Genomic DNA, 56,726 nt, shown 5'->3' on the forward strand with positions numbered 1-56,726 from the left:
CATGCGTGATGAACCGATTTTAACGCCGTATTGCCGAGCGCAGGCATTTTGTAAGCACTCTCTCAGCGCCCGAACAAGTACCCGCGCGCCTCGTCGGTCATCGCCACATCGTTGTCCGGATTGACCTCCACCGCCCGGGCATAGGCCCGATTCACCGCGTCGCGCCGCTGGATCTGCTCGAACCAGCGCTGCAGCGCGGGGAAGTCGTCCAGCTCCTGGCCCTGCTTCTCATAGGAGCGAATCCATGGCCAGATCGCCATGTCGGCGATCGAGTAGTCGTCACCGGCGACGAAGTCGTTGTCCTCCAGCTGGCGGTCGAGCACGCCATAGAGCCGCGCGGTCTCCTTGGTGTAACGCTCGATCGCATACTCGATCTTGCGCGGCGCGTAGTGGCGAAAGTGATGGTTCTGCCCCGCCATCGGCCCCAGCCCGCCCACCTGCCAGTGCAACCACTGCAGCACGCGGTAGCGCTGGCGCCCGCTCTTGGGCAGGAACTTGCCGCTCTTGTCGGCGAGATACTCGAGGATCGCGCCGGACTCGAACAGCGCCAACGGCTGGCCGCCGTCGATCGGCGCGCGGTCGACGATCGCCGGGATGCGGTTGTTGGGCGAGATCTCCAGAAACTCGGCGCTGAACTGCTCACCCTTGGCGATATCGATCGGCCGAATGCGGTAGTCGAGCCCGGCCTCCTCGAGACACAGGGTGATCTTGTGCCCATTGGGGGTGGTCCAGTAGTACAGATCGATCATGGCCTGCTCCTGTCGCCGCTGGCGACGCGAGATCGCGCCGCCGCTATCGAACTCACACGTTCTGGTACGCCCCTTCGACATCGACGAGACGGGTGGCGTTGCGGCCCAACCCGTCGTAGAGATCGAGCATGCGCTGATACCAGGCATAGACCGGGTCGGCATTGGAGATCAGATCGGCCCCCGAGCAGACCCGCGCCCACATGAACATGCCCACCACCAGATAGTCGGCGGCCCCCGGCGCTTCACCGTCGAGGAACTCGCTCTCGTCGAGGCGCCCGCGCATCGGCTCCAGGGCGCGGTCGAGCATGGTCAGGCCCTGGCTCGGCGAGTGCATCTCTTCCAGGGTGCGGCCGAAGGCCTTCTCGCGCGAGGTGCGGAAGTAGTCGCGGTCGTCCGGGTGAATGGTGTTGAAGACATCCATCAGGATGGTGCGCACGATCCCGGGGGCCAGCGAGCGCTCGCTGTAGAACTTGAAGAAACGCGCGCGCTCCGCCGCGGCGCCCTCGCCCAGCAGCGGCCGCTCGGGATAGGCGCGATCCAGATAGCGCAGGATCTCGTAGCTGTCGACGACGGTCTCCTCGCCATCGACCAGCACCGGCACGCGCCCTTGGCCGGAGAAGGCGAGCGCCTCCTTGTCGGTGAACTTCCAGGGCACGAAGTCACACGCCAACCCTTTGTGGGCCAGGGCGAACTTGACGCGCCAGCAGTAGGGCGAGAACCGCAGCCGCTCATCGCGACCGCGAAGATCGAACATCTTAAGCGCCATGACAGGCATCTCCTCGTGACGGGAACTCAATGTGACAAGAGGTCAATCGACGTGACTCAGCATGTCCAAGGGGCCGATGGGCGTCAAACGGAAACTAGGCCCGCCCTGGTGCAATAGCGTCATGGACCAAGGCGGCTCGGGGCCAAGACCGAACTGGGCAAACGCGAAAGCGTTGCCATACTGTAACGGGTAGCCGCCACGGCATGGGTTCGCGATTGACTTGGCAACGCTGTGGCGGCAGTTCGCAGGTCGATCAAGGAGACCACGGTCATGTCACATCAACTCAAGGATGATGAACTGCACGGCAAGCAGGGCGAGCACGATGCCCCGGGCGGCGGCTGGCAATCGGTGCAGGCCACGGAGACCCATTTTCTGCGCGAGAAGGTGCCGTTCAAGGGCAACTCGCTGATGCTCAAGATCAACCAGCCGGATGGCGGCTTCGAGTGCCCCAGCTGCGCCTGGCCCAATCCCAAGAAGCCCGGCCCGCTGGAGTTCTGCGAGAACGGCGCCAAGGCGGTGGCGTGGGAAGCGACCGCGGCCCGCACCACTCCGGAGTTCTTCGCCCAGCACAGCGTGAGCGAACTGCTCGCCTGGTCGGATCACGCGCTGGAGAAGCAGGGTCGGCTGACGCACCCGATGCGCTACAACCCGACCACCGACAAGTACGATCCCATCGACTGGGAGACCGCCTATCGCGAGATCGGCGAGCGCATCCAGACCTACGACCCGACCCGAGTCGAGCTCTACACCTCCGGGCGCACCTCCAACGAGGCCGCCTTTCTGTGGCAGCTCTACGGCCGCATGATTGGCACCCACAATTTTCCCGACTGCTCCAACATGTGCCACGAGACCACCACGGTGGCGTTGCCGCAGAGCATCGGCGTGGGCAAGGCGACCACGGTGCTGGAGGATTTCGAGCACGCCGACTGCATCTTCCTGTTCGGCCAGAACGCCGGTACCAATAGCCCGCGCATGATGGGCCTGCTGCACGAGGCGCGCCTGCGCGGCGCCGAGGTGATCACCTTCAACCCGCTGCGCGAGCGGGCGCTGGTCAAGTTCGCCAATCCGCAGACGCCCAAGGACATGCTGACCAACCACGGTGTGCCGATCAGCAGCCAGTACCACCAGCTGCGCATCGGCGGTGATATCGCCGCCATCCAGGGCATCTGCAAGTACCTCATCGCCACCGACGACAACGCCCGCGACAACGGCGGAAAGCGGGTGATCGACCATGACTTCATCCACATGCACACCGACGGCTTCGAGGCCTTCGCCGAGCACTGCCGCCAGTTGCCCTGGGAACGCATCGAGCGTCACAGCGGGCTGACCCGCGCCGCCATCAGCGAGGCGGCGGAGGCGTGGATTCGGGCCGAGCGGGTGATCTGCTGCTGGGGCATGGGCATCACTCAGCACATGCGCGGCGGCGACAATATCCACCAGATCCTCAACCTGCTGCTGATGGGCGGCCATATCGGCCGGCGCGGCGCCGGCGCCTGCCCGGTGCGCGGCCACTCCAACGTCCAGGGCGACCGCACCGTGGGCATCTTCCACAAGTCCGGCAAAACCTTCCTCTCGAAGCTGGACGAGCTCTTCGGCATCGAGTGCCGGCGCGAACATGGCCATGACGTGGCGCTCTGCTGCGAGGCGATCCTGCGCGATGAGGTCGACGCCTTCCTCGGCATGGGCGGCAACTTCTTCCGCGCCATCGCCGATCAGGCCCGGGTCTGCGCCCATGTCGAGAAGATCCCGCTCACCGTGCAGATCGCGACCAAGCTCAACCGCAGCCATCTGATCCACGGCCAGGCCGCCTACCTGCTGCCGGCACTGGCGCGTACCGAGAAGGACGTCCAGGCCGGGGTCGAGCAGACCATCACCATCGAGGATGGCATGTGTAACGTGCAGGGCTCCAAGGGCGCGCTGGAGCCGGCCTCCCAGCACCTGCGCTCGGAGATCGCGATCGTCGCCGGACTGGCGCGGGCGACCCTGGCGCCCAACCCCAAGGTCGACTGGGCGTGGCTGGCCGAGGACTACGCGCGCATCCGTGACAAGATCGAGGCGAGCCAGCCGGAGACCTTCTACGACTTCAACCAGCGGCTCGCCGCCGACGGCGTGTTCCATCTCGATATCGCCGCCCGCGACCGGGTGTGGAACACCGACTCCGGCAAGGCGCACTTCCTGTTCCCGCAGGATCACCTGACCGAGGACGAGTCCGAACCCGGCGATGCCCACTTCCAGTTGCTCTCGATTCGCGGCCACGATCAGTACAACACCACCATCTACTCCTATGACGACCGCTATCGCGACATCTACGGCACCCGCATGGTGCTGATGATGAACCCCCGCGATATCGAGAAGCACGGCTTCGAGGCGGGCAACAAGGTGACCCTGAGCGCGCTCAGCGACGACGGCATCGAGCGCACCGTCTCCGGCTTCAAGATCATCGCCTACGACCTGCCCGAGAACTGTCTGGGCGCCTACTACCCCGAGGTCAACGACCTGATCCCGGTGGCCAACCGCGACACCGGCAGCAACACCCTGGCGGCCAAGTCGATTCCGGTGAACGTGACGCTGATGTCGACCGAGCAGATCGAGGCCGATACCGGCCTGCTCGCCACCGGCTGAGAGACCACCGGCAGCGCCCGAGACGTACGACTCGTTGGACACGCCATCGGCATGATGCGCAAGGACAGAGGCGCCGGGGGGATTCCCCGGCGCCTTTTTAGGTCTCTGCAGGCCGGCGGCCATGGACATCCGCGCCGTCCATTAGTCGCATCCTCGATACCCCGGCGGCCCCGGGATGCGCCCCGGCACCCCCATGCAAGCCTTGCGGCGTGAGGCCTGCGGGGAACACACCCCACGAACCACTCTGGTCTGACCACTTATCCACGGATGGCGCCCACCCGGCGGGCTGGCTATCGTGCCGGCATCCGTCCCTGCCACGCGGCAGGGACGGAGGACGGGCGGGCGAGGCAGCGGAGGACGAGGTGTTCCCGGTGCTCACACGCGGATCAAGAACACGATCGCGAAGACCGCTCGCCCCTGAAAACCACGCTTCCGAACAACCACGCTCTCATAAAAATCACACAAGGGCTTTCGCTATGGACCACACGGTGTTGTCACTGCTTGCCTTCCTGCCGCTGATCCTGGCCGGGGTACTGCTGATCGGCCTGCGCATGGCGGCGCGCACGGCCATGCCGATCGTGTTCGTGGTGGCGGTGCTGATCGCACTGTTCGCCTGGGACATGACCGCCAACCGGGTACTGGCATCGACCTTTCAGGGGTTGATCCTGACCGTGGCGCTGTTGTGGATCATCTTCGGCGCCATTCTGCTGCTCAACACCCTCAAGCACTCCGGCGGCATCATGGCGATCCGCAACGGCTTCTCCGGCATCAGCCCGGATCGCCGCGTGCAGGCGCTGATCGTCGCCTGGCTGTTCGGCTGCTTCATCGAGGGCGCCTCGGGCTTCGGGACGCCGGCCGCAGTGGCCGCCCCGCTGATGGTGGCACTCGGCTTCCCGGCGCTGGGCGCGGTGGTGGTGGGGATGATGCTGCAGTCGACCCCCGTCTCCTTCGGTGCCGTGGGTACGCCGATCGTGGTCGGCGTTTCCGGCGGGCTCAACCAGGCGGCGATCAGCCAACAGCTCGCCGCCGACGGCTCGAGCTGGGAGACCTTCTTCCGTCTGATCACCTCGGAAGTGGCGCTCACCCACGGCCTGATCGGCGTGTTCATGCCGCTGATCCTGGTCACCGTGATGGTGCGCTTCTTCGGCGAGAATCGCTCCTGGCGCGAGGGTCTCTCGATCGCCCCCTTCGCGCTCTTCGTCGGGGTCTGCTTCGTGGTGCCCTACATGCTGGTGGGGGTCTTCCTGGGGCCGGAGTTTCCGTCGCTGCTGGGCGGCCTGATCGGTCTGGCAGTGGTGGTACCGGCGGCGCGCAAGGGCTTCCTGCTGCCCAAGGATACCTGGGACTTCCCGCCGCGCTCGCAGTGGCCTGCCGAGTGGCTGGGCACGATCGAGATCAAGGTCGAGGATGTCGCCGGGCGCGCCCCGATGTCGACTCTGCGCGGCTGGATGCCCTATGTGATCGTCGCCGTGCTGCTGGTGGTCTCGCGTACCGTGCCGGCGGTCAAGTCAGCGCTCTCCTCGGTCAGCACCGGCTGGAGCAACATCCTCGGCGAACAGGGTATCTCCGGCAGCGTGCAGTGGCTCTATCTGCCCGGCGGCATCATCCTGATCGCGGTGATCTGCACCATCTTCCTCCACCAGATGCGCGCCAGCCAGGTCAAGGCGGCGTTCGCCGAGTCCTCGAAGACCCTCTTCGGCGCCGGCTTCGTGCTGCTGTTCACCATCCCCATGGTGCGCATCCTGATCAACTCCGGTGTCAACGAGTCCGACCTGGTCTCGATGCCGGTGGCGATGGCGCAGCTGGTGGCCGACGGCATGGGCCATGTCTACCCGCTGTTCGCCCCCGCGGTGGGCGCACTGGGTGCCTTCATCGCCGGCTCCAACACCGTCTCCAACCTGATGCTCTCGGCGTTCCAGTTCAACGTGGCCGAGGCGCTCGGCGTCTCCACTGCGATGATGGTGGCGCTGCAGGCGGTGGGCGCGGCGGCCGGCAACATGATCGCCATTCACAACGTGGTTGCGGCCTCGGCCACCGTGGGTCTGCTCGGACGCGAAGGCACCACGCTGCGCAAGACGATCCTGCCGACGCTCTACTACTGCCTGTTCGCGGGCATCGTCGGCCTGCTCGCCTTCTACGTGTTCCATATCGGCGACCCGCTGATGGGTGGCTGACCACCACCCGCCCCGGACCATGGCGATGTCCCGGCATCGCCATGGTCTGACCAATTAACAACATCTACGTCTTTTGGCTAATGGTGAGCCCCCTGTCGCTTTCTCACAATGCCAGAGATGAGTATGGAAATACTTTCCACAACGTTGCGCGGCACCGGCATCTCTTGGCAGAGGCGCCACGTGCGAGCGTCCGCAGAGACGCCGCTCCAAGACAAGCACCCCACGACTGCGACCCAGGGAGTAGACCGTGACCCTGCTCTACGATGAACGACTCGACGGCGAGATCGCGAGCGTCGACAAGCCCTCGCTGATGGCGGCGATTCACGCCGAGGCCCCGGCGCTGACCCTGCTGGCACGCGAAGAGGATCTGCGCCCGTTCGAGTGCGACGGGCTCTCCGCCTATCGCACGCTGCCGCTGCTGGTGGCGCTGCCGGCGACCCTCGACGAGGTGGCAGCACTGATGCGGGTGTGTCACGCCCAGCGCGTGCCGGTGGTGACCCGCGGTGCCGGCACCGGGCTCTCCGGCGGCGCGCTACCGCTGGCCAAGGGCGTGCTGCTGGTGATGTCGCGCTTCAACCGCATCCTCGAACTCGACCCCGAGGCGCGCCTGGCTCGGGTGCAGCCGGGGGTGCGCAACCTGGCCATCTCCGAGGCGGCCGCACCGCACGGGCTCTATTACGCCCCCGACCCCTCATCGCAGATCGCCTGCTCGATCGGCGGCAATGTCGCCGAGAACGCCGGCGGGGTGCACTGCCTCAAGTACGGGCTCACCGTGCATAACGTGCTCAGCGTCGAGATCATCACCATCGAGGGCGAGCGCATGACCCTGGGCAGCGAAGCCCTGGACGCCCCCGGTTTCGATCTGCTGGCGCTGTTCACCGGCTCGGAGGGGATGCTCGGGGTGATCACCGAGGTCACCGTCAAGCTGCTGCCCAAGCCGCAGGTGGCCAAGGTGCTGATGGCCTGCTTCGACGATGTCGAGCAAGCCGGCAAGGCGGTGGGCGATATCATCGCCGCCGGCTGTATCCCCGGTGGCCTGGAGATGATGGACAACCTGGCGATTCGGGCCGCCGAGGACTTCGTCCACGCCGGCTATCCGGTCGAGGCCGAGGCGATCCTGCTGTGCGAGCTCGATGGCGTCGAAGCCGATGTCCACGCCGACTGCGAACGTGTGCGCGAACTGCTCGAACGCGCCGGCGCCAGCGAGATCCGGCTGGCCCGGGACGACGCCGAGCGCCAGCTGTTCTGGGCCGGGCGCAAGGCGGCGTTCCCTGCCGTGGGGCGGATGTCGCCGGACTACTACTGCATGGATGGCACCATCCCCCGGCGTGAGCTGCCACGGGTGCTCAAGGGTATCAACGAGCTCTCCACGACCTACGGGCTGCGCGTCGCCAACGTCTTCCACGCCGGCGACGGCAACCTGCATCCGCTGATCCTGTTCGATGCCAATCGCCCCGGCGAGCTGGAGACCGCAGAGACCATCGGCGCCAAGATTCTCGAGCTCTGCGTCGAGGTCGGCGGCACCATCACCGGCGAGCACGGCGTCGGGCGCGAGAAGCTCAACCAGATGTGCACCCAGTTCGCCGCCGACGAGCTGACCCAGTTCCACGCGGTCAAGTTCGCCTTCGACGAGCATCGCCTGCTCAATCCGGGCAAGAACATTCCCACGCTGGCGCGCTGCGCTGAATTCGGCGCCATGCACGTGCATCACGGCGAGCTGCCCCACCCCGAGCTGCCCCGTTTCTAGTCGTTCGAGTCAGGAGATACGTGATGCCACACCCGCAGGACCAGCGCCCCGAATTCACCCCCGCGGGCCAGGCCGGGCCCACCCTGGACAGCGGCCAGGATCTGAGCGACGCGCTCTGCGAGCAGGTGCGCCAAGCCCACCGGGAGCGCACGCCGCTGGTGATCCAGGGCGGCGGTACCAAGGCGTTCTACGGCCGCCGGATCGCCGCCGAGACACGTCTCGACCTCGGCGAGCATCGCGGCATCGTCCACTACGATCCGGTCGAACTGGTGGTCACGGTGCGCGCCGGCACGCGCCTTTCCGAACTCGAAAGCGCGCTCGCCGCCAGCGGCCAGCGGCTGCCGTTCGAACCACCGCACTTCGGTGATACGGCTACCGTCGGTGGCATGGTCGCCTGCGGTCTCTCCGGGCCACGACGCCCCTGGAGCGGTGCGGTGCGCGACTTCGTGCTCGGCACCCGAGTGATCACTCACGACGGCAAACTGCTGCGCTTCGGCGGTGAGGTGATGAAGAACGTCGCCGGCTACGACCTGTCGCGGCTGATGGTCGGCGCCCAGGGTACGCTGGGGGTACTCGCCGAGGTCTCGTTCAAGGTGCTGCCACTACCGCCGGCGAGCGCCTGCCTGCGTCTGGAGATGGATGAAGCGCGCGCGCTCGAATGCCTGCGCGAATGGGGCCGCGAGCCGCTGCCGCTGAGCGGTGCCGCCTTCGCCGACGGCGTACTGCATGTGCGTCTCGAAGGGGGCGAAGGCTCGGTGGCATCGACCCGCGAGCGTCTGGGCGGCGACGCCGACGATGCCACCTTCTGGGAAGATCTGCGCGAGCAGCGTCTGGCCTTCTTCTCGCCCCAGGACCCACGGCCACTGTGGCGGCTCTCACTGCCGGCTCGCGCCCGACGCCCGGCGCTGGCGGGCGACTGGCTGTGCGACTGGGCCGGGGCCCAGCAGTGGCTGCGCAGCGACGAGCCCGCACCACACGTGCACGAGACCAGCATGGCTGTCGGCGGCCACGCCACACGCTTCGGCCCCGCCCTCGATGACGCCCCGAACGACGACGCCTCGCCGTTCTCGCCGCTACCCAAGGTGCTGGCGCGCTATCACCAGCAGCTCAAGACGCGTCTCGATCCGCACGCCATTTTCAATCCCGGCCGGCTCTACGCCGACTGGTGAGGAGCCACCATGCAGACACACTTCACCGACGCCGCGCGCGAACGGCCCGCGATTCGCGAAGCCGATCGCATCCTGCGCACCTGCGTGCACTGCGGCTTCTGCAACGCCACCTGTCCCACCTATCAGCTGCTGGGGGACGAGCGCGACGGCCCGCGCGGGCGCATCTATCTGATCAAGGAGCTGCTGGAGAGCGATGCCGGCGACGACCAGGTGACCCGCGAGACCCAGCTGCATCTCGACCGTTGCCTCACCTGCCGCAACTGCGAGACCACCTGCCCCTCCGGGGTCGAGTATCACAAACTGCTCGACATCGGCCGCGCCGAGGTCGACCGCCGGGTCGGACGCACCCCGCGCGAGCGCGCCCTGCGTCTGGGGCTGCGCACCGCGCTGGCAGAGCCCAGACGATTCCAGGCCCTGCTGGCCCTGGGCCAGACCTTTCGTCCGCTGGCGCCGGCGGCGCTGCGTGATAAGATCCCGCCGCGGCCGGCGCCGCGCCGGGCACGCCCCGCACCGGAGCGCCATCCGCGCCAGATGCTGATTCTGGAAGGCTGCGTGCAGCCGGGTCTGGCCCCTAACACCAACGACGCCACGGCGCACGTGCTCGACCGCCTGGGGATCGGCGTCCGCGCGGCGCGCGAAGCCGGCTGCTGCGGCGCGATCGACTTCCACCTCAACGCCCAGGAGGCGGGGCGTGCACGCATGCAGGCCAATATCGACGCCTGGTGGCCATTGATCGAAGACGGCGCCGAGGCGATCGTGCAGACCGCCAGCGGCTGCGGCGCCTTCGTCAAGGAGTATGGCGAGATGCTGGCCGACGACCCGGTCTACGCGGACAAGGCCCGACGCGTCAGCGAACTGGCCAAGGATCTGGTCGAGATCCTGCGCGAGGAGGATCTCGAGGCGCTGGTGGCCGATTCACCCGCCAACGACGCCCAGCGTCTCGCCTTCCACTGCCCCTGCACGCTGCAGCACGCGCAGAAGCTCGGCGGTGCGGTGGAGGGGGTGCTCACGCGCCTCGGCTTCGATCTCACGCCGGTACGCGATGCCCATCTCTGCTGCGGCTCGGCGGGCACCTACTCGATCACCCAGCCGGTGCTCTCGCGCCAGCTGCGCGACGCCAAGCTGGAAGCGCTGGAGGCGGGCCAGCCCGACACCATCGTGACCGCCAATATCGGCTGTCAGAGCCACCTCGACGGCGCCGGGCGCACCCCGGTGCGCCACTGGATCGAACTGGTCGACGAGCGTCTGGCCACATCCGACTCATGACCCTCGAATTCTTACCTTCAGCACGCACCGGAGCCACGCCATGAAAACCCAAGCCGTACTCGAACTCGCCGATGTCAACGCCCTGCTGGACAGCGCCCAGCGCGAAGCCGACGCCCAGGGCTGGGCGGTCACCATCGCCGTGGCCGACGCCGGTGGCCATCTGCTGGGCCTGCGCCGGCTCGACGGCGCCGCCCCCTTCAGCGCCGGCATCGCCAGCGAGAAAGCGCGCAATGCCGCCATCGGCCGCAAGGAGACCCAGGTGTTCGAAGAGATGATCAACAGCGGCCGCACCGCCTTCGTCAGCGCGCCCATGCAGGCGCTGCTCGCCGGTGGCGTGCCGGTGATCGTCGACGGTGAAGTGATCGGCAGCGTCGGCATTTCCGGGGTCAAACCGGACCAGGACGTGCAGGTGGCCAAGGCCGCGGTCAAGGCCATTGGCTGAGCGCCTGAGCTAGCGCTTCTTGCCGCTGCCCCGAGTGCGCTTGGCGGCAGGCATACTCGGCTTACCGCCGCGCCCCTTGGCCGCGGGCTTGGCGCCCGGCTTGCCCTTGGTGGCAGGCTTGCCCTTGGCGCCGGGTCTACCCTGGCCGACCGGCTTATCCTTGGCACCGGGTTTACCCTTGGCGGCCGGCTTGCCCTTGGCACCGGGTTTGCCATGGGTGCCCGACTTGCCCTTGGTGCCAGACTTTCCGCCACCGGCCGCCCTATCCTTGGCGTGGGGCTTGCCGCCCGCCGACTGACGCCCCTTGGCCGCCGGTTTCGCGGCTTTGCCGCTGCGCGCGGGCTTGGCCGCCCGTGCCGGCTCGGCCTCGCTGCCGGAATCACGCGTCAGCGCGATGAGCGTCTCGGTCTCCTGCGGCGAGAGATCCCGCCAGTCGCCCAGTGCCAGCCCCTTGAGCGAGATGTTCATGATCCGGGTACGGATCAGCTGCGTGACCTCGTAGCCGAAATACTCGCACATGCGGCGGATCTGGCGGTTGAGGCCCTGCACCAGGGTGATGGTGAAGACGAAGGTCGACTCGCGGCTGACCTGGCAGCGCTTGGTCACCTGACCGAGGATCGGCACCCCCTGCTGCATGCCCTCGATGAAGTCGTCGGTGATCGGCTTGTCGACGGTCACCCGATACACTTTCTCGTGATGGTTGTGCGCACGCAGGATCTTGTTGACCAGATCACCATCGTTGGTCAGCAGAATCAGCCCCTGGGAATCCTTGTCGAGCCGGCCGATCGGGAAGATGCGCGCGCCGTGCTTGACGAACTCGACGATGTTGTCCTTCTCGCTGGACTCGGTGGTACTGACGATCCCCACCGGCTTGTTCAGCGCGATCAGGACCCGATCCTCCGCCTCTCTTGGCTCGATCTCCTGGCCATTGACCTTGACCCGGTCCCCCGCCACCACCTGATCGCCAGTGGTAGCGCGGCGGCCGTTGATCCACACGTTGCCCTGCTCCACGAAGCGATCGGCTTCACGGCGTGAGCACATCCCGCTTTCGCTGATGTACTTGTTGATCCGGGTCGATTGTCGTAACGCCATAAAGGGTCGTCCAGCCAGAAGAAAGAGGGCTCGGCTGCGGGTAGCCAGCGGCGAGCCGGCACCGACCCGCAAAGCGCCAGTGAACCTGTCTAGTTTGACGTGTCCGCGGTGCCGATAAAACCGGCGCAGGGACGAGATGTCCGAAGCGGTATTAGATAGGCCCCAGCATGCGCGGCCAGGCGTGAGTCAGACGCGCCGCCGCCTCGATCAGCAGCGGCGCGTGGTGAGCCTCGATCCGCGCGTCGAAACGCGCGCTGGGGCCGGAAAGTGACAGCGCGCCTCTCAATTCGCCGGCGTCATCATGGATGGCAATCGCCACCGTCGAAAGCCCGGCCTGGCGCCCCCCGTGGGAGCGTGCCACCCGACCCGGCGGCAGCTCGCCACCGAGTGCCTGGTCGACCGCCTCTTCTTCCCCCAGTGCCACGCGCGCGCCCTCATCGAGATGGTGGCGCAGTTGGAGGCGGCCGTTTTCGCACAATCGACAGATCCGTGCTTCGCCATCGCGCACGTGAAACGCCGCAGTCTCTTCACTGGCCTCACGCAGCGCCACCAGAACCGGTCGCACCAGATCCTCCAACTGCGGCCCCTCCACCGCCAGCGGCGCCAGCCTCAGCACCGCCGGGCCGATTCGATAGACACCACGTTCGTCACGCACTACGTAGCCGAAATACTCGAGCGAGGCCATCAATCGCAAGATGGTGCTCTTGTAGAAGCCGCTGGCATTAGCCAGTTCGGTCAGCGTGAGCTCGCGCCGATCTCGCGAGAACGCACCGAGCAGCGTCAGGGCACGCTCCACCGCCTCGACTCGTCGTTGTGCCATGGGGACTCTCTTCACCGGAATGAAAAATCGATTCGCGTCGGATGTTGCGCCAGACGAAATCCTATTGCAACGCGACACACGGCAGCCCCCTTCCGCCACCGGGGATGGCGCCGCATACTCGTGGCGACACAGTTCCGGAGGTGGATATGACGTATCGGCTCTTTATCGCCAACAAGAACTACTCATCCTGGTCGATGCGCCCCTGGGTGCTGCTGCGCGCGCTGGACATTCCCTTCGAGGAGGTCATGACCCCGTTCGAGGGTGACGGCCAGCAGAGCGCCTTCGCGACGTTCTCACCCACCGCCAAGGTGCCCTGTCTGCATGATGGCGACAGCGCGGTGTGGGAGTCGCTGGCGATCATGGAGTACATCGCCGAGGCTCATCCGGCGGCCTGGCCACAGGCGCGCGAGGCACGCGCCTGGGCGCGCTGCGCCAGCGCCGAGATGCATGCGGGCTTCTTCGCGCTGCGCGATGAGTGCTCGATGAACTGCGCCCTGCGCATCGACCTGGGCGAGCCCGGTGCCGCCCTGGCCCGGGACATCGCCCGCCTCGAGGCGCTGTGGCAGGAGGGCATCACGCGCTTCGGCGGTCCCTGGCTGGCAGGTGAGCAGTTCACCGCGGTGGATGCGATGTTCGCCCCGGTGGCGGTCCGCGTACGCGGCTACGGCATCACCCTCGGCTCCCCGTCCCGCGACTACGTCGAGCGTCTGCTGGCGCACCCGGCGGTGGCGAGCTGGATCGATCAGGGCATCGCCGAGCCCTGGGTCGATGAACCCCACGAGGCCGACTGCATCCGCGGGCGCCAGGTCATCGAAGACCGCCGCCAGCCGGCGTAACGCGTCAGCGCCGGGCCGTCTCGCCAGTCGAGGCGGCCATGCGAACTGCTGGCCGCACGCGTCTCCCGCCCCCCATCAACACTGGCGCGGCCCCGCTTCTGCCACGCCGCTCCCCTCGTCACGCCCGGCCGACTCGCCACGCGCTGTGACCCACGCTGCCTGCTCTGTCTGGTGACAGACACCTTCTCGACTGCCTGGGACGATCCGCCCGAACCTGACCGGCGCGGCTTTCGCCTGCGCGCGCCTCATCCGGTCACTTTTCACGCTTGTCGGCTTGAGTCATACACATTGTATGCTGTATACAATTTATTGCCGCACAGCGCATAACAAACTCAAAAACGTTCGAGGTGCCCCCATGAGGCCACAATCTGCCCGCCGCCCGGGCCTGTTCGCGCTCTGTCTGATTCTCGCCAGCTTCGCTGCCATCATGTCGACGGTGTTGCTGCTCAAGATGCCCGTCGCCTTGGCGCTGTTCGCTGCCTGGTTCGCGATGTTCGCCATCGGCAAGGGCCTCGGCCATGCCTATGACTCACTCCAGCAAGGCGCGTTCGACGGTATTCGCAGTGGCCTCGAGGGGGTGATGATCATCATTACCGTCGGCGCACTGATCGGCGCCTGGATCGCCGCGGGCATCGTCCCCAGCGTGATCTACTACGGCGTTGCGTTGATCGATCCGTCCTGGTTCCTGCCCGCCGCTTTCCTGATCTGCGCCGCCACCGGGCTGGTGACCGGCACCTCGTTCGGCGCCGTGGGCACCATCGGTATCGCCATGATGGGTATCGGCCACGGCTTCGAACTGCCGCTGCCTCTTGTCGCCGGCGCGGTCATCTCCGGCGCCTACGTGGGCGACAAGCTCTCACCGCTCTCCGACACCACGGTACTCACCGCCTCGCTGTGCGAGGTGCCGCTGATCGATCACGTGCGCTCGATGCTCTATACCGGTGTGCCCTGCGTCACGCTGGCCACCATCGGCTTCGCCCTGGCCGGGAACCACCTCTCCCGCAGCGGCTACGACATGCAGCAGGCGGACGCGGTAATGGCCCAGCTACAGGCTCACTTCCTGCTCTCCCCCTGGCTGTTGATGCCGATCCTCGCCACGCTGGTGCTGCTGGCATTGCGCAAGCCCGCCCTCCCGGTGATCGCGACCGGCGCCGTGCTGGGCGTGATCTGTGCCTGGCTGGCCCAGGGCGTTACCCCGTTGCAGGCGGTGACCACGCTATATGCCGGCAATCAGGGCGACTACGGCACGGGCTATCTCGCCAGCATCCTCAATCGCGGCGGCATCGTCTCGATGCTGCCGGTGATCGCCATCGTCATCTTCGCGCTGGGGTTGGGGGGCCTGATGGAGCGTATCGGTGTCCTCGAAACCATCGCCAACGCGCTCACCCGCATGGTCCACCGCAGCACAGGCCGGCTGACCCTGGCGACCATGGCGTGTGGCTTCTTCGGCACGATCTTCGGCGGCGCCGCCTACGTGGCGATCTTCACCGCGGCCTCGATGACGCGAAACATCTACGACCGGCTCGGGCTGCAGCGGGTAGTGCTGTCGCGCAACGTCGAGGCCGGCGGCACGCTCTCGACCCCGATGATTCCCTGGACCAGCGGCGCAGTGTTCATGGCCACGACCACCGGCGTGGCCACCACCGATTACCTGCCGTTCCTCTGGTACCACTGGCTGGTGATGGTGTTCTCGCTACTTTACGGCTTCACCGGCTTCGCCATGTGGAAACGACCGCAGCCCGCACCCGCCACAGAACCCACCGCTTGACCGCATAACCGCATAGAAGGGAAGGAAAACGCATGACCAATACCACCGGTAGCTCGCAGTCCTACGTGGCCGATACCCGCAACGAAGACGTGATCGTCTACGTCGACGGCGAATTCAAACCCAAGCACCAGGCGACGGTATCGATCTTCGACAGTGGCTTCGTCCTCGGTGACGGCGTTTGGGAAGGCATACGACTGGTCGAAGGCCGACTGATCGCACTCGACGAGCATATGGAGCGGCTCTATCAAGGCGCCGCTTCGATCTCTCTGGATATCGGCGTCACCCGCGAAGCGCTGGTCGGCCTGATTCGGGAAACGCTGGACAGAAACGACATGCACGATGGTGTGCATATTCGACTGATGGTCAGTCGCGGACTCAAGAGCACGCCCAATCAGGATCCGCGCTTTCTGCGCGGCAAGGCCACCATCGTCATCGTCGCCGAGCACAAGGTAGTCGACAAGACGGCCAAGGCGCAGGGCCTGACGCTGTTCACCTCGACTTTCCGTTGCAGCAGCCCAGACGTCTTCGATCTCCGCCTCAACTCCCACAGTCGGCTCAACTTCATCCAGGCGCTGATCCAGGCGATCAATGCCGGCGCCAACGAGGCGCTGATGCTCGACCCCCATGGCTTCGTCGCCAGCTGCAACTCGACCAACTTCTTCATCGTTCGCGATGGCGAACTGTGGACCTCGACCGGACGCTACAACTTCAATGGCATCACCCACAAGACGGTCATGCGCCTGGCGCGGGAGGCGGGTATCGTGGTCCGCGAGCTGGACTTCACCCTGGCCCAGACCTACACCGCCGACGAGGCTTTCGTCACCGGTACGCTGGGCGGCCTGACACCGGTCTATCGCATCGACGGACATGCTATCGTAAACCGTCGCGACGCCAGCCTGATGCAGCGCCTGGCAGCGCTCTACGACGACTACCTCCGCGGCTGACGTCACCCATCACGCCACTTTTGGATACGCATGTTCTCGACCGATATCGCGCAGATTCCGGCTCGCCAGACGCTCTGGGAACAGACCGCCCAGCGACTGCAAACGCTGATCGCCAATGGCACCATCGCTCCCGGCACACGGCTGACCGAGAATGCGCTCGCACAGCAGCTCGGCGTCAGCCGTGCGCCACTGCGCGAGGCGATACGCCACCTGATGAATATCGGCCTGTTGATCAGCGAACCCTACAAGGGCGTGCGGGTGCTCGAACTGACGCCGGACGGGCTGCACCAGCTCTATGAGTACCGCACCGGCCTCGAGCAGATGGCATTCAAGGGCCTCTGGCACAAGCGCACCGCGGCCAGCTTCGACGACCTCGATCAGCGCCATGCACGCCTGCTCGAGGCCATCGATGCCGGCGATGGTGCGCTGGCGATCGATCGCGAACTCGCGCTACACCAGTGGTGCTACGAACTCAGCGGCAATCCGCTGCTGCTCGATGCCTGGTCGCGTATCAAACCTCATCTGCAGTGCTACTTCGTGCTGCACCAGCGCGCGCACAAGCGTGCAGGACCTGCCCGCCAGTCCCACGACAGCTACCTGGAACACGCCAAGGGCGACTCGCTGGAGGCAACGCTCGCCTACATCGCGCGACACATGAAACAGGGCTTCGAGCAGGTCATTCAGACTCTGGGCTGAACGCGCCGGCATGGCTGCCGTCGGGCCCCCATCGATGCCGGCGGCGCTTTCGCGCTGCCCTCTTTCTCGCAGCTCTCTTTCTAGCCACCCTCTTTGCTAGCCACCCTCTCTGCTAGCCGCCCTCTTTCTCGCTGCGCGCGACCGGGCCGATGCTAGATAGCCTGCTATAATTTTTCCTGGTTTCCCCGGTTCGCCGCCGGGCTCCGCTACATCGACACCGGCCAGCCAGACGTCCCTGGCTGGCCAAGGTCATTTATCCCCACAGGAAACCAGACATGTCACAGACCCACATCAAGACCGAATGGATCGAGATCACCGCCGAGGACGGCAAGACGTTCAAGGCTTATCAGGCGCTGCCCCACAAGGGCAAGGGCCCCGGCATTCTGCTGATCCAGGAGATCTTCGGCGTCAATGGCCATATTCGCGGCGTCGCCGAACAGTACGCCATGGATGGCTACAGCGTCATCGCCCCCGATGTGTTCTGGCGCGAAGCGCCCGGGGTCGAGCTGGGTTATGACGGCGACGACTGGAAGGCCGCCGTGGCGCATAAGCAGGCGCTGGACTACCCCACCGTGATCAGCGACCTGCGCGCCGCCACCCGGGCTCTGCGCGCAAGCCCGGTGTGCGACGGGCCGATCGCCTCGGTGGGCTACTGCATGGGCGGTGTCCTCTCCTACCTGTGTGCACTGGACGCGGGCGTCGACGCCGCGGTGTGCTACTACGCCGGCGGCATCACCGAGTATCTCGACCGCGCCGAGGCGCTGACGGTACCGGCCCAGTTCCACTTCGGCGCCGAAGACGACCATATCCCGCTCGCGCACGTCGAGCAGACCCGTGAGGCGTTCGCCGCCAACCCAGAGGTCGAGGTGCATCTCTATGACGGCGCCGAGCACGGCTTCAACTGCTGGTCACGGGCAAGCTACCACCAACAGGCGGCGGCTTTGGCTCATGGGCGCACGCTCATCTTCCTCGCCGGCCGCAAAGCCTGAAGCATCACCGCCGCGACTGGCATGGCGCCAGTGGCGGCTCCCCCCTCTCGTCATCGTGATCCCTCAGGAACTCTTGCTATGCCCAGCAATGCCCACTTCTACCAGCCCCAGCAGGGGCACGGCCTACCGCACAACCCGTTCAAGGCGATCATCGGCCCGCGCCCGATCGGCTGGATCTCCTCACAGGACGAGACAGGACAGCTGAACCTGGCGCCCTACAGCTTCTTCAACGCCTTCGCCGATACCCCACCGATCATCGGTTTCTCCAGTTCGGGCTACAAGGACAGCGTGCGCAACATCGAACGCACCGGCGAGTTCTGCTGGCAGCTGGCGACCCGACCGCTGGCCGAGGCGATGAACCAGAGCGCAGCGTCGGTGGCCCCCGAGGTCGATGAGTTCAACCTGGCCGGGCTCACCCCGAGCACGTCAAAGGTCGTGGCGGTGCCCCATGTGGGCGAAGCGCAGGTGGTGTTCGAGTGCCGCCTGAGCCAGACGCTACGGTTGCGCTCCGCCGCCGGCGAAGAGATCGACAACTGGCTGGTGCTGGGCGAGGTGGTCGGCGTGCACATCGACCCGACCCTGCTGGTCGATGGCATCTATCAGACCGCCGCCGCGCGCCCGATCCTGCGCGGCGGCGGCCCGGCGGACTACTTCGAGGCCGCCGAGGCGCAGCGTTTCCAGATGCAGCGGCCGGGCTGAGCACAGCTCAGCCGTTGCCGCCGGGCGCGTGGAAGCGCCAGGTATTGCGCCCGGCGCGCTTGGCCGCGTACATCGCGCGGTCGGCGAGCAGCAGCGCCTGCTGCGGCTCCTCGGTATCCACCCCGAGCAGCGCTACCCCGATGCTGACCCCGATGGTGACCTCTACCCCCGATTCGAGCGCGATCGGGGTCTGCAGACGCGCGACGAAGCGCCCGAGCAGCGCCTCCACCTCATCCCGCCGTCCGCACCCTTCCAGCAGCAGCACGAACTCGTCACCACCCAGCCGCGCCAGGTAGTCGCGCTGGCGCAGCAGCGCCGCCAGCTCGCCGCCGACGAGGCGCAGTACCCGGTCCCCGGCGTGGTGGCCGTGGGCGTCGTTGATCTGCTTGAAGTGATCGAAGTCGAGCAGCACGAGCGCATGACAACGATCCGGATAGAGCCGATGGTGGCGCCCCATCACCGCCAGGCGACGGTCGAAGCCGCGCCGATTGCCGAGCCCGGTGAGCGGATCGGTCACCGCCAGCTGCTCGGCCGCGTCGGCGGCCCGCTTGCGCGCGGTGACGTCGTGCGCTACCCCCTGCAGACGTCCCGCCTCCAGCGGGTTGAGTACCAGACTGACCCAGCGCCGCGGCTCCTCGTCGCCGAGCGCTACCTCCCACTGCCGCCCGCGACCGCCGGCCACCACCGTGGCCGGGCTGGCGCCAAAGGTGCCCTCAGGATCGACCAGGGTGGCGAAATCGATCGGATGAAGGTTCAGGTCACGCTTGGCAGGCAGTTTGAACAGACGCCGGAAAGCGGGGTTGGCGACCCGGATCGCGCCGTCGTCATCGACCTCGAAGATGCCTGTCTCGACATTGTCGAAGATCGCCCGGTAGCGGCGCTCCTCGACTTCACGCTCGAGGCGCAGGCAGCGCTCGGCATCGAGGCTCTGGACCAGATTGTCGATCATGGCGTTGACGCTGTTCACCAACTGGCCGATCTCGTCGTCGCGGTTGCCCCGCGGCGCCTGCAGTTTCTGCCCGGTCTCCGCTTCGAGCGCTCGCAGCCGCTGCGACAGCCCGGTGATCGGCCGGGTCACGTAGCGCACCACCACCACCACCACGCACAAGCCGATGCCCAGCAGCTGCAGCAGCAGCGCGCCGCCGACGAAACGCGACGCCTGGCCGACCAGGGCATCGATGTAACGCTGATCGGGGTCGATGGTCAGTCGGCAGACCGTCGTCCTGGGCTCGAATGGCGAGGCGATCTCGCGTGTGAACAGGGCATCGCGAGCACTATCGAGCGCCCCCCCCCTGTCGATCAACAGCTTGCCATCGAGGGACTGGACGCGCACCGCATGCACGATGTCGTTGCTCAGCAGGCCATCGGCGAGCTCCCGCGCCAACTGCTCGTCGTCCAGGAAACAGGCGATCTGCGCCGTGCGCTCGACCGTGTTCAGCAGCCCCTCGAGCCGGGCCTGCTGCTCCTGATGCACGCTCTGGGCGCGAAAGTGCACCGCCAGGAGCAGGAAGGCGATACCCAGCAGCCCCACGATCAGCAGGATGATCGCGGTGGTACGCAGCGCCAGGCGGGTGTGTAACAGCATCAGCAGTCGCGACATCGCTTATTCGCTCAGTATCAGCACGACGTGCAGATCGGGGCTCACCTCGCGGCTATCGAGATAGCCGACAGCGCCGGGGTTGCTCGTCACGATCTGGCGCATCTCGTCAACCGTCGCCACCTGCTGTGGCGGCGAATTCTCGCCCGAGAACACCAGCCGCGCCCAGTAGGAGTTGATCTCGGCCAGATTCTTGTTCACCAGCGCTCGATAGAAACGCGCCTTGAACGGGGCCACATCGAGTGGCAGCGCCGGATTGCCGCTGGGCAGCTTGCGATAGCGGCCCATGAAGATATTGACCGCATCGCTGCGGGTGAGATGGCTGACGCCGCTGCCGGTATTGACCACGATGGCGATATCGGCCATCGCCGGCATCACCAGCGATAGCAGCGCCACCAGAAGACAACAACGCACTCGGATCATGTCCAGGCCTCTAGAAGATGAAGTCCAGACCGAGACTGAAAACGGAACTCCAGCCGCCCTCCCAGTCGCTGTCGGTATGCCATAAAAAGCCGGGCCTGCGCGTGTCGATGCGGTCGAACTGCGCTTTCAGCGCGATGTCGCTGGCGACGTCGAAGCGCGTGCCGAGCGTCCAGGTGCGCTGATCGATATCGGTGTCGTCGGGGTGGGTGGATGAGGTCATGATGCGGGAGACAGCAACGTAGGGCGTCACCTGCCCCAGACGGTAGCCGGCCGAGAGCAGCGCCGAGTCGATCCGGCCGCGTTGGCGCTCGGTGCGGGTACGGTTGACCATCGCCTGCACCTGCAGCGGGCCACTGTCATATAGCGCTCCCAGCGAGAACAGCCGTAACCGAGAGAAACCGAGTACGCTCTCGATCTGCCGTTCCCCATCCAGCCCCGGTAGCTGCAGACTGTCGATCTCATCTATGAGTGGCCCCGAGTAGTCCACGTCCGAGTGCACTTCGGTATAGCTGGTGCGCAGGCGCCACGGGCCGTGTTCATAGTCGAGGTGCCCGCCGTAGACCGCGTCGGCGTCGAAGTCCGCGATCAGATCGTCGCGCACGTAGATCCGGCTGTCGGAGCGCCCGGCATAGAGCTTGAGCCTTACCAGATCACTGCCCAGCGGCTGCTTGAAGGTCACATCGGCACCGTCGATATAGGTCAGTTGCAGAATGCCGAACTGATCCACCGGTGGCCGCACCCAGGGATAGGCATACCCCACGTAGCGCGAGTCGGAGAGCTGGAACACGTCCCAGCCCAGACGCCCGGCACGCAGCTGCAGCGCGGGGTCAGGGCGATAGCGCACGAACGCCAAGCTCAGCTCGGGGCGGAAGTCGCCGGTGTCGTGGTAGCGGCTGATCCCCTGCACCACCAGATCCCAGCGCGGATCGACACGCCACCCGAGCTGCCCCCCCAGCAGGGTGTCCACGCGTGCGCTCCACCCCTCCCCGGCGCCCCTGGGCTGGCTGATATCGCGCAGGAACTCGGCCTCGGAGTTGTCACTGTGGACCAGCCCCAGGGTGCCGAAACCACTCAGCGTGAGGCGATCGTCGTCGCTCGGGTGGAATGCCTGGGCTGCCAGGCTCGCCAACATCAACGCGAGCCCCAACCCTATCTGTCGCCATCGCTGCATATCGGTTCTCAGGGGCGACGCGCGAACATGCTGCGTGCCACCGCTCGAAGAAAAATTAGAAAGTCTGAATTATTGTCGGCAGATGACAGCCTTTCTGAAGTCGGTATCCCCACGGACGGCGCAGGCGCGGGCCGCTTCCCCCGCCCAGGCGGCGCCACTCGCAGGGGAGCACGACGTGTTAGACTTTGTCTCTATAAGCCCCTTTCTCACGCCAACTCGCGCCGATCCCTGTTTGGCCCGGATGGAGATAGCCGCTCAATGTCTTTGGAAGAACTGCATCTCAACCTGCGCAACCTCGCCTGCGAGGACTACCCGCAGCTCAAGCGGCTGATGGACGCCGTCTACGACGACATCGGGGGTGCCTGGTCCCAGCACACCATCGACAAGCTGATCGACGAGTTCCCCGACGGCCAGATCCTCATCGAGGACGACGACAAGATCGTCGGCGTGGCGCTCACCGTGCGGGTCGATTACGACCGTTTCTCCAATCCGCACAAGTACGACGAGCTGATCGGCCACCGCGAGATCATCCTCAACGAGCCCGATGGCGACGCCCTCTACGGCCTCGACGTGCTGATCGACCCCGCCTACCGCGGCTATCGTCTCGGTCGGCGCCTCTACGAAGCGCGCAAGGACCTGTGCCGCTCGATGAATCTGCGCGCGATCCTGGCCGGCGGCCGCATCCCCAACTATCACCAGCACGCGTCGGAGATGTCGCCGGCAGAGTACATCGATCGGGTGGCACGCAAGGAGTTCTACGACCCCATCCTGTCGTTCCAGCTGGCCAACGACTTCCTGGTCAAGCGGCTGTTGAAGAAGTATCTGCCCGAAGACGAGAAGTCGATGGGCTATGCCACCCTGCTGGAGTGGAACAACATCCTCTACGAACCGGCCAGCCTGGTGATCGACACCCGTCGTACCCAGATCCGGGTCGGTGCGGTGCAGTGGCAGATGCGCGAGTTTGACTCGGTCGAATCGGTGCTCAAGCAGGTCGAGTTCTACGTCGATGCCATCTCCGACTATCAGAGCGACTTCGCGGTCTTTCCGGAGCTGTTCAACACTCCGCTGATGGGGCTTACCGACCAGACCGACCAGGTCGAGGCGATCCAGTTCCTGGCTGGCTTCACCGAGCGCTTCAAGAGCGAGATCTCGCGCATGGCGGTCTCCTACAACATCAACATCGTCGCCGGTTCGATGGTGGAGAAAGGTGACGACGGCAAGCTCTACAACGTCTCTTACCTGTGCCACCGGGACGGCAGCGTCGACCGCCAGGCCAAACTCCATATCACCCCCCAGGAGCGCCGCGACTGGGTGGTCGAGGGCGGCGACGAGCTGTGCGTGTTCGAGACCGATGCCGGCCGCGTGGGCATCCTGATCTGCTACGACGTGGAGTTCCCGGAGCTGCCGCGGCTGCTCGCCGAGCAGGACATGGACGTGCTGATCGTACCGTTCTGGACCGATACCAAGAACAGCTACCTGCGTGTACGCCACTGCGCCCAGGCCCGGGCGATCGAGAACGAGTGCTACGTGGTGGTGTGCGGCAGCGTCGGCAACGTGCCGTCGATCGAGAACCTGGACATCCAGTACGCCCAGTCGTCGGTGTTCTCGCCGTCGGACTTCGCCTTCCCCCATGACGCGGTACTCTCAGAGACCACCCCCAATACCGAGATGGTGATGTTCTCGGATCTCGACCTGAACAAGCTCAAGCTGGTGCGGGCCGAAGGTGCGGTGACCAACCTCAAGGATCGCCGGCTGGACCTCTACGACCTGCGCCTGCGTGACTGGTCGTGGAAGTCCGGGGCACGTCAGGAAGAGAGCTGAGCCATGTCTCGGGGCGAGCGTGACACCGCACCCAGGGGGCACGGGTGAAGTGGCCCGGCCTGTGGCCCGCCCGGCGTGGCGCCCCCGCGTTCGATGAGGCGTGCTGGCAGGCGGTGCGCCAGGGCCTGCCACTGCTCGCCGACCTCGAGGACAGCGAGGCCGCACGGCTGGGCGCACGCGCCTGGCAGCAGCTGCACCGCTGGCAGTGGGCGACTTCCGAGGGGGTCGAGTACGATCTCGCCGCCCAGCTCGCGATCGCCGCCCAGGCCTGCCTGCTGACGCTGGCCTGGAGCGACGACGACGCCAGCGCGGCCTTCGCCAACGTGCATGACATCGTGCTGGTCGCCGATGCCTTCCACCGCCGCGTGACGGAGCTGGACGACTTCGGCGTGATGCACGAGTACGAGGACGAGCGTGCCGGCGAGACCTCCTGGCGCGGCCCGGTGGTGCTCGCCACCCCCGAGGTCGGCGCCAGTGGCGACTACTCCGGCTACAACGTGATCATCCACGAGTTCGCCCACAAGCTCGACCTGGGCAACTCCCACGATGTCGACGGCTTCCCGCCGCTCGCCGCCGCGAGCGATGTCACCGCCCAGGAGTGGCATCGCATCTTTACCGCGGTGTGGGACGACCTGCAGGCGCACCTCGCCCGCGGCGCAGAGACGCCGATCGACGACTACGCCGCCACCCACCCCGGCGAGTGCTTCGCGGTCTGCTGCGAACTCTTCTTCACCGCCCCGGATCAGTTGTTCGAGGTCTATCCCGAGCTTTACGACCTGCTGAAGCGCTACTTCGGGCAGGATGCCATGACGCGCTTCACACGCCCCCCGCCATCCGCCTGAGGCCGATTTCAACGCCGTATTGCCGAGCGCAGGCATTCTGTAAACACCCTCTCGGCGTGCCACGCGCCTGCGCCTCGTCTTCATCGGCCGGAAAGTTCGGTAGCGATCGAGGAGGTTCCTCAGTAGAAGCGAGCAGAGTGAGGTGATCGCTCCCTATCATCCTCCCGCTTGATCACGCGCGGCTTTTCTCGAAAAGGGGTTTGATGCGGGTTTTTCGACGAGACGACATGCTCGTTCTTCCCTGCTAATTACCGCACGTTGACGTGCGATGAAAAAGTGGCCAGAAGACGATGGGGCGTACAGTATCCAACACCTATGCATTGGCAAAATGACAGCAAATCACCAGAAATTCTCACTTTTCAGGCATCTGAGATCAATCCTTGAAAAAGACCTGACGTCCTGTCGTGATCTGATCTCGCCAAGGCGCATCATGAAATGATACTGGAGCATTTTTTACGTATCTTTCTTGGTTAAAATTCGAACGCAATAGCGTAAAAAATCGCCGGATGGAGGATCAAGATGTCGGCGCCATTCGCCAAGCCCAAAGACGCGGTGACGACACCGCTGAACAAGGGGCCTTGCGTGCCATTCATCCCGCTGTTCCAGGGATATTCGATAGAGGCCACACCGAAGGCAATACTTGGAGACAGGGTCGAATGGGGCGCCCTCCCCGAGGAAACCCGCATTTTCATCCCCCAATTCCCGAAGAATACGCACGAGGAGATGCTGGTGTGCGCCAAGCGATTGCAGGGCATGGGGTTCAAACCGGTACCCCATGTGACCGCCCGTAGCCTGGCCGACAAGCGTGCATTCGAGCGCTTGCTATCGAAACTGGTGGAAGAGACCGCCGTCGATGAGATCCTGCTGCTGGCCGGTGGCGACGACACGCCTCGCGGCCAGCTCGGCAACACGCTCGAGCTGCTGGAGTCGGGTATCATCGAGCGTGTCGGTATACGGCGTATCGGTGTGGCGGGGCACCCTGAGGGCCACCCCGAGGCGACGCAGGAAGCGCTCGACCGTGCGTTGGCGATCAAGAATGCCTTTTCGGTCGAGACCGGTATACCACTCTACATCGTCACCCAGTTTTTCTTCGATGCCGACCCTTTCATTGCCTGGGAGCGTCGTATTCGGGAGCAAGGCAATCGGTTGCCGATTCATGCCGGCCTGCACGGTCTGGCCAGTGGCCCCAGCCTGCTCAAGCACGCCATGGCTTGCGGGGTCGGTTCCTCGGTCAAGGTGCTGCGCAGGAACATGACCGGATTGAGAGGATTGCTGAGCATGAGCTGGCGAGGTCAGGATCCGGGCCGGATCGTCAAGGCACTGGCTGCCTCCAAAGAGCGCGATCCGGCCAGCAACCTGGCGGGCTTCCACTTTTATGCCCTGGGTGCGTTCGATCTCACGGTGAAGTGGGCCAATCGTTTCGCGCAAACTCGAGGATGACCGGGGTCATCGCCCCGTCGGCGCCGTCTCTCTAGCAACGACCCACCGGTAGCCAACGACCCACCGGTAGCCGGCAAGATACCGCGTATCGGATAGCCCGCCTCCGCCCGACGGACAGCATGTCGAATAGAATTGGGATCGCCTCTACACCGATCTCGCTGCCATCACGCGCTCAAACGCCTCCCGCCAAGCCCCGGCCTGTCGCGCCGGATCGACGGGGAACCGCCCCAGTTCCACGGCAAGATCGAAGAAGCCCTGCGCGGGCAGCCCTTCTCCGCGGCGGCTGACGACCAGCGCGGCGATCAAGGGCCGGCCGTGCTCGGCGTCTTCACGCATCAGGCTTTCCAGCGCCTGGGCGACGCGTTGAATGGTACGCGGCGGCTGCAAGCCCAGCGCCTCGGCGAGCTGCTGGTAGGTGATCGGCAGCGCCTCGCGGGGAGCCGCCTCCAGGTAGTGGCGAATGCACTGGGGAAGTGCGGAATCTTGGGTCATCGGGCTCAGGCGTCAGGGTCGAACAGTTTTACCTCGCGGATCTCGATGTGCTCCCAGACACGGCCGGTCAGGTAGGGCTCGGTCTCGAGCCAGGCGTCGAGCGCGGCGCGATCTTCGAACTGAAAATGCGCGTTGGAGCCGATCATCTTGCCGTTCTCATCCAGGAATGCCCCGCCGCTCAGGAATTTTCCCTGACTGGCGAGTTCCCGAATACCGGCCAGATGGGCCTCGCGATTGGCCAGGCGGCGGTCGAGCGCGTCGTCATCGGTGTAGTCGTGCGCCACGACGGCGTACTGTGTCATGCCCTGCTCTCCTCGTCGTTTCGCCACTGGATAGAGTCGGCATCATGCGCCAAGCGCTCGGCGTGAACAAACCGACATCCGAGATGCCGGTGACCCATCCGCCAGGTTCAGCCAAGCGCCTGCGCTCGGGTATGCTAGCCAGATGAAGCTCGCCCTGCTGCGGCTATGTTTCGGCGCCCGCTGCCGTACCGAATGCCCGCATCCACTTAGAGGTCTCATGCGAAAGATTCTGCTCGTCGACAACGGCTCCCTGCGCCCCGCCGCTACGCTCAACCTGCGCCGGCTCGCCGAGGCCCTGAGCCAGGCCAGTGGCGAGGCGGTCGAGGCCACCTCGCTGCTGCACTCGTTCAAGATTCCACCCGAGCAGCTCGGCGGGCACAAGGCCGTCTCGCTGGGCCCGCTGGCCGAGCGCCATGCCGCCGCGGGCGTGACCGAGCTGCTGATCCTGCCCTTCTTCTTCGGGCCGAGCCAGGCGCTGACGCGCTATCTGCCGGAGCGGCTGGCCGAGGTGCAGGCCAACTACCCCCAGCTTTCGGTGAAGGTCGCCCCGCCGCTGATCGATACGCTGCTGGCGCCGGATCTGCGCCTGGCACAGCTTCTCGCCGACAACGTGCGCGAACGCATGACAGGCCGGCCCCGCCCGCAGGTCGTGCTGGTCGACCACGGCAGCCCGATCCCCGAGGTCACGGCGGTGCGCAACTACCTCACCGGGCAGCTGAGCGCGCTGCTGGCCGATGAGGTCGCGTGTGTGACCTTTGCCTCGATGGAGCGCCGCGAGGGCGATGCCTACCGATTCAACGAGCCACTGCTGGAGGATCTGCTCGCCTCCCCGGCCCTGGCCGAGGGTGACGTGATCCTCGCGATGCTGTTTCTCTCTCCGGGCCGCCACGCCGGCGAGGGAGGCGATATCGCCGAGATCTGCACCCAGGCGATGTCCCGCTCCCCCGGCCTGAGCGTGGAAACAACTCGGTTGGTGGGCGAGAACGACGCCATCGTCGAGATCCTTGCCACTCGCCTGCAGCAGGCACTCGCCGGTGGTCCCCTGCTGATGGCGCTCGCCTCGGCGTCGCCGCCGGCGTGAGCGACGCCCGACCAGGCGCCTGGCCGAGGCGGCCCTCAACACAACCCTCTGCAACGACACTTCAAAGGCGCTTTCCATGATCGATCTACGCAGCGATACCGTGACCCGACCCAGCGCCGAGATGCGCCAGGTGATGTTCGACGCCCCCCTGGGTGACGACGTCTGGGGCGACGACCCCAGTGTCCATCAGTTGCAGCACTACGCCGCCGCCCAGACCGGCAAGGCGGCGGCACTGTTCTTTCCCTCCGGCACCCAGAGCAACCTGGTCGCGCTGATGAGCCACTGCCAGCGCGGCGACGAATATATCGTCGGCCAGCAGGCGCACACCTATCGCCTGGAGGGCGGCGGCGCGGCGGTACTGGGCAGCATCCAGCCGCAGCCGATCGACAACGCCGCCGACGGTAGCCTGCCGCTGGAGAAGATCGCTGCCGCGATCAAGCCGATCGACCCGCACTTCGCCCGGACCCGGCTGCTGGCGCTGGAGAACACCTTCAATGGGCAGGTGCTGGATGCCGACTACGTCCATCAGGCGACCGCGCTGGCCCGCCGCCATGGCCTCGCCACCCATCTCGACGGTGCCCGGGTGGGCAATGCCGTGACCGCCAGCGGCTCGACGCTGGAAGCGCTGTGTGCCCCCTTCGACAGCGTCTCGATCTGCTGCTCCAAGGGTCTCGGCGCGCCGGCCGGTTCGGTACTGGTGGGCAGCCAGGCGCTGATCGATCAGGCCCGGCGCTGGCGCAAGGTGGTGGGCGGCGGCATGCGCCAGGTGGGGCTACTGGCAGCGGCCTGCGAATATGCGCTGACACACCATCTGCCGGCCTTGGCCGCGGATCATGCCAAGGCCGAGCGCCTGGCGGCAGGACTCGGCGCCATCGACGGCATCGAGGTGACCTCTCAGGCGACCAACATGGTATTCGTGCGCTTCAACCGCGGCGACACCTTCGACCCCGAGCACCTGCACGCCTGGCTGAGGGAGCGCGACATCCTGGTCGGCGCGCTCTACGCGCCGCGCTTCGTCACCCACCGGGATGTTTCCGAGGCGGATATCGATCAGGTGGTGGACGCCTTCGCGCGCTACTTCGCCAGCCACTGATCCGCACCGACGGCTCACTCAGTCGACCCGGGTGGACGAGCCGGAAGCGGGACGCGTCGGCGTGGAGCGCGTCGTGGTGGTCGTGGTGGTCGTGGTCGAGCGGGTGGTGGTGGAGCTGGCCCCTGGCCCGCCATCGCCACTCGGCGCGTCGGGATCGCAGACCCGCCGCGCGGTGGAGATGGTGGTGCCGCCGTCGCGGCCATGGCAGATCGTGCCACCGGCCGAGTCGTCCCGCGTCGGCGGCGGGTTGGGCGCGGTATTGATGCCGGGCACCACCTGGATCTCCAGGCGCCGCGGCACATAGTCGGCGCGGCCGTCGTGGTTGTTGTCGGGCAGTTGCACGCGCTTGCCGGTGTGCGGGTCGATACCGGTGACACTCTGCGCCAGCGCGACACCGGCCGCGGGCAGCGCCGCCACCAGGGCCAGGCTCAGCGTCAGCAACGCCGTGGCCAGCGGGCGGCGGGATCGCGATATCACAGACATGTTCCACCTCGGAGTTGGCGGGAAAGGCTTTCAGCATAGCGCACCTGCGCCGCGGCCGGCCCGGCTCAGTTCGCCGCCAGCAGCCAATCCCACAGCGCCGCTGCCGGGGCCCGCAGCTGACGGCTGGCCGGACGCACCAGCCAGAACGCCTCGTCGGTGGCCATGTCCAGGGCGAAGGGCGCCACCAGGTCGCGGCTCGCCTCGAGCAGGCGGCGATGCGACAGCGCGATCCCCCCGCCATAGCCGGCCAGCGCCAGGGTAGTCACGTGGGTATCGCAGATCATCGCCCGACAGCGACTCTCGAGCCCGGCGACCCCCGCCAGGGCCAGCCAGCTCGGCCAGCCGGCGGCGAACCCCGCGGCGTGCAGCAGCGTCTCGCCGGCCAGATCGGCGGGCTCACGCAGGCGCTGGGCGAATGCCGCGCTGCATACCGGCAGCAGGCGCTCCTCCCCCAGGCACTGCGCGGTGAGATCGGGCCACTCGCCATGGCCATAGCGGAGCTCCAGATCTACCCCTTCGGCACCGAAGTCATCTGCCCAGATCGCGCTCACCAGGCGCAGGGTGACCTGCGGGTGGGCCTGCTGGAAACGCAGCAGCCGTGGCGCCAGCCAGGTCTGCTGGAGTGCTGGCGTGGCGCGCAGGGTGACCGGCGCGTCGGGGCTCGGCCCGAACACCTCGGCGGTGCCTTCGGCCAGCCGCGTGAAAGCGTCCTGCACGCTGGGCAGCCAGGCGCGCCCGGCCGGGGTCAGCGCCAGACTGCGCGGATGGCGCACGAACAGCGGCTGCCCGACGCGATCCTCGAGCAGCCGGATGCGCTGGCTGATCGCCGACTGGGTCACCCCCAGTTCACGCCCCGCGGCGGTGAAACTGAGCGTACGCGCGGCCGCCTCGAACGCATGTAGCCAGAGCACCGGAGGTAGCTGGGCCATGGGATTCTCTCCTCGTCTCTCCCTGTGATCGCGCCCCGACATCGCTGTCGACTTCGGCATCGACACGGATCAGGGGGGATGTTGCCACAGACCGCGAACGCGCATGGCATAGGCCATAGCCTAAGCAGGGTATTAGCTCAGCTTGGCCTTAGCCGACAGATTAATCGTTTGTCACCCTTCACCGCCATCCGCATCCTGTATCGATACCGCGAGACGCGAGGCGTCGACGCGCGCCTTTCACTCGCCCATCGCTGATCCGCTCATCCGTCATTCGCCCACAAGAGATGGCCACGCCATCGGGAGTTCGAGTCTTGTCATCCGGTAATGCCTTTCCCCCCGCTTCCACCCCGAGCGCCGAGGCGCGCGTCGAGATGGCCGAGCTACGCCGCTACCGCCAGGGCGAGGGCGCGCCCGACGTCGCCCTGGTGGAGGCCAGGCGGCAGTCACGCCGGGTGGTGCTGAGCTGGGCCGATGGCAGTCACGGCGAATTTCCCCAGCGCTGGTTGCGCGATCACTGCGCCTGCTCGGCGTGCCGCCACCCGCTGACCCGCGAGCGGCTCTACTCGCTGCTCGACGACCCACTGTGGACAACTCTCGACACCGACGACGCCCTGGCCGAGCAGGAGGTCGCCGCCGACTGCCTGAGCCTGACCTGGGCCGATGGTCATCGCTCGCGCTTCGATGCCGGCTGGCTCCATCAGCGCCGTCCCGGCCAGGCGCTGGACACGCTGCTGCCCCGCGCCGCGCCGTGGCAACTCGACTTCTCCCCGCACCACGTGAGCCACGCCGAGTTCAGCGACAGCCAAGCCGGGCGCCAGCGCTGGATCGAGGCGCTGCTGCGCGACGGCCTGGTGCTGCTCGACGATGGTCCGCGCGAGCTGGAGACGGTCTCCCGGATCGCCGAGCAGATCGGCCCGCAGCGCGCGACCAACTTCGGTGCCCGCTTCGACGTGCGCTCGGTGCCCAATCCGAACAACGCGGCCTATACCGCGATCGGCCTGGCGCTGCACACCGATCTGCCCAACTGGCGCCAGCCGCCGGACATCCAGCTGCTCTACTGCCTGGAGAACGACGCCGATGGCGGCGAGTCGAGCTTCACCGACGGCTTTGCCGCGGCGCGCGAGCTGCGTGAGCGTGATCCGCAGGCGTTTCGCCTGCTCAGCGAGACTCCGATCGATTTCCGCTTCCAGGACGATGGCCACGATATCGCCGTGCGCCAACCGGTGATCGACCTGGATAGCGACGGCGAGCCGTGCGAGATCCGTTTCAACAACTGGATTCGTGACACCCTGAGCCTGCCGCTGGCGCAGATCGATGCCTGGTACGACGCCTACCACGCCTTCTGGCAGGTGCTGCGCGAGCCGCAGCGCCGGGTCGAGCTGACCCTGGCGCCGGGGCAGATGGTGGCGTTCGACAATCGCCGTGTGCTGCATGGGCGTAACGCCTTCGACCCCAACACCGGCAAGCGCCACCTCCAGGGCACCTATCTCGATCTCGACATGCTGCAGTCGCATCTGCGCGTGCTGACACGCTGACAGGCTGCCGCTGACGCGAGCCCTTCCCCGCCATCAAGGAGAACGACAATGAGATATGCGACCACCCTGTCCGCCCTGCTGCTGGGCACCGGCCTGGGCCTGAGCGCCATGCCGGCGGCCCAGGCTGCGGACGACACCATCGTCTTCGGGGCGCCCGCCTGGCCCGGCATCAGCGTCAAGACCGAGATCGCCAGTCAGCTCCTGGGCGCCCTCGGCTATCACCCCAAGACCGAGGAGATCGGGCTGCAGGTCATCTACCAGGGCCTGGATAGTGGTGACGTCGACCTCTTCCTGGGGGCCTGGCTACCGGCCCAGCAGCCGATGCTGGAGCCGCTGGAGAAGAAGGGCAGCGTGCGCCGCCTGGCCACCAACGTGACCGGCGCGCAGATGACGCTGGCAGTGCCCGAGTCTGTCTACGAGAGTGGCATCACCTCGTTCGCCGATCTCGACGCTCATCGCGACGAGTTCGGTGGCGAGATCTATGGCTTCGGTGCCGGCTCCGCCGCGAGCGAGATCCTGCACAAGGCGATCGACTCAGACACCTGGGGGCTGGGCGACTGGACGCTGGTCGACACCAGCACCGTGGGCATGCTCAGCGCGGTCAAGAGCCACATCGACAACCACGAACCGATCGTGTGGGTCGGCTGGAAGCCGCACTGGATGAATCTCGAGTTCCCGATGCGCTATCTGAGCGACAGCAAGAATCTGTTCGGCAAGGGCAACGGCGCCAGCGACGTGCGCACGCTGATCGCCAGCGCCTACGCCGAGACACATCCCAACCTGGTGACCTTCTTCGATCAGTTCACCTTCTCCGCCGCGGCGCAGAGCTGGATGATCCAGCAGTATGGTCAGGTCGGCGAGTCGCAGCAGGCGGTGGCCAAGACGTGGATCACGGCGCATCCGGAGCAGGTGCAGGCGATGCTGAAGGACGTCGAGACCACCGCCGGCGAGCCCGCCTGGCCGGCGGTGAAGGCGGCGTTCTCGCTGTGAGGCGCCGCGCCGAGCACAGCCTGGCGCCATAGCACACAAGCGTTACATTTTTTCCGAGATTTTTTGATCTCGCCGGGAACTAAGCCACACAGCGGCACTCTGAGTAGGTGTTCCCTTGAATGATCCCTTACTTGCCCACCATCCCCTGGTGGGCATTTTTTTGCCTGACTGTTTTCCAGGTCGAGCCCGGGCGCCGCTCCCTGCGCCAGATCGACGAGTGCCGCCAGGCGTCGTCTCCAAGCTAGGGTAATGGCGGCACCCGCCCCGCCATCTCCGCCACCATGAACTCGACGAAGCGTTTGACCCTCAGGCTCTCGCGGGCACGCGCGCTGTAGAGCAGATGGAAGTCGGCGGCGACTCCGCGCCACTCGGGCAGCAGCTCGACCAGTTCACCGCGCGCGAGCAGCCCATGTACGTCCCACCAGGAGCGCAGCAGCACCCCGTGGCCATCACGCGCCAGACGAGTCATCGCCTCGCCGTCATTGCTCGACAGCCGGCCATGCACGCGCACCGTACGCTGCTCGCGCGGATCGGCGCTGGCCTCGAAGCGCCACAGCGCATAGTCGGTATCGTTCTCGCGTATCACCAGACAGTCGTGCTGGGCCAGATCCTCCGGCACCCGTAGCGGTGGCCGGCCGGCCAGGTAGGCCGGGGCGGCACACAGGATACGGCGGTTGGCGAGTAGCCGCCGGGCGATCCAGCGCGCATCCGGCGGCTCGCCCACCCGGATGTGGATATCCACGCCCTGGGCGTCGAGCCCACGCGGGAAGTTGCTCAACTCCAGCTGCAGCGAGAGTTGAGGGTGGCAGGCGGCGAAGCGCGAGAGCAGCGGCGCCACGTGGCGACGGCCGAAGCCGAAGGTGGCGTTGACGTGCAGCCGCCCGCTCAGCGCCGAGCCCTGCTCGCGCAGCGAGTTCTCGAGTTCACCGAGATCGTCGAGGATCAGCGCACCGCGCTGCAGGTAGCGCTCCCCCTCCGGGGTGAGCGTCAGGCGGCGGGTGGTGCGGGTCGCCAATGCCACACCCAGCCGCTGCTCCAGCTGCTGCAGCCGCTTGCTGACCGCGGAGAGTGATACCCCCAGCTCGCGTGCCGCCCCGGTCAGGCTGCGCGCCCGGGCGATATGCTGGAAAAAGGCCAGATCGTCGAGCGCTGCCACGCCATTCTCCACCTGTATTCAACAATGGATTGCATGATAGCCCGATTATCGCCAGGAAGAGAGGGCCTACACTGCAGGCATATCTGCAGGCAGGCACGCGAGACGCGCGCCTGTTTCCGGGGTTCGCGCACTTCACCATCGAGGTCGCCCGGGTCGACGGCGAGGACCTGCCCTGCGCTCCCGAGGAGACGCCCGCCGGCGCGCTCCATCATCTCATCGACTTCATGAGGTAATCCCCATGGCTAGCCAGACCCATCGCATCGCCGTCATTCCCGGCGACGGCATCGGCACCGAGGTGATGCCGGAAGGCCTGCGCGTGCTCAAGGCCGCCGCCCGTCGTTTCGATATCGAGCTCGAGTTCGAGGAGTTCGCCTTCGGCAGTTGCGACTACTACCTCGAGCACGGCCAGATGCTGCCGGACGACTGGTTCGACATCCTGTCGCGGTTCGACGCGATCTTCTACGGTGCGGTGGGTTGGCCGGAGAAAGTGCCTGACCATATCTCGCTGTGGGGCTCGCTGCTGCAGTTCCGGCGCCATTTCGACCAGTACATCAACCTGCGCCCCTGCCGGCTGATGCCGGGCATCAAGAGCCCGCTGGCAGACCGCCATCCCGGCGACATCGACTTCTACGTGGTGCGCGAGAACACCGAGGGCGAGTACTCGAGCATCGGCGGCAAGATCTTCGAAGGCACCGAACGCGAGACGGTGATGCAGGAGACCGTGATGACCCGGACCGGGGTGGACCGGGTGCTCAAGTACGCTTTCGAGCTGGCCCAGAGCCGCCCGCGCAAGAAGCTGACCTCGGCGACCAAATCCAACGGCATCTCGATCACCATGCCCTACTGGGACGAGCGGGTGAAGGCGATGGCAGCGCACTACCCGGAAATCGGTGTGGATCAGTTCCATATCGATATCCTGACCGCCAATTTCGTGCTGCACCCGGACTGGTTCGACGTGGTTGTCGCCAGCAACCTGTTCGGAGACATTCTTTCCGACCTCGGCCCGGCCTGTACCGGCACCATCGGTATCGCGCCCTCGGCCAACATCAATCCCGAGGGCAAGTTCCCCAGCCTGTTCGAACCGGTCCACGGCAGCGCCCCGGACATCGCCGGCCAGGGCATCGCCAATCCGATCGGCCAGATCTGGTGCGGCGCGATGATGCTCGAACATCTGGGTCACGACGCCGCCGGCGCCGCCATCGTCAGCGCCATCGAGCACGTGCTGGCCAGCGATGACCGCACGCTGCTCACCCCGGACATCAAGGGCCAGGGCACCACCGAAAGCCTGGGCCGGGCGATCGCCGAGGCGCTCTGACACCGCCGCGACAGGCGCATCCCGAGGTGGATGCGCCCTCCTGTGGCGCCCGGCGGCAGGAATCAGGCAAGCAGTCAGTCAAAGTCGCTGATGGAAGTGAAGGAGGCACGCACAGTGTCTTGCCTGATCAGCCGCAAGACAGCCATCACACCGGTCATCGCTGCCCAAAGGCCATCGCTTTTGGTTTCGGCCGGATGTCTTGCCTGAACTGACTGGCGAGTGAGCGGGCGATGCCTCTATAGAAGCGCGCCAGATCCTCCTTGAGGTTCTCCCGGGCTCGATGCTGATCCACGTAGTAGGCCGCGCGCACGCCGTTGAACTGCTGCTCGGCGCCGATCTGGAGGAAGTTCAAGCCAAAGCGCCTGAGCAATCTGGCCAGTCTGGGCTCCATCAGCGCAAAGGCGTGCTGCCTCTCCAACAAGCCGATCATCACGGTCGACGCCAGATAGACCGAGACGCCCAAGAGCGACGCTACCCGATAGTCCTGCTCGGAAGAGGGAAAATCCGACTCCGCTCCTTCCCATTTCCTGTCAGTCGCGCGCTTTTTGCGGTACCTGCCGAGTATCGCTGCCCTGGAGACTTCACAGATCAATCGTCGGGGTAAATTGCAGGGCGTCAGCAAGGGATTGACGAAGTATCCTGCAGCGTTAGATTCGATAGGCATCGAGGCCAGCTCCCCCTGATCGCTGCCAGGGTAGATAACCCGAATGCAGGCGACTGCCTCGCCCGTATCACGCCGTCTGACAAAGCAGTGCAGCGCAGACTGATCGAAGGCGTCGTATTCGAGCCCGCGCTGCGGATCGCCAGGCATCTCATGCCCGAATTCATGGGTATAGACCTGATAGCGCAGGCGGTATACCTGATGTCGCTCCTGTTCGTTGATCGCCAGGACAAACTCAAATTGATCATTGAACTGATCGTACAGGTTCATACGCTCCCCATACGTGACACTCTGAAAGCTGCGTTAACTGTCAGGAAACGCCTTTTCAGGGCGCCCCACCCAATATCCCTGAACGTAGTCAATGCCGTATATCTTGAGAATGTCGTAGACTTCCTGTCGGTCGACAAACTCGGCCACTGTACACTTACCGAACCCCTTGGCGATTTCAGCGATACCTTTGACAAGCATCTGGCTCCTTCTATTTTCCGGGAGATCCTGAATAAAAGAGCCATCGATCTTGATATAGTCAGCAGGCAGCTGATCCAGATAGTAAAAACTGCTGAACCCGACACCAAAATCATCCAGCGCTATCGCACACCCCATTTTCCGGATGTCCTGAAGAATCGCGCGCGCCGTCGAGAAATCTGTCACTGCCGCTGTTTCCGTCACCTCGATGATCAGCCTTTCCGGCGCCACGCCACTGTCGTGCAACTGCTGCCCCAGAAACGCAGTCAGCGTCTCGTCTCTAAGAGACTGGCCAGAGATGTTGAGCGCAAACCGCGTCGACGAGTTCGGTATCGACCGCATCATGCTCAGGCTGTTCGAAATGACCCAGCGGTCGATCGCCAGAATCTGACCACTCCTCTCCGCAACAGGGATAAAGAGGCCAGGCGAAACGAGCTCCCCAGTGTCCGGCGAGATCATGCGGATCAAAAGCTCATAGTGCTCCGCTTCGTTTCCGCTGACACTCCTGATCGGCTGACGCCAAAGTTCGAAACCATCGTTTTCCAGGCTGAGCCTTATTTGCTCTTCCCAATAGACGCGCTTTTGCAGAGACTCCCGATCCGCCGTGGACGACAGCAGATGCCATCTTTTCAACGCATCCTCTTTGGCGCGATACATTGCAAAATCGGCGCTCGCCATGAGCTCTTTGGGTGACCCCCCATTTTCGGGATAGCATGCAACACCAATACTGGCGACAGCACGATACTTTTGTCCATCCACATCCAGACTGATTTCATCCAGATTCAGTATGATTTTTTCTGCCACCTCGACGGCTCGGTCAGCACTGGCGTTCTCCAGCAATACAGCAAACTCATCACCGCCAAGCCGCGCCACTAGACCAATATGACTAAATTGATCGCGAAACAGATCGGAAATCATCACGAGCAATCTATCACCGGCCTGGTGACCGCCGAGCTCGTTCAGCTCCTTGAATCGATCCAGATCCAGATAGAGCATGGCCCCGCTATTGTGCGGTGTGACGGCTCTGGCCAACGCCTCTTCGAAATAACGTCGATTATAGAGTTCGGTCAAGGGGTCACGATGGGCCAACCAGGCAAGTCGAATCTCGGCATTCTTGCGTTCCGTGATATCCACCCCGACGGACACCATCGCGCCCGGTGCGCTCGACCAGGATACGAGCGGCGCATGACTCCAGGTAATCGCTTTACTCGAGCCATCCGGCGCAAGCAGTTCGCTCTCTTCAGAGCGCCCCGGGAGTGACGACAAACCCCATTCACCACCCAGAGGCAAGAAACAGCTCTTGAAAGATTGTCCCATCAACTCGTCACTCACCTTGCCGACCATGAAAGCGGCATAGCGATTGGCCAGCAGTATCTTGTCGTCACCATCATGGACGACGACCAGAACCTGGGCAGAGTTCATGAGATTATTGACGAGATCCCGCTCCCTCTCCAACGCATCCACCTGGTTTTCCAGCTCGATGCCTCGAGACTTTACCTCCATTTCCAGGGCTTCCAACTGGAAGGAAAGCTCGACGGCCGTATCGGAAAGCACGTCGATCTCATCGCGGGCCTTGCCGGAATAGTGGCGAGAGATTCGTCCTCTAACGTCCTCGAACTCCCCTTTGGCGAGGCCGGGAAGGTACAGGCTGAGCGTGCGAATTCTTCGTGTAGGGCGCCACAGAATGAGCAAAAGAAAAGCTTCGGCCCAGAGCCATCCCGTCACGCTGGCCAGCGCAACAGATCGCGTCGAGGCTTTTATTTCAGCCAACTGTTGCGTCACATTATCGAAAGAAATGAAATAACCACCCCCGCCACCTGATGAACCGGCCTGGTTCAACGCGACGGCGCCAATCATGTACTGCTGCCTTCGAAACTCGATACTGCGATGGCGTTTCACGAGTGCTGGTAACGACAAGTGGCGCGACGCCTCGCGCAAGAGAGGCAGGGTCTCGTCGTAGTGGGTCATCGCCAGTACCAAGGAGTTCCAGGGCAGCAGCCGATGATCAGCGCGCAGCCCCGTCTTCTCCAAATTGACCTTTCCCTCGGACAGCAGCGCCAGGTCATCACCAGAGCTTCTCTGGAACTCTCCCATCACATCGACCAGTGATCTGGACAGCAGCAAAACGCCGGCGTTGTCCCCCTCGACCAAGATGGGCACGGCGACGTATTGGCGGCACGTCATCTTACATATCAATCTATCGTCAGGGCTCTCGCTGGCAATGATGTTCATCAGCCAGCTTTTTTCGGGCGGTACTTCAGGGGCTTCGCTATAGAGTCCACCGTAGGTCGCCAGATGCTCGCCTTGCGTGTCGTAGATCACCAGCTCATCGACGCCGGCATCGAGCTGTAACGTCGGCCATTGCGAATCCAATGCCTCTGAAACCGGCACACTCCCCTCTTGACTCAATGAGACTTTCAGGGCTTCCGACGCGGCGACGATCGCGGCCAGCTGCTTCAACTCGGACGCGGAACTACGTAACGCCACACTGATTTGGTGGCGCTGCCTCTCTTGATTGGCCAGTTGATTTTCGTCGAACTGTGACATGAGGCTTCGGTAGCTGATCCAACTGATCAGCAAGGCCAGGCTCACCAGCACCAAGCTCGTCAGCGCAAAGGCTTTCCACTTCAAGCTGAGCCGGTACGGCTTTTCATTTTTGCTCATCGTCAGAAGCTATAGGATGTCTGAAAAAGCAGCATATTCCAGCGCCTGGTCGTCTCTTCGTCACTCTCGTTGTCCTGCCTTGGGAGCCATGCGGTGCCATCGACATGATGCCACTCCGCCTGAACCATCCATCTCGAACTGAGCGACCATTTGATGCCGGTTGACAAGTCTCGCGCAAATCTGGAATAGCTCGGCCCTCTACCTTCACTCGCATAGCGGCTACCCTCCCGATCATTTCTATCACTCACCGTCTGATCATAGCGAAGCAACCACTGCCAGTCTGGCGTCAGGCGAAACTGATATTGCACATACCAGCTTTCCCCGTCGGCAGTGCTGTTATAGATATCATTATCGAAATCTTTCAGCTCTTTATGCTGATATTCATACTCAGCCGTCAAACTCCATCTTTCTGCATTGTACTGCGCAGACAAAATGACCGGCTGAAAAATAAATTCCCCTTTAGCACTCGAGTTCTGCCGCGACTGGAATGAAGACCTGACCCTGGCAGCACTGACACCCAAGTTGACACGACCGCCGTCGTGGGCATAAAGCACCTGCAAAATGGAGGAAAGCCGACCATCCAGGGAGGGCTTGGTTGGAGATAGAGATATCTCGGCATCGCCATTGACCTGGGGAATACCTAACCCCCCTTGGATATATAGCGTCCCCCTAGAGAAGCGTTCTTCGTCATAAACCGTGATGCCATCGGATGCCAGTCCCAGCGAGCGACTTCTATCGAAATAGATGGACTGAGGCAACAGAATGCCGGCACGGGTCGAGGGTACGTCACGGGTTTGATTATAGATACCAAACGGATTCTTGAACCTGCCTACTTGGAGTCCAAGGACGCGCCGCTCTCCCGAGAGCAGTTGATAGTCGATGACACCGTAATCGAGAGTCGGCTTCCAGGCATCGCCGTACCCCCCCGCCTTGCGACTCAGCACCTGTCCCGCTACGAGTACGTTGCTGCGCGGCCGGAAGGAGGCGTTGAGTCCCAGTTCGGTATACTCCAGGCTTCCGGTATCGCGACTGCTCGGACCGAAGAAGTCGTTGTGATCGGTCAAGATCAGTGCCTGACTCATGAAACCGTGGACCTGGAAGGTGTCCGGCATTTCCACGGCCTGCGCCTGAGCCGCGAACGTCACACCCAGCACACTCAGCCAGCGCTGCGTCGCGCTTCGCAATACATTAATCAATGTCGATCACCCGAACCTGATTCGTCAGTTCTGAACGGTAGGCGTAGCCGATGCCACCAGGCGTGGTGGCCACGGCCTTCACCATCTCCGCCGCCGTGGCGACCTCGTTCGGCGCCTGTCCGGTACCGGAAAAGACAGCCCTGTCCCAGGCCAGACGAAGTTGATGGGGATAGACACCGAGTATCTTTTTGGCAAAGGCCTCGTGCAGCGGGTCGCCGTCCGGCAGCACGAAGACGTGTATCGCCTGCCCATCGGCCAGGGTCCGTTGGCGCATGGCGAAAATCGCCCTGACAGTCTCCAGCGATAAAGAGCTCTGAATGACTGATGGGTTGGCGATCAGGACCACCATAGGGTCGTCGCCGCGGCTCTTGACGGTAAAGAGAAGCGCCGCTACGAGGCAGATACAAGCGATCAGCGGTTGCCGCATGTCATGCGACTCCGCAGCTCGATCCCCTGGATGCTTATTGTTGGTCTGCTCATCACCAAGGACACGTTCGACTCCGAAATTGACCGTCGCGCTACCGCAATGCCGGCCTCCCACGCCACTCCTTGCGGAGACACTCCTCCGGAGTAACTCGGACTTCTCAGACCTAAAATAACAGCTTGTATCATTTTTATCTCATCGAGTGACCTGCAAAAGATAGTCATCAAAGCGTCATGGGAAATGGCAACGCTGTCCGCGGCAGACAGCGCAACCTCAGGTTCGATGGAGACCGGCGGAGAAAAATGAAAAAGGTCTGTGTGACACCGCGCCGCGACGCGCGGGATGAAGACACACAAGTGCAGGGTATCTCTCTGCGCGACGCGGCTGGCGGCAAGGGCGTGCGGGTCGCCCGACCATGACCTAACCTAGAGGTGTGATGCGGCACGTCGCGTCAACGCTTCGGGCCACACCAGGCCCGGCGATACGTGGCAGCGGCTTTGGCACCGCGGCCCATCATACTGCCCCCGGACGACCCCAAGGATGAGGAAGACCATGACCATTTTCGAAGCCCTGCGTGAAAGTCACGACAAACAGCGCCAGCTGCTGGAATTGCTGGTGAAGACCCACGGCGACAGCGAAGGCCGCGACGAGCTGTTCAAGCGCCTGCGCGCCGAGCTGGAGAATCACGCCGCCGCCGAGGAGCGTGCGCTCTATATCCCGATGATGGAGTACGACATGACGCAGGAAAAAGCGCGTCATAGCGTCGCCGAGCATCATGAGATCGATGAGCTGATCGAGACCCTGGAGAGCACCGAATACGACTCCCCGGGCTGGCTGGCGAGCGCCAAGAAGCTGCAGCACCTGGTGACGCACCATCTGGAAGAGGAGGAGCAGGAGGTGTTCCAGCTCGCGGGCCGTGTGCTCGACGATGCCCACAAGACCTCGCTGGCCGAGACCTATCAGCAGGAGATGGAGACGCGTCGCGCCAGTTGAGCCTTCGCTCCAGCAGGCGTCGCCGCCCTACCCCTGGCGCGGCGACGCCCCTCTCGTCCCCCCGCTTGGCGCCAATCTCCCGCTGCCGACCTGGACCGCTTTCGCCACGCCTATAGGTCACTCTGCCAAGCCTCTTTTCTCCCTACTCTTGACGCGATATGCCATTGGCGCGGCACCGGGATCGTTCGGCGCCTCCCGCCTGCATCCCTGGCGGTGCCAGAGCCGTCAGTCGGTATTGCAAATTTTTCTCATTTGGGCAATCTATCAGGATCTGGCGAACCTCCGTCGCGCCTTGCCGTGGCGCCGCTACCGCTCAACAAGGATGGATCCTGTGCTGTTGCCTTCGAGTCTACCCCGTTATCCGCGCCTGACCTGGCTCGCCCCCTTCACGCTGCTGGCCGGCTGTACCGGCGTGCCGGAAGGTACTCAGCCGGTCACCGATTTCCGCATCGACCACTATCTCGGTCAGTGGTACGAGATCGCCCGCCTCGATCACGGCTTCGAGTCGGGTCTGGAGTGCGTCACCGCCAACTACAGCCTGCGCGACGACGGCGACATTCGTGTCATCAACCGGGGTTACGACCCCGAGGAGCAGCGCTGGGAGAGCGCCGAGGGGCGCGCCAGCTTCGCCGGCGAACCCGATGTCGGGCATCTCAAGGTCAGCTTCTTCGGCCCCTTCTATGCCGGTTACAGCGTGCTGGCGCTCGACCCGGACTACCAGCATGCGCTGGTGGCAGGCCCCGACCGCGACTACCTGTGGATACTCTCGCGCCAGCCGACCATGCCTGCGGCTACCTATTCCGCCTATCTCGATCGCGCCCAGGCACTGGATTTTCCCGTCGACGAGTTGATCAGCGTCGAGCAGGACCCGGCGCACTGTCCACCCCAGCCCGATACCCCCTCGGCGGGCTGACGCTCGCCTACCCAGCCCCGGACCCGTTCTCTTGCCGCCAAGGAGCTTCGCCATATGGACATGAACCGTCGCCACTTCCTCGGCACCAGCGCAGCGGTCGCTGCCACCGCCGCGCTTGCGCCCACGGCCTGGGCGCAGGACGCCGGCCCGACGCCGAGCCGCTATCCCGATCCCGCCTGGGAGGTGCTGGATGCGCGTTTCGAGCCCTACTATCTATTCAACACCCCGCTCGAACGGCACTGGTCGGACGGCCTGTGGCTGGAAGGGCCTGCGTGGAATGCGGTCGGGCGTTACGCGGTGTTCAGCGATATTCCGCGCGCCCGACAGATGCGCTGGGACGAAGCCAGCGGTACTGTCAGCGTGCTGCGCGAAGGTGTCGGCCATGCCAACGGCAACGCCTTCGACCACCATGGGCGCCTGGTCGTCTGCGAACACTCGCCAGCGCGGGTGGTGCGCTACGAATGGGACGGCAGCGTGCGCGTGCTCGCCAGCGAGTTTCGGGGCAAACCGCTCAACGCGCCCAACGATCTGGTGATCCTGCCCAACGACGGTGTGATCTTCAGCGACCCCGGCTATGGCGCCCATGTCGATTACGAGGGCAGCAAGCGCGCGCTGCAGCTGACGCCGGCGATCTACTACGTCGACGATACGCTCGACGAGCCGCAGCGGCTCAGCGACGAGCTGGCCAAGCCCAATGGCCTGGCGCTCTCCGCCGACGGCCGCTATCTCTATGCCAGCGACACCGCCCCCTCGCACTTCCCCGAGCTGCCCGCCTCGGTGTCGCGTTTCGCCCTGTCCGATGCCGGCCGCGCGCTGGGCGCGCGCGAGATGATCGTCTCCAGCCACGACGAGACCTACGACGGCATCGCCCTGGATGTGGATGGCAATCTGTGGGCGAGCGTCTCCGGCGGTGAGGGGCGCGACGGCGTCTCCATCTTCGCCCCCGGGGGTGAGCGTATCGGCCGTATCCGCCTGCCGGAAGTGTGCGCCAATCTCTGCTTCGTCGGCGCGCAGCGCAATCGCCTGCTGATGACCGCCAGCCGCTCGATCTACACCCTTTATACCAATGCCCGCGGCGTCTGAAGCGGGAGCCAGCGCGGGTGAGACTCCACCATGCTGACGGCCGCGGCGCTTTCAAGATGCGGCCACGCTTTTTCAGCCTGTCGACGGCCGCGCTTGTCGCGGCCGGGCAAGCGGGTAATCTGAGTAAACACCCTGTCACACCGAGGCCACGAGTGATCGAACCCGGTAACCTTTCCTTGCGCGCGCGTAACGCCCATGTCCCTGCTCGATGACTGGCTGGCGCTGACCCTCGACGGAGCCGACCGCGCCCACCAGGGCCGGCTCGCCGGCGGGCACTATCGGACGATCGCCCCCGGAGTGCTCGAACTGACCCCGACACGGCCCGCGGATCAGGCGCGCAGCGTGGTGATCTCGGCGGGTATCCATGGCAACGAGACGGCACCGATCGAGCTGGTGGGCGAGCTGCTCGCCGCGCTCGAGGCGGGCGTGGTGACGCTGGGCGCACCGCTGCTGGTGATTCTCGGCAACCTGCCAGCGATCCGCGCCGGTACGCGCTTCGTCGAGACCAACCTCAACCGCCTGTTCCGGCGCGACCTGGACGCCAGCGGCGACGAACCCGAGCGCGCGCGCCAACTGATGCAGCAGGTCGACGACTTCTATACGCGCTACCCGACGCGCCCACTGCATCTCGACATGCACACCGCCATCCGCGACAGCCGCTATCCCCGCTTCGCCGTGGTGCCGTTCACCGAGCACCAGCCCAGCTCGCACTGGGCGGCGCTGGCTGGCGCAGAGATGCAGGCTGTGCTGCTGCTGCATCAGCACAGCTGGACCTTTTCGCACTATTCGCGTCACTATCACGCCGCCGAGGCCTATACCCTGGAACTGGGCAAGGTGCGCCCTTTCGGCGCTAACGATCTCGACGCCCTTGGCGGCATGCGCCGCTGTCTGGCGCAGCTGGCCGCGGGTCAGGCGCCCTCAGCGGGCCAGGTCGAGGCGCTGCGCTTCTTTCAGGTCGCGGTCGAGCTGATGCGCGACCACCCCTCGTTCCGGCTCACCTTCGCCGAGGACGTCGCCAACTTCACCGAATTCGCACCGGGGACGCGACTCAGCGAGGATGACAGCGGTGGCGGCTTCGTGGTCGGACCCGAGCCGCTGGCAGTGGTATTCCCCAACGCCCGAGTCGAACTCAACGCCCGCGCCGCGCTGCTGGTACGGCCCTGCGCCGCCCCTGGCGACGGTTGAGACTGAGCTCACCGACGACGCGCGCCAGCCATCATCTTCGACGGCGATCTCCGACTACGATCCGCAGCTACGACCCAAGACTACGCTCTACAACCACGATCTACAGCGACGCTATCCAACAACGACAACGCCCGAGCAGGAGCACTCTGCCATGTCACATGTCTACCCTCTTTCCCCCCCTCAACGGCCGGCCGCCATCGTCGTCGCCGCCAGAGGTCTCTGGCACCCGGCGCCGAAGCTGATAGAATCGCCGCATTTTTCCTAGCGCCCATTCCGGGATTTCGTTTCTCAGCCCGGCAAGGAGCCGCGCCGCTCACCCCGACTTTCGCGAGCCGGATGCCCGAGCACGCCTACACGACTCCTGCCAGCCAACTCATTCGGTGGACGACCACATGGCCACGACCCCCATCCCGCTCGAGGCGCGCGACATCAAGAAGCGTTTCGGCTCCCACGAGGTGCTCAAGGGCCTCTCTCTCGAAGCTCACAAGGGCGATGTCATCACCCTGATCGGGGCCTCCGGCTCGGGCAAGAGCACCTTCCTGCGCTGCATGAACCTGCTCGAACAGCCCGACGAAGGCGAGCTGATCGTGCACAACGAACCGATTCACTTCCGGCCCACCAAGCACGGCCGCGAGCCCGCCGACTGGAAGCAGGTCGAGCGTCTGCGTGCCAAGCTCTCGATGGTGTTCCAGAACTTCAACCTGTGGTCGCACATGACGCTGCTCGAGAACGTCATCGAGGCGCCGGTGCATGTGCTCAAGAAGCCACGCAAGCAAGCCATCGACGAAGCCCGGGCGCTGCTCGACCGGGTCGGCCTGCTGGAGCGCGCCGACTACTATCCGACCCAGATGTCGGGGGGCCAGCAGCAGCGCGGCGCGATCGCCCGTGCGCTGGCGATGGACCCCGAAGTGATGCTGTTCGACGAGCCCACCTCGGCGCTCGACCCCGAGCTGGTGGGCGACGTGCTCAAGGTCATGCGCGGGCTCGCCGACGAGGGCCGCACCATGATCCTGGTGACCCACGAGATCGCCTTCGCCCGCGATGTCTCGAGCCAGGTGATCTACCTGCACCAGGGCGTGATCGAAGAGTCCGGCACGCCAGCCGAGGTTCTCGACAACCCGCGCTCCGAGCGCCTGCGCCAGTTCCTGGCACCCAAGCACTGAGGCGGCCATCATGATCGACCTGCAAGGCTACGGCCCGCGGCTGCTGGAAGGCGCCATGGTCACGCTGGAGCTGGCGCTGCTGTCGCTGGTGCTAGCGGTGGTCCTGGGGCTATTGACCGCCAGCGCCAAGCTCTCGCGTAACCGCGCCATCCACGCCATCGGCACCCTCTACACCACGCTGATTCGCGGCGTGCCCGACCTGGTGCTGATGATGCTGCTGTTCTACGGCGGCCAGATCGGCATCAACATGCTCACCGACCAGCTCTACGATGCCTTCGATATCGACATATTCATCAACGTCGATGCCTTCATCGCCGGCGTCATCACCATCGGGCTGATCTTCGGTGCCTACATGGGCGAGACTTTCCGCGGCGCCTTCCAGTCGGTCGAAGAGGGCCAGATGGAGGCCGCCCGCGCCTACGGCATGAGCCCATGGCTGGCGTTTCGCCGCGTGCGCTTTCCGCTGATGATGCGCCATGCGCTGCCGGGGATCGGCAACAACTGGATGGTACTGCTGAAGACCACTGCGCTGGTCTCGATCATCGGTCTGACCGACATGGTGCGGGTCGCCGCCGAGGCCACCAAGGCGACCCATGAGCCGTTCCTGTTCATGCTGCCGGTGGCGGGGATCTATCTGCTCATCGCCTCACTGTCGGAGTGGGGCTTCGCCAAGCTCAGCAAGCGCTACAGCACCGGTTTCGGGGAGGCCAGCGAATGGACCAACTGAATGCCTGGTTCACCCAACTGCTCGCGGGCAATGCGATCTTCACCGCCAATACCCTCGGCTTCTACTGGAACGGCCTGGTCACCACGGTGCAGCTGGTCTTCCTGTGTCTACTGCTGGGCATCGTGCTGGCGGTGCCGTTGGCGATCGGTCGCGGCTCCAAGCGGCCGTGGATCAAGTGGCCGATCTACGCCTATACCTATGTCTTCCGCGGGACCCCGCTGCTGATCCAGCTCTATCTGGTCTACTACGGCGTGGTGTTCTTCAATGGCATCCAGGACACCATCTTCTGGGAGGTGTTCAAGGATGCCTTCTACCCGGCGCTGATCGCGTTCACGCTGAATACCGCGGCCTACACCACCGAGATCTTCCGTGGCGCGATCAAGAACACCGCCAAGGGCGAGATCGAGGCGGCCCGCGCCTACGGCATGTCCAAGGGCCTGATGATGCGCCGTATCATCCTGCCCAGCGCCTTCCGCCGCGCGCTGCCCGCCTACGGCAACGAAGTGATCTTCATGCTCCACGCCAGTGCTGTGGCCAGTGTGGTGACGATCATGGATCTGACCGGGGCGGCCTATTACGTCTACGCGCGCTTCTATGCGCCCTTCCCGGCCTTCATCTTCGTCGCCCTGATCTACCTCTGCCTGACCTTCAGCATCATGTTCGTCTTCCGCCAGATGGAAAAACGCCTGCTGGCCCACCTGCGACCGCGCGGCGCCTGAGCGCGGTGGCAGCCACGACAACGACACCCATGATCACAATGAGAACCGACGCCATGACAAACTGGATCACCCAATCCCTGATCGCCGCCACCCTGATCATCGCGCCACTGGCCGCCACCCCGGCGCTGGCCGACGATAACCAGACAGTCCGCCTCGGCATCGACGTGCCCTACGAGCCGTTCGTGATGCGCAACGCCGACGGCCAGCTCGAAGGCTTCGAGATCGATCTCGGCAACGCGCTTTGCAAACGTGCCAAGCTCGACTGCACCTGGGTCGAACAACCCTGGGACGGCATCATCCCCGGCCTGCTGGCACGCAAGTACGACGCCATCCTGTCGTCGATGGCGATCACCCCGGAGCGCGAACGCCAAGTGCTGTTCTCGCTGCCCTACTACAACACCCCGAGCGTCTGGATCACCGCGCGTGATCGCGACATCGACATCGACGACAAGGCGTCGCTCAAGGGTCTTTCGGTGGGCGTACAGCGCGGCACCATCCGCGATGTCTATGTCACCCAGGAGTATGGCGACGTGCTCGACATCCATCGCTACGGCTCGTCCCAGGACGTGGTCAACGACCTCAAGGCCGGGCGTCTCGACCTGACCTTCGAAGACTTCCCGATCGCCGTCGATGCCATCGATTTCCGGGGCGACAACAGCCCCTACAAGCAGGTCGGGCCGAGCATCAAGACGCCGACCTCGATCTTCGGCGAGGGTGCTGCGATGGCCTTCCGCAAGCGTGACAAGGCGCTGGCAGCGAAGTTCGACCAGGCGATCTGCGCGGTCTACGCCGATGGCACCTTCGACAAGCTGATGCACCAGTACTTCGACTACGACCTGTCCGTGCGCCCCAGCCAGCAAGATTGCGCCCAGTAAGCGCCCCCCGATGCGCCGGCGCGCCGCCCTTCCCGGCGGTGCGCCGCACGCCGCCACTCCGTGCCGAGGACTTCCCGTGGAACACCGCAGACATCCCCTGATCGGCCCGGTTCCGGGCACTGAGCGCGCGCTCGACAGCTTCCACTTCGGCCCCGCCGACGCCGAGCGCCACGTCTACGTGCAGGGCTCGCTGCACGCCGACGAGCTGCCGGGCATGATGGTCGCCTGGACGCTCAAGCAGCGCCTGGCCGAGCTCGAACGCGACGGCCGCCTCGCCTGCCGGGTGAGCGTCGTGCCAATAGCCAACCCGATCGGTCTCGACCAGCAACTGATGGATACCGCCCTGGGCCGCTATGACTTCGAGACGCTCAAGAACTTCAATCGCCACTACGTCGATGTGGTCGAGCAGGTGGCCGACGGCCTCGAGGCCGAGCTCTGCGACGATATCGCCGCCAATCGGCGCCTGATCCGAGCGCGCTTCAGCGCCGCTCTGGCGGCCCAGGTGGCGACGACCAGCCTCGACTCGCTGCGCCTGACGCTGCAGCGCCTGGCCTGCGAGGCGGACTTCGTGCTCGATCTGCACTGCGACTTCAACGCGGTCGAGCACCTCTACACCACGCCGGCGGCATGGCCGGTGTTCGAACCCTTCGCACGCTACTTCGGCGCCAAGGCGAGCATGCTGGCCACCGACTCCGGCGGACAGTCGTTCGATGAGTGTTTCACCCTGGTGTGGGAGGCCCTGCGCCAGCGCTTCGGCGAGCGCTTCCCGATCGATTACGGCACCCAGTCGGTCACCGTCGAACTGCGCGGGCAGCAGGACGTCTCCCACGAGCTGGCGGCGCAGGACAGCCAGGCGATCATCGACTGGCTGACCCATCTCGGCCTGATCGTGGGCGAAGCGCCAGCGCTGCCGGGGCTGGCCTATCCGGCCACTGAGCTGGCGGCGATGGATTTCCTGCACGCGCCGATCGGCGGCCTGGTGGTGTTTCATCTGGCACCGGGCGTCGAGGTGGAGGCGGGGCAGCTGATCGCCGAGATCATCGACCCGATCAGCGACCGCATCGAAGCGATCCGCGCGCCTCAGCGCGGCATGTTCTATGCTCGAACCCAGCGCCGCATGGCCACTGCCGGGATGATCGTGGCCGATATCGCCGGCCACCAGAGCCATCGCAGCGGCTATCTGCTGGCGCCGTGAGGCTGCACGGGTCGCCGGGCGCTGGCGATATTCAAGCGTATGCGCATTGGTTATGCTGCCAGCGTCAGGCCCGTATGACCGGCGCGGTATCGCTCACGAGGCTGACGACGCCGGGACGCCATCGCTGACCAGGCGATCACTGAACAACAATGCACGCATGATGATATAGAGAGACGCGATTCATGAAAAAACTGCTGACCACCAGTCTGCTCGGCGCCGCGCTGATCGCCGGCGCGGCCCACGCCCAGGACAAGGAGCATCTGCGCATCGGCGTCGATGTGCCCTACGAGCCGATGGAGTACCGCACCGCCGACGGCGAGCTGACCGGCTTCGACATCGATCTCGGCAACGCCATGTGCAAGCAGATCAAGGCCGACTGCGAATGGGTCGTGCAGGCATGGGATGGCATCATTCCGGGTCTGCTGGCGCGCAAGTACGACGCCATCATGTCGTCGATGACGATCAACGACGAGCGCCGCAACACCGTGCTCTTCTCCGACCCGTACATCAAGCCGCCCTCCGCCTGGTTCGTGCCGGCCGACAGCAGCATCGAGACGATCTATCCCCAATCGCTGAAGGGCAAGACCATCGGCGTCCAGCGCGGCACGCTGCAGGACAACTACGTCACCGACATGTACGGCGACGTGGCCAAGATCAGCCGCTACACCACCGCCGATGACCTGGTGCTGGACATGGACGCGGGTCGCGTCGATATCGCCTTCCTCGACTTCCCGGTGGGCAAGTCGACCCTGCTCGACAGCAAGGAAGGCCACTACAAGACCATCGGTGGCATGATCACCGAGCCGGAGAAATACTTCGGTGAGGGCTTCGGTGTCGCCTTCCGCCCGCACGACAAGGAGCTCGCCGAGCGCTTCAACGAGGCGCTGGCCACGCTGAAGCAGGACGGCACCTACGACAAGATCTACGACAAGTACTTCAAGACCGGTCAGTGATCGCTGCCACCGACGCCGCATCGGCCTCCGGCTGAGGCGGCCCGGAAAGAAAAAGCCCCGATCCTGGATCGGGGCTTTTCATTGGGCAGGAAGTCAGCCGATACGTACCGACGCGCCCTCGCTCAAGACTGCGCCCCGGCCTGACGCCAGAACGCGAGCATCCAGCGCGCCATGGTCTCGCTGTCGACCTCGTCGGCGAGCGATGCCTGCCCTTCGCGCACCCTGGCTGCCGGCATGCGATCGCCACGCAGCGCCATCAGATCCGCTGAGTACGCCTTGGTGAACTCGGGGTGCCCCTGTATGCCGAGGAAACACTCTCCGATCTGAATCAGATAGAACGGGCAGAAGTCGCTCGCCGCCAGCACCCGGGTCTCGGCCGGCAGCCGGGCGACCTGATCCTGATGGCTGACCAGCAGATTGAGTGCCTCCCGCGGCGGCGTCATCCACGGCGCCTGGCCGGTGATGCGGTTGTACGACACCCCCACGCCCCAGCCGCGCGGGCTGCGCTCGACCTCGCCGCCGAGCGCCTTGGCGATCAGCTGATGGCCGAAGCAGACACCGATCAGCGGCCGATGCTGTGCCCACAGCAGACGCACGAACTCGCACAGCCGTTCGATCCAGGCATCACCATCGTTGACGCCATACTTGGAACCCGTGATCAACCAGGCATCGATCTCGGCGATATCCGCCTGGGTGGGGATCTCGCCATCGAGACAGCGCCAGGTGCGCCACTCGAGCCCGGGGTCCTGCGGATCGAGCAGGCGGGCGAACTGCTCGGGGTAGTTGCGATGCGTCTCGCGCAGCGGCTCGGCGACATCGTCGCATTGCAGGATGCCAATGCGCATGGAGCTCTCCTCTCTTCGTTCTCTGGCCTTTTGGTACTCTGGTCTTTTGCTGCTCTGGTCTTTTGCTGCTCTGAACTCGGTACTCTGCCCACCCTGGCACTGTGATCTCAGTGCTCTGCTCTCAGTGATCTGACCTCAGCGCTGTGATCTCAGTGCCATGACTTCAATACGCTGGCGACGTCCCGCTTACGTCTGCTGACATCGCCGGACAGTGGCTCCCGTCGCGCACCGCGACCCAAGTCACGAGTCATGCGAGGCGCAGCAGACCGGGGCTGAGGACCGATACTATCAAGTCGCCATTGTCCCACAACGACGGCGACAATCCCTCTCAACCGCTACGTTGAGCTTCAATTGTTTACCGTTCTCGTATGGAGCCCACTACTGGCGATCTTTATCCTTTGACGTGAGAGTGCGAGTACCCTGTGAGCCGGCCAGCGGCTACTGCCGCGACGTCGCCAGGGTCTCTACCGAAGAACGACGACTTGCCCACTCGAGAGGCGAGCGTGACTCAAGCAGCAGGGTGACGTATGGCGCCATGGTTAGATCATCTGCAGGAAGCGGCCGCACTGTGTGTGGGTCTCTACGCCCTGCTGCTGCTCTGCCGCGGTAACGCCTTCCCACCGGCCGCCGTACCCGCCGCACTCATGCTGGCGGTGGCGATCAAGTCTCCGCTGCTCACCCCTACCCTGAGTCTCAGCCTGAGCCTGATTCTGCTGCTGGCCGTCAGCGTGATGCTGCGCCCGGGACTGATGCCCGCCTGGCTGGCGAGTTCGCTGCCCTCCCCCGGCAATGGCGCCGAGGCAGCGGTACAGGTCACCGCGCATCCGGTCCGCGGCACGCTGCAGGTGTTCTATCTCTCGCGCTGGTTCGAAGCGATCCTGATCGACCCCGCCAATCCGCCGCTGCATGAGGGCGAGACGGTCTATCTGATCCGCCACGGCACCCGCCAGGCGTGGGTCAGCCGCGTGCGCAGCCATACCCCGCCGGAGGCACCCAGCCGCCGCTGGCACTGGCGTACCGAGTAAATACGGTCTCAGCCCCTGTCTCAGCTCGGCCGCGCAAAACGCGCCACCAGGCGCGCCATCCCTGGACCCACCAGCACTACCGTGAACAGACGCAGGGTCTGCAGTGCCACCACCAGGCCGACATCGGCATGGGTATCGATGGCGATGATGGTCATCGAGTCCAGCCCACCCGGGCTGGTCGCCAGATAGGCGCTGATGAAAGTGGTATGCATCAGCAGCGTCACCAGCCACGCCGATAGCGCACACAGCGCGATCAGCACCAGTGAGGCCAGGATCATCTTGCTCAGCGCGCGGGCGATGGTGTGCAGCGTCGCCCGGTCGAAACGCAGCCCCACGTAGGCACCGATAATCCCGTAAGCCAGTTCCAGCAGCGGCTGCGGCAGGGTCAGCGTCACGACTCCGCCGAGATGCAGCAGCGTGCCCAGCGCTACGGGCCCCAGCAGCGCGCCGGCCGGCAGGCGGCGATGGCACAGCCACACGCCAGCGACGACCACCGCCAGGGTCACCAGCAGATCCCACCAGTCACGGGCCGAGGCCGGCAGCGGCGCGGCGTGGCTGCTGCCGGTATCGGTCACCCCCAGGTAGTGGCTGACCAGCGCGCCGAGCAGTACGACGCAGACCACGCGTACATACTGCATCGCGGCCACGATTCGCGGGTCGGCATCGCTCTCCTCGGCCATCGCCACCATCGCCGCGGCAGCCCCGGGGGTGGTACCCCAGGCCGCCGTGGTGCCCGGCAGGCCGCCATGTCGCACCAGCACGATGCCCACCACCAGACTCAGCAGCAGGGTGATCGCCGTGGCCAACAGCATCACCGGCCAGGCGTCCAGGATCTGACGCAGCACCGTCAGGGTCAGCGTCTGGGCGATCAGCACGCCGACCACGCCCTGGCTCAACTTGAAGGCACTGCGCGGCAGACCGAGCCCGCCGATCGTGACCCCGTAGACGATGGCGACCGCCATCGGCCCGATGAACCCGCCGGCCGGCATGTGCACCAGCGCTAGCAGCTGGCTGGCGGCGACACAGGCCAGCGCCAGCAGCAGCCAGCGCCATGCCTTGGAGAGAGAAGGGAGAGAGCGAGGCACGTAGGGAGAGGCCGAATTCCATGAAAAGGCTAACTTTATCAGGCATCACTAATGGCGTCAGTTTTTGTCGACAATCTGGCGAGGTGACTCGAGACGATCTCGGCGCTCGGCCCGCTACCCATGGTCCATACTCTTGAGGATTCGCCTCGTACCGATCCTGCCGGCGCTCGCCAGCCGGCCCCCCTGTTCGCTTCAGGAGAGCCCCCATGCCACCATCCGTGCCCCTTCACTCGGCCCCGAACATGGCCACTCAACTGGCCCCATGCCAGGCCCCGCACTGGGCAAGAGCCGCAGCGCCTCGCCTGGCCTCCCGCGTCGCCGGCGTCGCCCTGCTCGCGCTGGGCGGCGATGCCCTGGCCCAGGCGCCGGTCCCCACGGGCCCGCCCAACGCCCCCGAGCAGCGCCCCGCCTTCGCCGCTCAGACCCGTGCCCCGGCACTGCCGGCGAGCGCGCCGCTGCGCAGCGAGCGCGTGGCCGAAGGGCTGGAGTTCCCCTGGGGCCTGGCCTTTGTCGACAACGATACCGCCTTGGTCACCGAGCGACCGGGGCGACTGCGCCGGGTCGATCTGCGCAGCGGCACCCTCTCAGCGCCGATCACCGGACTGCCCGAGATCGACGCCCGTGGCCAGGGCGGTCTGCTCGATATCACCCTCGATCCGGATTTCGAACGCAATCGCCGGCTCTACCTGAGCTACGCCGAGCCCCGCGAAGGGGGCAAGAACGGCACCAGCGTGGCACGGGCCACCCTGGCCGCCGGGGGGCAACGGCTCGAGGAGTTGACGGTGATCTTCCGCCAGACGCCGGCCTGGGTATCGACCAAGCACTTCGGTTCGCGGCTGGTCTGGGACACCCAGGGCCATCTCTACGTCACCCTCGGTGAACGCTCACTGCCCGAGCCGCGCCAGCTGGCGCAGGACCCTCACACTCATCTGGGCAAGGTGGTGCGTATCGATCCCGACGGCAGCATCCCCGCGGACAACCCGTTCGCGGCGGGCCAGGCGGGGGCACCGGCGGTGTGGTCCTACGGCCACCGCAACATTCAGGGCGCGGCACTGCATCCCGAGAGCGGCAAGCTGTGGACCGTGGAACATGGACCCCGCGGCGGTGACGAACTCAACGTGCCGCTGGCCGGGCGCAACTACGGCTGGCCGGTGATCACCTACGGCGAGGACTACAGCGGCGCGCCGATCGGTGAAGGCGTGACCGCCAGGGCGGGAATGGAGCAGCCGATCTACTACTGGGACCCGGTGATCGCCCCGGGCGACATGACCTTCTATCAGGGCGCACGCTTCCCGGACTGGCATGGCGACCTGATCATCGCTTCGCTCTCCCCCGGCGGCCTGGTACGGCTGACACTGGATGGCGAACGGGTGAGCGGCGAGCAGCGTCTGGCATCTGGACTGGGGCGGGTGCGCGACGTGGCCGAGGGGCCCGATGGCGCGCTGTGGGCGCTGACCGATGCCCGCGACGGCGCTCTGGTGCGGCTGCTACCCGGCATGGAGTGACTTCGCCCAGCGCGTCTTACAGCGGCAGATGGATGATGGCCGAGCGCAGCCCCTCAGGGGTGACCCACAGCTTGCCCAAGGTCAGCGGCAGGCGGAAGCGCCGCCGCCCTGCCGCCCCCGGATTGAACAGCAGCTGGCGCCGGCCCTCGACATCACGCCAGGTCTGGCGCGGCTTGTGGGAGTGGGCGTGCAGGATCGCGGCACAGGCAAGCCGCTCGTCGCAGTCGGCGATGTCGTGCACCAGCTGCAGCGGCTGGCCGTTGACGATCAGCTGAAGGTGCGTGGGCAGCGCCGCGCAGACGCCTTCGCGGTCGATATTGCCACGCACCGCATGGAGCGGTCCGCGGGCGGCCAATCGCGTCAGAACCTCGGGATCGCCCACGTCACCAAGGTGAATCAGCTGCGGGCAGTCGGTGAGCAGCGCCAGCGCCTCGTCGCGCAGCAGGCCGTGAGTATCGGCAATGACACCGAGCGGCGCCGCGCTGTCGAGGCGCAGGGTGGGCATCTCGCCCCGCGGCTCGTCACCGCTACCGACGTCACTCATGGCTTACCCCCGGCCGTGTCGCCCCTGCGGCGGCCCCGCGTGGCCTTCGCGGCACCGAATGTCAGAAGCCATGAATCCTAGAGGCACTCAATCCTAGCGCCACTGAATTCTAGCGGCACTCAATCCTGGCGACACTGGGCAAGACGGCCCCGAAGAGGCCGTCGTGGCAGGGCGTGGCCGCGTCTCATGCACCGCCCGGATTGGACTTGACGGTGGATGAGGCCTCGACGCTCTCGAACGTCACCTGGCCGTCGGCGTCCACCTGGCAGGTGAGGTTGTACTTGGTATTGCCCGGTCCCAACAGATCGACCAGCAGTTCGAAGGTATCGTCGCCCTCGAGGTCGTCGGCGGTATAGTCCCAGGCGTTGGTGTCGTAGATCGCCTTGCCCTGGATATCGCGGTTCTCACCGCTGTCGAGCGCCAGCGACAGGCACTGCTTGGCGATCTTGGGCGCGCCCTCTTCCAGCACCCGTGTCTCCTTGGCGTGCTGCGGCTGGCTGGCCCCCGGCTCTTGGGCCATCGCCCCGACGCTCGCCAGCCACAGCGACGCCCCGACGCCGATGGCCATCGTTCTCATCACGTTCATCGCACCTCTCCTGATCATCCCACTTCTCCGTGTCATCACACTGCGCTCGGTCGAGCCGCTGACGTTCGCAGTATAGAAGAGGCCGGGGCGCCGCGCTTTCAGCCCCACAGCCGCCGGGTGGCGATCGCCGCGCCCTCGCTCAGCGCCTGGAGCTTGGCCCAGGCCACATCCTGAGCGACGAACTCGTAGCTGGCGAAGGTACCGAAGCCGCAGTCGGTCCCCGCCACCACTCGCTCGCGATCGCCAATGGCCGCTACCGAGGCGAAGATACGATTGGCCACCACTTCGGGGTGTTCGAGATAGTTGGTGGTGACATCGATCACGCCCGGCATCAGCAGCATGTGATCCGGCAGCGGATGGGTCTTGAACGAGACCGTCTCGTGCTCGTGGCGCGGGTTGCCCAGCGGGATGCTGAGCGCTCCTACCTTGGCCCGATAGAGGATCGGCAGCAGCTCGGCCACCGGCACGTCA

General features: G+C 65.2%; 53 protein-coding genes (1 of these 53 running past the window's edge). 32 read left to right on the forward strand and 21 right to left on the reverse strand.

Annotated features, from left to right (window positions below; genetic code table 11):
• Positions 1-62: 62 nt before the first annotated feature.
• Positions 63-749, reverse strand: coding sequence for a glutathione binding-like protein (locus DOM67_RS10535; protein WP_110675619.1), 687 nt, complete (start codon positions 747-749; stop codon positions 63-65).
• Positions 750-801: 52 nt separating this feature from the next.
• The gene (locus DOM67_RS10540) at positions 802-1,515 is read right to left on the reverse strand and encodes a glutathione S-transferase N-terminal domain-containing protein (RefSeq protein ID WP_110675621.1); all 714 of its coding nucleotides are present in this window, start codon (positions 1,513-1,515) and stop codon (positions 802-804) included.
• A 270-nt stretch (positions 1,516-1,785) separates the two neighbouring features.
• On the opposite strand from DOM67_RS10540, the gene DOM67_RS10545 reads away from it, so the two are divergent.
• The 6 genes from DOM67_RS10545 (at position 1,786) to DOM67_RS10570 (ending at position 10,935) form a co-directional block, all read left to right on the forward strand.
• A complete protein-coding gene (locus DOM67_RS10545) occupies positions 1,786-4,137 on the forward strand; it encodes an FdhF/YdeP family oxidoreductase (RefSeq protein WP_110675623.1) in 2,352 nt (783 codons plus the stop codon).
• A 476-nt stretch (positions 4,138-4,613) separates the two neighbouring features.
• Positions 4,614-6,311 (forward strand): L-lactate permease, encoded by a 1,698-nt coding sequence (locus tag DOM67_RS10550; RefSeq protein WP_110675625.1) that lies wholly within the window; start codon positions 4,614-4,616, stop codon positions 6,309-6,311.
• A gap of 247 nt (positions 6,312-6,558) precedes the next feature.
• Entirely contained in the window at positions 6,559-8,058 is a 1,500-nt protein-coding gene (gene glcD / locus DOM67_RS10555; RefSeq protein WP_110675627.1) for a glycolate oxidase subunit GlcD, read from the forward strand.
• A 23-nt stretch (positions 8,059-8,081) separates the two neighbouring features.
• Positions 8,082-9,227, forward strand: a complete 1,146-nt coding sequence (glcE, locus tag DOM67_RS10560) for a glycolate oxidase subunit GlcE (RefSeq protein ID WP_110675629.1) — start codon at positions 8,082-8,084, stop codon at positions 9,225-9,227.
• 9 nt (positions 9,228-9,236) lie between these two features.
• A complete protein-coding gene (gene glcF, locus DOM67_RS10565; protein ID WP_110675631.1) occupies positions 9,237-10,493 on the forward strand; it encodes a glycolate oxidase subunit GlcF in 1,257 nt (418 codons plus the stop codon).
• Positions 10,494-10,533: 40 nt separating this feature from the next.
• Positions 10,534-10,935, forward strand: coding sequence for a heme-binding protein (locus DOM67_RS10570; RefSeq protein ID WP_106419363.1), 402 nt, complete (start codon positions 10,534-10,536; stop codon positions 10,933-10,935).
• 9 nt (positions 10,936-10,944) lie between these two features.
• On the opposite strand, the gene rluF is transcribed toward DOM67_RS10570, so the two are convergent.
• Both rluF and DOM67_RS10580 read right to left on the reverse strand, forming a co-directional pair.
• On the reverse strand, positions 10,945-12,027 hold the full coding sequence (gene rluF, locus DOM67_RS10575; protein ID WP_110675633.1) for a 23S rRNA pseudouridine(2604) synthase RluF: 1,083 nt from the start codon (positions 12,025-12,027) through the stop codon (positions 10,945-10,947).
• Positions 12,028-12,178: 151 nt separating this feature from the next.
• The gene (locus DOM67_RS10580) at positions 12,179-12,847 is read right to left on the reverse strand and encodes a helix-turn-helix domain-containing protein (RefSeq protein ID WP_110675635.1); all 669 of its coding nucleotides are present in this window, start codon (positions 12,845-12,847) and stop codon (positions 12,179-12,181) included.
• Between the two features lie 146 nt (positions 12,848-12,993).
• Here DOM67_RS10580 and DOM67_RS10585 point away from each other — a divergent pair, with 146 nt between their 5' ends.
• The 6 genes from DOM67_RS10585 to DOM67_RS10610 all read left to right on the forward strand — a co-directional run bounded on the left by DOM67_RS10585 (position 12,994) and on the right by DOM67_RS10610 (position 18,779).
• A complete protein-coding gene (locus DOM67_RS10585) occupies positions 12,994-13,683 on the forward strand; it encodes a glutathione S-transferase family protein (RefSeq protein ID WP_110675637.1) in 690 nt (229 codons plus the stop codon).
• A gap of 355 nt (positions 13,684-14,038) precedes the next feature.
• Positions 14,039-15,451, forward strand: coding sequence for a Na+/H+ antiporter NhaC (nhaC, locus tag DOM67_RS10590; RefSeq protein WP_110675639.1), 1,413 nt, complete (start codon positions 14,039-14,041; stop codon positions 15,449-15,451).
• Positions 15,452-15,483: 32 nt separating this feature from the next.
• Entirely contained in the window at positions 15,484-16,395 is a 912-nt protein-coding gene (locus DOM67_RS10595) for an aminotransferase class IV (protein WP_110675641.1), read from the forward strand.
• A 30-nt stretch (positions 16,396-16,425) separates the two neighbouring features.
• Entirely contained in the window at positions 16,426-17,091 is a 666-nt protein-coding gene (locus DOM67_RS10600; RefSeq protein ID WP_110675643.1) for a GntR family transcriptional regulator, read from the forward strand.
• A gap of 275 nt (positions 17,092-17,366) precedes the next feature.
• The gene (locus tag DOM67_RS10605; protein ID WP_110675645.1) at positions 17,367-18,080 is read left to right on the forward strand and encodes a dienelactone hydrolase family protein; all 714 of its coding nucleotides are present in this window, start codon (positions 17,367-17,369) and stop codon (positions 18,078-18,080) included.
• Positions 18,081-18,158: 78 nt separating this feature from the next.
• A complete protein-coding gene (locus tag DOM67_RS10610; protein WP_110675647.1) occupies positions 18,159-18,779 on the forward strand; it encodes a flavin reductase family protein in 621 nt (206 codons plus the stop codon).
• 7 nt (positions 18,780-18,786) lie between these two features.
• On the opposite strand, the gene DOM67_RS10615 is transcribed toward DOM67_RS10610, so the two are convergent.
• The 3 genes from DOM67_RS10615 to DOM67_RS10625 are packed head-to-tail and all read right to left on the reverse strand — an operon-like array spanning position 18,787 to position 21,970.
• Complete coding sequence (locus DOM67_RS10615) at positions 18,787-20,379, reverse strand: diguanylate cyclase (protein WP_110675649.1); 1,593 nt, start codon at positions 20,377-20,379, stop codon at positions 18,787-18,789.
• A 3-nt stretch (positions 20,380-20,382) separates the two neighbouring features.
• Positions 20,383-20,799: a hypothetical protein gene (locus DOM67_RS10620; RefSeq protein ID WP_157958844.1), complete on the reverse strand. Its 417-nt coding sequence runs from the start codon at positions 20,797-20,799 to the stop codon at positions 20,383-20,385.
• A 10-nt stretch (positions 20,800-20,809) separates the two neighbouring features.
• The gene (locus tag DOM67_RS10625) at positions 20,810-21,970 is read right to left on the reverse strand and encodes a porin (RefSeq protein ID WP_110675653.1); all 1,161 of its coding nucleotides are present in this window, start codon (positions 21,968-21,970) and stop codon (positions 20,810-20,812) included.
• Positions 21,971-22,228: 258 nt separating this feature from the next.
• On the opposite strand from DOM67_RS10625, the gene DOM67_RS10630 reads away from it, so the two are divergent.
• From DOM67_RS10630 to DOM67_RS10640, 3 genes are all read left to right on the forward strand, one after another.
• The gene (locus DOM67_RS10630; protein WP_110675655.1) at positions 22,229-23,791 is read left to right on the forward strand and encodes a bifunctional GNAT family N-acetyltransferase/carbon-nitrogen hydrolase family protein; all 1,563 of its coding nucleotides are present in this window, start codon (positions 22,229-22,231) and stop codon (positions 23,789-23,791) included.
• Positions 23,792-23,835: 44 nt separating this feature from the next.
• Positions 23,836-24,633, forward strand: a complete 798-nt coding sequence (locus DOM67_RS10635; RefSeq protein WP_232825217.1) for a M90 family metallopeptidase — start codon at positions 23,836-23,838, stop codon at positions 24,631-24,633.
• A gap of 519 nt (positions 24,634-25,152) precedes the next feature.
• Positions 25,153-26,073: a methylenetetrahydrofolate reductase gene (locus tag DOM67_RS10640; RefSeq protein ID WP_110675656.1), complete on the forward strand. Its 921-nt coding sequence runs from the start codon at positions 25,153-25,155 to the stop codon at positions 26,071-26,073.
• A 144-nt stretch (positions 26,074-26,217) separates the two neighbouring features.
• Here DOM67_RS10640 and DOM67_RS10645 read toward each other — a convergent pair whose 3' ends face one another.
• Both DOM67_RS10645 and DOM67_RS10650 read right to left on the reverse strand, forming a co-directional pair.
• A complete protein-coding gene (locus DOM67_RS10645) occupies positions 26,218-26,565 on the reverse strand; it encodes a hypothetical protein (protein ID WP_110675658.1) in 348 nt (115 codons plus the stop codon).
• Between the two features lie 5 nt (positions 26,566-26,570).
• The gene (locus tag DOM67_RS10650) at positions 26,571-26,867 is read right to left on the reverse strand and encodes a YciI family protein (RefSeq protein ID WP_110675660.1); all 297 of its coding nucleotides are present in this window, start codon (positions 26,865-26,867) and stop codon (positions 26,571-26,573) included.
• 217 nt (positions 26,868-27,084) lie between these two features.
• On the opposite strand from DOM67_RS10650, the gene DOM67_RS10655 reads away from it, so the two are divergent.
• Both DOM67_RS10655 and ltaE read left to right on the forward strand, forming a co-directional pair.
• The gene (locus tag DOM67_RS10655; protein ID WP_110675662.1) at positions 27,085-27,948 is read left to right on the forward strand and encodes a CbiX/SirB N-terminal domain-containing protein; all 864 of its coding nucleotides are present in this window, start codon (positions 27,085-27,087) and stop codon (positions 27,946-27,948) included.
• A 76-nt stretch (positions 27,949-28,024) separates the two neighbouring features.
• Positions 28,025-29,041 (forward strand): low-specificity L-threonine aldolase, encoded by a 1,017-nt coding sequence (ltaE, locus tag DOM67_RS10660; protein WP_110675664.1) that lies wholly within the window; start codon positions 28,025-28,027, stop codon positions 29,039-29,041.
• Positions 29,042-29,059: 18 nt separating this feature from the next.
• Here ltaE and DOM67_RS10665 read toward each other — a convergent pair whose 3' ends face one another.
• Both DOM67_RS10665 and DOM67_RS10670 read right to left on the reverse strand, forming a co-directional pair.
• On the reverse strand, positions 29,060-29,524 hold the full coding sequence (locus tag DOM67_RS10665; protein ID WP_110675666.1) for a hypothetical protein: 465 nt from the start codon (positions 29,522-29,524) through the stop codon (positions 29,060-29,062).
• A gap of 65 nt (positions 29,525-29,589) precedes the next feature.
• Positions 29,590-30,453 carry a LysR substrate-binding domain-containing protein gene (locus tag DOM67_RS10670; protein ID WP_110675668.1) on the reverse strand — a complete coding sequence of 288 codons (864 nt, stop codon included), beginning with the start codon at positions 30,451-30,453 and terminating at the stop codon, positions 29,590-29,592.
• Positions 30,454-30,764: 311 nt separating this feature from the next.
• On the opposite strand from DOM67_RS10670, the gene DOM67_RS10675 reads away from it, so the two are divergent.
• A complete protein-coding gene (locus DOM67_RS10675) occupies positions 30,765-31,988 on the forward strand; it encodes a TauD/TfdA family dioxygenase (protein ID WP_232825218.1) in 1,224 nt (407 codons plus the stop codon).
• Between the two features lie 48 nt (positions 31,989-32,036).
• Positions 32,037-32,978 carry an ABC transporter substrate-binding protein gene (locus DOM67_RS10680; RefSeq protein ID WP_110675672.1) on the forward strand — a complete coding sequence of 314 codons (942 nt, stop codon included), beginning with the start codon at positions 32,037-32,039 and terminating at the stop codon, positions 32,976-32,978.
• Positions 32,979-33,219: 241 nt separating this feature from the next.
• Here the strand turns inward: DOM67_RS10680 and DOM67_RS10685 are convergent, their stop codons facing one another.
• Positions 33,220-34,134 carry a LysR family transcriptional regulator gene (locus tag DOM67_RS10685; protein ID WP_110675674.1) on the reverse strand — a complete coding sequence of 305 codons (915 nt, stop codon included), beginning with the start codon at positions 34,132-34,134 and terminating at the stop codon, positions 33,220-33,222.
• Positions 34,135-34,372: 238 nt separating this feature from the next.
• On the opposite strand from DOM67_RS10685, the gene DOM67_RS10695 reads away from it, so the two are divergent.
• On the forward strand, positions 34,373-35,449 hold the full coding sequence (locus DOM67_RS10695) for a tartrate dehydrogenase (RefSeq protein WP_110675677.1): 1,077 nt from the start codon (positions 34,373-34,375) through the stop codon (positions 35,447-35,449).
• A 154-nt stretch (positions 35,450-35,603) separates the two neighbouring features.
• On the opposite strand, the gene DOM67_RS10700 is transcribed toward DOM67_RS10695, so the two are convergent.
• The 4 genes from DOM67_RS10700 to DOM67_RS10715 are packed head-to-tail and all read right to left on the reverse strand — an operon-like array spanning position 35,604 to position 40,862.
• Complete coding sequence (locus DOM67_RS10700) at positions 35,604-36,380, reverse strand: PEP-CTERM/exosortase system-associated acyltransferase (RefSeq protein ID WP_110675679.1); 777 nt, start codon at positions 36,378-36,380, stop codon at positions 35,604-35,606.
• 33 nt (positions 36,381-36,413) lie between these two features.
• Positions 36,414-39,239 (reverse strand): EAL domain-containing protein, encoded by a 2,826-nt coding sequence (locus DOM67_RS10705; RefSeq protein ID WP_110675681.1) that lies wholly within the window; start codon positions 39,237-39,239, stop codon positions 36,414-36,416.
• Between the two features lie 2 nt (positions 39,240-39,241).
• Positions 39,242-40,435: an OprO/OprP family phosphate-selective porin gene (locus tag DOM67_RS10710; RefSeq protein WP_232825219.1), complete on the reverse strand. Its 1,194-nt coding sequence runs from the start codon at positions 40,433-40,435 to the stop codon at positions 39,242-39,244.
• Positions 40,428-40,862 carry a hypothetical protein gene (locus DOM67_RS10715; RefSeq protein WP_110675683.1) on the reverse strand — a complete coding sequence of 145 codons (435 nt, stop codon included), beginning with the start codon at positions 40,860-40,862 and terminating at the stop codon, positions 40,428-40,430. Before DOM67_RS10715 ends, DOM67_RS10710 begins: the two co-directional genes overlap by 8 nt.
• Positions 40,863-41,411: 549 nt before the next feature.
• On the opposite strand from DOM67_RS10715, the gene DOM67_RS10720 reads away from it, so the two are divergent.
• From DOM67_RS10720 to DOM67_RS10765, 10 genes are all read left to right on the forward strand, one after another.
• Positions 41,412-41,852 carry a hemerythrin domain-containing protein gene (locus tag DOM67_RS10720; protein WP_110675685.1) on the forward strand — a complete coding sequence of 147 codons (441 nt, stop codon included), beginning with the start codon at positions 41,412-41,414 and terminating at the stop codon, positions 41,850-41,852.
• 412 nt (positions 41,853-42,264) lie between these two features.
• Positions 42,265-42,765, forward strand: coding sequence for a lipocalin family protein (locus DOM67_RS10725; RefSeq protein ID WP_232825227.1), 501 nt, complete (start codon positions 42,265-42,267; stop codon positions 42,763-42,765).
• A 54-nt stretch (positions 42,766-42,819) separates the two neighbouring features.
• On the forward strand, positions 42,820-43,848 hold the full coding sequence (locus DOM67_RS10730; protein ID WP_110675689.1) for an SMP-30/gluconolactonase/LRE family protein: 1,029 nt from the start codon (positions 42,820-42,822) through the stop codon (positions 43,846-43,848).
• Between the two features lie 195 nt (positions 43,849-44,043).
• Positions 44,044-45,033: a succinylglutamate desuccinylase gene (locus DOM67_RS10735; protein WP_348627301.1), complete on the forward strand. Its 990-nt coding sequence runs from the start codon at positions 44,044-44,046 to the stop codon at positions 45,031-45,033.
• A gap of 392 nt (positions 45,034-45,425) precedes the next feature.
• Positions 45,426-46,196, forward strand: coding sequence for an ATP-binding cassette domain-containing protein (locus DOM67_RS10740; protein WP_110675691.1), 771 nt, complete (start codon positions 45,426-45,428; stop codon positions 46,194-46,196).
• A 10-nt stretch (positions 46,197-46,206) separates the two neighbouring features.
• Positions 46,207-46,923 carry an ABC transporter permease gene (locus DOM67_RS10745; RefSeq protein WP_110675694.1) on the forward strand — a complete coding sequence of 239 codons (717 nt, stop codon included), beginning with the start codon at positions 46,207-46,209 and terminating at the stop codon, positions 46,921-46,923.
• Complete coding sequence (locus DOM67_RS10750) at positions 46,911-47,642, forward strand: ABC transporter permease (protein ID WP_110675695.1); 732 nt, start codon at positions 46,911-46,913, stop codon at positions 47,640-47,642. Before DOM67_RS10745 ends, DOM67_RS10750 begins: the two co-directional genes overlap by 13 nt.
• A gap of 53 nt (positions 47,643-47,695) precedes the next feature.
• Positions 47,696-48,517 (forward strand): transporter substrate-binding domain-containing protein, encoded by an 822-nt coding sequence (locus DOM67_RS10755; RefSeq protein WP_198651787.1) that lies wholly within the window; start codon positions 47,696-47,698, stop codon positions 48,515-48,517.
• Between the two features lie 76 nt (positions 48,518-48,593).
• Positions 48,594-49,712 (forward strand): succinylglutamate desuccinylase/aspartoacylase family protein, encoded by a 1,119-nt coding sequence (locus DOM67_RS10760; protein ID WP_110675699.1) that lies wholly within the window; start codon positions 48,594-48,596, stop codon positions 49,710-49,712.
• 182 nt (positions 49,713-49,894) lie between these two features.
• Complete coding sequence (locus tag DOM67_RS10765; RefSeq protein ID WP_110675701.1) at positions 49,895-50,665, forward strand: ABC transporter substrate-binding protein; 771 nt, start codon at positions 49,895-49,897, stop codon at positions 50,663-50,665.
• Between the two features lie 122 nt (positions 50,666-50,787).
• On the opposite strand, the gene DOM67_RS10770 is transcribed toward DOM67_RS10765, so the two are convergent.
• Complete coding sequence (locus tag DOM67_RS10770; protein WP_110675703.1) at positions 50,788-51,510, reverse strand: GMP synthase; 723 nt, start codon at positions 51,508-51,510, stop codon at positions 50,788-50,790.
• A 527-nt stretch (positions 51,511-52,037) separates the two neighbouring features.
• On the opposite strand from DOM67_RS10770, the gene DOM67_RS10775 reads away from it, so the two are divergent.
• A complete protein-coding gene (locus DOM67_RS10775; protein WP_110675705.1) occupies positions 52,038-52,535 on the forward strand; it encodes a hypothetical protein in 498 nt (165 codons plus the stop codon).
• 20 nt (positions 52,536-52,555) lie between these two features.
• Here the strand turns inward: DOM67_RS10775 and DOM67_RS10780 are convergent, their stop codons facing one another.
• A complete protein-coding gene (locus DOM67_RS10780; RefSeq protein ID WP_110675707.1) occupies positions 52,556-53,620 on the reverse strand; it encodes an AbrB family transcriptional regulator in 1,065 nt (354 codons plus the stop codon).
• A 206-nt stretch (positions 53,621-53,826) separates the two neighbouring features.
• Here DOM67_RS10780 and DOM67_RS10785 point away from each other — a divergent pair, with 206 nt between their 5' ends.
• Positions 53,827-55,125 carry a PQQ-dependent sugar dehydrogenase gene (locus tag DOM67_RS10785; RefSeq protein ID WP_232825220.1) on the forward strand — a complete coding sequence of 433 codons (1,299 nt, stop codon included), beginning with the start codon at positions 53,827-53,829 and terminating at the stop codon, positions 55,123-55,125.
• 16 nt (positions 55,126-55,141) lie between these two features.
• Here DOM67_RS10785 and DOM67_RS10790 read toward each other — a convergent pair whose 3' ends face one another.
• The 3 genes from DOM67_RS10790 to DOM67_RS10800 all read right to left on the reverse strand — a co-directional run.
• A complete protein-coding gene (locus DOM67_RS10790; protein ID WP_232825221.1) occupies positions 55,142-55,669 on the reverse strand; it encodes a metallophosphoesterase family protein in 528 nt (175 codons plus the stop codon).
• 184 nt (positions 55,670-55,853) lie between these two features.
• The gene (locus DOM67_RS10795; RefSeq protein WP_110675711.1) at positions 55,854-56,255 is read right to left on the reverse strand and encodes a hypothetical protein; all 402 of its coding nucleotides are present in this window, start codon (positions 56,253-56,255) and stop codon (positions 55,854-55,856) included.
• 98 nt (positions 56,256-56,353) lie between these two features.
• Positions 56,354-56,726 carry the 3' portion of a methionine synthase gene (locus DOM67_RS10800; protein ID WP_110675713.1) on the reverse strand. It continues 809 nt past the right edge of the window, so only the last 373 of its 1,182 coding nucleotides appear in the window; the start codon falls outside the window, past its right edge — the gene reads right to left on this strand; its stop codon occupies positions 56,354-56,356.

Origin of the sequence: Salinicola sp. RZ23 (assembly GCF_003206675.1) — a bacterium.
In the GTDB taxonomy this organism is placed as follows: Bacteria; Pseudomonadota; Gammaproteobacteria; order Pseudomonadales; family Halomonadaceae; genus Salinicola; species Salinicola endophyticus.

What these genes read in the sequence shown, in the direction of transcription:
- DOM67_RS10620 (WP_157958844.1), bottom strand. Translation starts at nt 20,799, where the DNA reads ATGATCCGAGTGCGTTGTTGTCTTCTGGTGGCGCTGCTATCGCTGGTG.
- DOM67_RS10640 (WP_110675656.1), top strand. Translation starts at nt 25,153, where the DNA reads ATGTCGGCGCCATTCGCCAAGCCCAAAGACGCGGTGACGACACCGCTG.
- DOM67_RS10750 (WP_110675695.1), top strand. Translation starts at nt 46,911, where the DNA reads ATGGACCAACTGAATGCCTGGTTCACCCAACTGCTCGCGGGCAATGCG.
- DOM67_RS10545 (WP_110675623.1), top strand. Translation starts at nt 1,786, where the DNA reads ATGTCACATCAACTCAAGGATGATGAACTGCACGGCAAGCAGGGCGAG.
- DOM67_RS10775 (WP_110675705.1), top strand. Translation starts at nt 52,038, where the DNA reads ATGGCGCCATGGTTAGATCATCTGCAGGAAGCGGCCGCACTGTGTGTG.
- glcF (WP_110675631.1), top strand. Translation starts at nt 9,237, where the DNA reads ATGCAGACACACTTCACCGACGCCGCGCGCGAACGGCCCGCGATTCGC.
- DOM67_RS10770 (WP_110675703.1), bottom strand. Translation starts at nt 51,510, where the DNA reads ATGCGCATTGGCATCCTGCAATGCGACGATGTCGCCGAGCCGCTGCGC.
- DOM67_RS10595 (WP_110675641.1), top strand. Translation starts at nt 15,484, where the DNA reads ATGACCAATACCACCGGTAGCTCGCAGTCCTACGTGGCCGATACCCGC.
- DOM67_RS10605 (WP_110675645.1), top strand. Translation starts at nt 17,367, where the DNA reads ATGTCACAGACCCACATCAAGACCGAATGGATCGAGATCACCGCCGAG.
- DOM67_RS10765 (WP_110675701.1), top strand. Translation starts at nt 49,895, where the DNA reads ATGAAAAAACTGCTGACCACCAGTCTGCTCGGCGCCGCGCTGATCGCC.
- DOM67_RS10705 (WP_110675681.1), bottom strand. Translation starts at nt 39,239, where the DNA reads ATGAGCAAAAATGAAAAGCCGTACCGGCTCAGCTTGAAGTGGAAAGCC.
- DOM67_RS10570 (WP_106419363.1), top strand. Translation starts at nt 10,534, where the DNA reads ATGAAAACCCAAGCCGTACTCGAACTCGCCGATGTCAACGCCCTGCTG.
- DOM67_RS10610 (WP_110675647.1), top strand. Translation starts at nt 18,159, where the DNA reads ATGCCCAGCAATGCCCACTTCTACCAGCCCCAGCAGGGGCACGGCCTA.
- DOM67_RS10700 (WP_110675679.1), bottom strand. Translation starts at nt 36,380, where the DNA reads ATGAACCTGTACGATCAGTTCAATGATCAATTTGAGTTTGTCCTGGCG.
- ltaE (WP_110675664.1), top strand. Translation starts at nt 28,025, where the DNA reads ATGATCGATCTACGCAGCGATACCGTGACCCGACCCAGCGCCGAGATG.
- DOM67_RS10720 (WP_110675685.1), top strand. Translation starts at nt 41,412, where the DNA reads ATGACCATTTTCGAAGCCCTGCGTGAAAGTCACGACAAACAGCGCCAG.
- DOM67_RS10625 (WP_110675653.1), bottom strand. Translation starts at nt 21,970, where the DNA reads ATGCAGCGATGGCGACAGATAGGGTTGGGGCTCGCGTTGATGTTGGCG.
- DOM67_RS10550 (WP_110675625.1), top strand. Translation starts at nt 4,614, where the DNA reads ATGGACCACACGGTGTTGTCACTGCTTGCCTTCCTGCCGCTGATCCTG.
- glcE (WP_110675629.1), top strand. Translation starts at nt 8,082, where the DNA reads ATGCCACACCCGCAGGACCAGCGCCCCGAATTCACCCCCGCGGGCCAG.
- DOM67_RS10745 (WP_110675694.1), top strand. Translation starts at nt 46,207, where the DNA reads ATGATCGACCTGCAAGGCTACGGCCCGCGGCTGCTGGAAGGCGCCATG.
- DOM67_RS10730 (WP_110675689.1), top strand. Translation starts at nt 42,820, where the DNA reads ATGGACATGAACCGTCGCCACTTCCTCGGCACCAGCGCAGCGGTCGCT.
- DOM67_RS10680 (WP_110675672.1), top strand. Translation starts at nt 32,037, where the DNA reads ATGAGATATGCGACCACCCTGTCCGCCCTGCTGCTGGGCACCGGCCTG.
- DOM67_RS10535 (WP_110675619.1), bottom strand. Translation starts at nt 749, where the DNA reads ATGATCGATCTGTACTACTGGACCACCCCCAATGGGCACAAGATCACC.
- rluF (WP_110675633.1), bottom strand. Translation starts at nt 12,027, where the DNA reads ATGGCGTTACGACAATCGACCCGGATCAACAAGTACATCAGCGAAAGC.
- DOM67_RS10665 (WP_110675666.1), bottom strand. Translation starts at nt 29,524, where the DNA reads ATGTCTGTGATATCGCGATCCCGCCGCCCGCTGGCCACGGCGTTGCTG.
- DOM67_RS10540 (WP_110675621.1), bottom strand. Translation starts at nt 1,515, where the DNA reads ATGGCGCTTAAGATGTTCGATCTTCGCGGTCGCGATGAGCGGCTGCGG.
- DOM67_RS10785 (WP_232825220.1), top strand. Translation starts at nt 53,827, where the DNA reads ATGCCACCATCCGTGCCCCTTCACTCGGCCCCGAACATGGCCACTCAA.
- nhaC (WP_110675639.1), top strand. Translation starts at nt 14,039, where the DNA reads ATGAGGCCACAATCTGCCCGCCGCCCGGGCCTGTTCGCGCTCTGTCTG.
- DOM67_RS10615 (WP_110675649.1), bottom strand. Translation starts at nt 20,379, where the DNA reads ATGTCGCGACTGCTGATGCTGTTACACACCCGCCTGGCGCTGCGTACC.
- DOM67_RS10585 (WP_110675637.1), top strand. Translation starts at nt 12,994, where the DNA reads ATGACGTATCGGCTCTTTATCGCCAACAAGAACTACTCATCCTGGTCG.
- DOM67_RS10645 (WP_110675658.1), bottom strand. Translation starts at nt 26,565, where the DNA reads ATGACCCAAGATTCCGCACTTCCCCAGTGCATTCGCCACTACCTGGAG.
- DOM67_RS10795 (WP_110675711.1), bottom strand. Translation starts at nt 56,255, where the DNA reads ATGAACGTGATGAGAACGATGGCCATCGGCGTCGGGGCGTCGCTGTGG.
- DOM67_RS10630 (WP_110675655.1), top strand. Translation starts at nt 22,229, where the DNA reads ATGTCTTTGGAAGAACTGCATCTCAACCTGCGCAACCTCGCCTGCGAG.
- DOM67_RS10715 (WP_110675683.1), bottom strand. Translation starts at nt 40,862, where the DNA reads ATGCGGCAACCGCTGATCGCTTGTATCTGCCTCGTAGCGGCGCTTCTC.
- DOM67_RS10650 (WP_110675660.1), bottom strand. Translation starts at nt 26,867, where the DNA reads ATGACACAGTACGCCGTCGTGGCGCACGACTACACCGATGACGACGCG.
- DOM67_RS10600 (WP_110675643.1), top strand. Translation starts at nt 16,426, where the DNA reads ATGTTCTCGACCGATATCGCGCAGATTCCGGCTCGCCAGACGCTCTGG.
- DOM67_RS10735 (WP_348627301.1), top strand. Translation starts at nt 44,044, where the DNA reads ATGTCCCTGCTCGATGACTGGCTGGCGCTGACCCTCGACGGAGCCGAC.
- DOM67_RS10740 (WP_110675691.1), top strand. Translation starts at nt 45,426, where the DNA reads ATGGCCACGACCCCCATCCCGCTCGAGGCGCGCGACATCAAGAAGCGT.
- DOM67_RS10695 (WP_110675677.1), top strand. Translation starts at nt 34,373, where the DNA reads ATGGCTAGCCAGACCCATCGCATCGCCGTCATTCCCGGCGACGGCATC.
- DOM67_RS10755 (WP_198651787.1), top strand. Translation starts at nt 47,696, where the DNA reads ATGACAAACTGGATCACCCAATCCCTGATCGCCGCCACCCTGATCATC.
- DOM67_RS10670 (WP_110675668.1), bottom strand. Translation starts at nt 30,453, where the DNA reads ATGGCCCAGCTACCTCCGGTGCTCTGGCTACATGCGTTCGAGGCGGCC.
- DOM67_RS10655 (WP_110675662.1), top strand. Translation starts at nt 27,085, where the DNA reads ATGCGAAAGATTCTGCTCGTCGACAACGGCTCCCTGCGCCCCGCCGCT.
- DOM67_RS10790 (WP_232825221.1), bottom strand. Translation starts at nt 55,669, where the DNA reads ATGAGTGACGTCGGTAGCGGTGACGAGCCGCGGGGCGAGATGCCCACC.
- DOM67_RS10580 (WP_110675635.1), bottom strand. Translation starts at nt 12,847, where the DNA reads ATGGCACAACGACGAGTCGAGGCGGTGGAGCGTGCCCTGACGCTGCTC.